The sequence below is a fragment of the Pseudomonas sp. TE3552 genome (assembly GCF_056278945.1).
This window is the reverse complement of record NZ_JBWBQJ010000001.1, coordinates 3,326,221-3,383,252: the sequence shown is the minus strand read 5'-3', so window position 1 is coordinate 3,383,252 and position 57,032 is coordinate 3,326,221. Positions and strand designations below refer to the sequence as shown.

Below are 57,032 nucleotides of genomic sequence, written 5' to 3'. Positions count from 1 at the left end.
GGCTTCTTCACTTCGCGAGTGTTCGGCACCTTCACCAACGAAGGCATCGCCATGCTCGGTGAAGGCGTGAGCGCGCCGATGATCGAGACCGAGGCGCGCAAGGCCGGCATGCCCGTCGGACCTCTGGCAATCTCCGACGAAGTTTCCCTCAGCCTCATGAGCCATATCCGCGAGCAAACCGCCAAAGACCTGCAAGCGGAAGGGAAGCGGCTGATTGAGCACCCGGCGTTCGCCGTGATTGACTTGCTGCTCAAGGAATACAAGCGTCCGGGCAAGGCCGCTGGAGGTGGCTTCTACGACTACCCGGCTGGAGGCCAAAAACATTTGTGGCCGGAGCTGAAAAACCGCTTCGAGAAGGCCGACGGACAGATTTCGCCGAAGGACGTGCGTGATCGGCTGCTGTTCGTGCAGGCCATCGAAACCGTGCGTTGTATGGAGGAGGGCGTGCTGACTTCGACGGCGGATGCCAACGTCGGCTCGATCTTCGGCATTGGCTTCGCCGCCTGGACCGGCGGCGCGCTGCAGTTCATCAACCAGTACGGCGTGAAAGACTTCGTCGCCCGCGCTCAGTACCTGGCCGAGCAATATGGCGAGCGCTTCACGCCACCTGCGCTGCTGCTGGAAAAAGCCGCCAAAGACGCATTGTTCTAAGGGACCGATGACGCCTTCCGGGGCTTGCCTTGCCACCGTGTTTCAAGGCAGGCTCTGGGGTGTGCATTATTCCCATCATGTGTCAGGTATTTTTTATGTCGTTACGCATCTGCATTCTGGAAACCGACATCCTGCGTCCGGAACTGGTCGATCAATATCAGGGTTACGGGCAGATGTTCCAGCGTCTGTTTTCGCAGCAACCCATCGCTGCCGAGTTCACCGTGTACAACGTGATGCAGGGCGATTATCCCAGCGATGATCAGATCTTTGATGCGTATCTGGTCACCGGCAGCAAGGCCGACTCCTTCGGTACCGACCCGTGGATTCAAACCCTCAAGACGTACCTGCTGAAACGCTATGAGCGCGGCGACAAACTACTGGGCGTGTGCTTCGGCCATCAACTGCTGGCGCTGCTGTTGGGCGGCAAGAGCGAGCGGGCGACCCAGGGCTGGGGAGTCGGCACCCACAAATACAAACTCGCGGCCAAGGCGCCGTGGATGAGCCCGGTGAGGGAAGAACTGACGTTGCTGATCAGCCACCAGGACCAGGTCACCGCGCTGCCGGAAAACGCGACCGTCATTGCCTCCAGCGATTTCTGCCCGTTTGCCGCATACCACATCAACGATCAAGTGCTGTGCTTCCAGGGACATCCGGAGTTCATTCACGATTACTCACGGGCGCTGCTGGATATTCGTCAGGAAGCGCTGGGTGAGCAGATTTATTCGAAAGGTATGGCGAGTCTTGAACACGAGCATCACGGCACTACCGTCGCAGAGTGGATGATGCGGTTTGTGGCGCACAAGCCTTAAAAGCTTCGCGGGCAAGCCTCGCTCCTACAGGTAATCGAAACCTGTAAGGAGCGAGGCTTGCCCGCGAATTTCGCAGACGCCTCGGTCCTGACTACAACCACCCAGACTTTTTGAAACTCGCCCACAAACCGACGCACCCAACGGTAATAAACCCCAACACTGCGAAATACCCGTAATGCCAAGTCAACTCTGGCATGTCCTCGAAGTTCATTCCGTAAATCCCCGCTATCGCCGTCGGAAACGCCAGAATCGCAGCCCACGCCGCGAACTTGCGCTGTACCACGCTCTGGCGTGACGCCTCCAGCAACACCCCGACCTCGATGGTCTGGCTGGCAATGTCCGCCAGGGTCGTCAGGTCTTCCATCTGCCGCGTGACATGAATCTGCACGTCGCGGAAATACGGACGCATATTCTTGTCGATGAACGGAAAGCTCAGTTTTTGGAGTTCTTCACCGATCTCCACCATCGGTGCCGCAAACCGGCGCAAGCGCAATACATCGCGGCGAAGGCCGTGGAGTTTCTGGATATCGCGCTCGTTCAGTGAACCGCAGAGGACATTGCTCTCCAGCTCATCGATCTCGGCATGAATCGCTTCGCCCATCGGCTGGTAGTTTTCAATCACGAAATCGAGGATGGCATAGAGTACGAAATCTTCCCCGTGCTCCAGCAACAGCGGCCGCGCCTCACAACGTTGTCGGACATACGCGTAGGACGCTGAATGACCGTTACGCGCAGTAATGATGTAACCCTTGCCGGCGAAGATATGAGTCTCGATGAACTCCAGTTTTCCTTCATTGCGGATCGGCGAATACGTGACGATAAACAACGCATCGCCGAACGTTTCCAGCTTCGGTCGGCTGTGTTTTTCCAGGGCGTCTTCGATGGCCAATTCGTGCAGGTTGAATTGGCGTTGCAGGTTGAACAGTTCCTGGGCGTTCGGTTCTTCGAGGCCGATCCAGACAAAGTGGCCAGGTTTGGCAGCCCAGGCAGCGCCTTCGTCGAGCGTGATGTTGGTGACCTTCTTACCGGCACTGTAAACCGCAGCAGCAACGACTCTACCCATGATTTTGGTTCACTTCTTATTAGCGCTTTTTATCAGCAAGAATGCAGTGGCAAGCAGGGTTCAGCTTAACCTTGTCTACTGCTTGAGAGTCAGCAAAGTCTGCAGAGTTCGCAGGCAAAAGAAAACCCGCACAGGGCGGGTTTCTTTTCAGGCGGCTTGCAGTTGCCGATCCATGGAGTCGATGCACTCGCGCATCTGCTCGCGGCACTGGGCGATCAACATGGGCATGTCATCCAGGCTCAGTCCAGCCGTAGGAATCGCCGGCAGCGAACGGATCAGAATTTTCCCACTGCGCCAGCGGTTCAATCGCATCTGCTTGACGTAACTGCTGACACATACCGGGACAATTGGTACCCCGGCGGCAATCGCCATCTGGAACGCGCCTTTCTTGAACGGCAACAGCTCTTCGCCCAGATTGCGGGTGCCCTCGGGGAAAACCCAGATCGAGGTGTCTTCATGCTGCAAGGTGTGCGTGGTGGTCAGCATCGACTGGCGTGCCTTGTGCGCGTTGCCACGGTCGATCAACACATTGCCAGCCAGCCAGAACAACTGCCCGAACAGCGGCACCCACTTCAGGCTCTTCTTGCCAATGCACACGGTGCGGCGGGGTACCACGTTGCCGAACACAAACAGGTCGTAGTTGGACTGGTGGTTGGCGATGATCACGCAGCTATCGGGTTTGTCCATCAACGGCCCGACATCGGCTTTCACCCGTAAACGCAAAATACACATCGCCGGCCATGCGTACAGGCGCGCGCATAAACGGCTGTTGTCCGGATTGAACGGCCGACACAGACCGAGAATCACCCCGAGCACACCGGCCAGGATAAAGTGCAAGCCCATCAATAACATACGAAACACAAACAGCATTTAAAGGGCCCACCGGGACAAAAGGTGGCGCAGTGTACGGATGTGCACTGTTTTCGGCAATTGCCCCTATAGAAGTGGGAGATGGCCGATGTTTGAGCACATGTTTCCGACTTATGGGTCAGATGCGGTCTAGAGCGGTTGTAAGGTTTTAAACCAAACACCCAAGAAAAAGCCCGACACGACGGTCGGGCTTTTCGCAGCAGTGCATTCGGGCTTAACCCATATGCTCCTGATCCAGGATGATCGCGTTGTCCAGCGTCTCCAGTAGCGCCTTGCGCACTTTCAGCTTGGTGTTCTTGTGGGCGGTCATGTTGAGCTTCTTCAACTGACGAGCCGCCGCCAGCGCCGTGCCTTGCAGCTCTTCGGCCGACACCACCACATCGAGGAAACCGGCATCCACAGCACTCTGCGGATTGAACATCTCGGCATTGATCACCGCGCGATGAAACGCCGACTTGCGCAGACGATCACGGGCCAACTCGATACCGGCGTGGTGCATGGTCATGCCGATCTGCACTTCATTCAGGCCAATGCTGAACGGGCCATCGACACCAATGCGGTAGTCTGCCGACAACAAAATAAACGCGCCCTTGGCCACCGCATGCCCAGGACAGGCCACGACCACCGGGAACGGGTGCGACAGCAGACGACGAGCCAGGGTCGAACCGGCAGCCACCAGCGCTCTGGCCTCGTTAGGGCCGGCCGTCATCACCTTCAAGTCATAACCACCCGAAAAAATCCCCGGCTGACTGGTAATGATCACCACCGCCCGATCCGCCACCGCCCGATCCAGCGCCGCGTTAAACGCAACAATCACGTCCGGAGAAATGGCGTTGACCTTGCCGTTGCTCAAGGTCAGGGTCGCGATACCGTCTTCGAGATGGTAGGAAATCAACTCACTCATGACGCTATTCCTTCAAATAAAGTAGGGCAGACGTTACCCACCGCGGTAGGCCAGGTAAAGCGCCGTGACTGACCACCCGGTCACCCTTTTCCCCGCCCGGCAAGCGTTGCCGGCCGCGCCAGCCGCGCATTCCCCTCTATATAGAAGAGGGCGCGAAGCCAGAGATTGGCGGGTTTGCCATAGCGCGACACCCACCGGAACGACTAAATCGCTAACCACATGAAAATTCTGCAAAAAAAATTTGCCATCAGAAAAGCTTTCGACTACATTAGCGCGCCTCGACAGACAGAACATTGTTTGACGAGATACGGTGAAGTGTCCGAGTGGCTTAAGGAGCACGCCTGGAAAGTGTGTATACAGGAAACTGTATCGAGAGTTCGAATCTCTCCTTCACCGCCAAATTTAGTAAACGCAAACCCCTGATTTTCCTAGAGAAAGTCGGGGGTTTGTGGTTTCTGGCGCCTGAAAAAGGGCCATATGGGAACAAAATGGGAACACGGCCAGCATTTTTGAGGTTTTTCGCAACCCCCTCATACAATCGAAATTGGCCTACGCTGCTCATTTCCACGGAGGAGTCATGATTCCAATTCAGACCTGCTGCCTTCCCTGTGAACGGCCGGGTTTTCGGGTATTTGTCCCCTAGCATGGAGCAGTGATGTTGATTAAGGATATCGATCTGCTGGAGCAGGTCATGGACCGCTATTCCACTTGTCTTGGCAGTGATCTCACCGGTTACAGAAACCACGTTTATCGGCTCATCAATCTGTGCTGCCTGCTATCGCCATTGGAAACTTCGCAAGTCGAGAAGGTTGTCATCGCCGGTGCTTTTCATGATCTGGGTATATGGACAGCGAATACTTTCGATTACCTGCCCGCATCTCGGCAACTGGCAGAAGCGTTTCTGACCGAGCGAGATCAAAAAGAATGGGGAAATGATGTCGCCCGGATGATTGATGATCATCACAAGATCAGCGCTTCGTCGGCCAATCCCCATCACTTGGCTGAAATCTTTCGTCGAGCCGATTGGATCGATGTGTCCTTGGGTTTGATTACATTCGGGCTGGACCGCACCAGCCTTCGGGAAATCCGCTCGACGTTTCCCAATGCCGGCTTTCACCGCCGCCTGGTAGCGTTGTCCGTCAAGCGGATGCTAACCCATCCCTTAGATCCGTTGCCGATGTTGAAACGCTAGAGCCTTGAGTATCGTGAGTCCTCTATGCGTCGAAAGTAGCTGCAGGTTCGAATCTCTCCTTCACCGCCAAATTCAGTAAACGCAAACCCCTGATTTTCCGGATCATGTTCTCTACTCCCGTGGTCAGCAACTGGCTGGCATAGATATGTCGGCAGTGGCCAGATCCTGTAGAGAAGTCAGGAGTTTTGTGGTTTCTGCGTCCTCAGAAAATCATAGGTTGTGCTAGGGAAAAAATTTCTCTAGCATCGCTCTATGGCTACCCTTCATAGCGAACGAAACTGGAAAATAAAAATCTATCCCGACGACCATGCGCCGCCGCACTTCCATGTGCAGACGCCAGATGGGGAGTCGTTGGTCCAGATAGAAGGGCTCGTTGTTTTAGGCAAAGGCGCCGAAACCAAAGCCTTGAAAGCAGCCCTGCTTTGGGCAAGAACACATACCGCTGATCTTTGGCGTGTATGGAACGAGCAAAACCGGAGGAACTGACTCATGACCAGCAAGCTTCGCATTTCTGCTGTGCAACCAGTTGCCGGCAAACATGCCCTTAACGTCGAGTGGAGCAACGGTAAGCGGCATACCGTTGATGTCACCGAACACATCAAAACCTTTCCTGCGCTCAAGCCATTACAGGATTTGGCGCTGTTCAGCCAGGTCGCGGTAGGCGAGTGGGGATTCGATGTGACATGGGGGGATGATCTCGAACTCGCCGCTACTACGTTGCATCGGCTAGCTTTGGAGCAATCCGGAGAGGTCATGCCTACCAGTGATTTCAAACGCTGGATGTTGAGCAACAATCTTTCGCTGTCGGCGGCAGCTGTTGAATTGGGGTTTACTCGGCGAACCATTACTGCCTATAGCAGTGGGAAGGCGTTGATACCCAAGCATGTGGGGCTAGCGTGTAAGGGATGGGAGTATGAGCATAAAGGACGCCGCACGAGCTGCGTCTAGATTTGGGTAGCGACTGGAGAACCTCTCCGTGCATCCAACCGCCGCCCAATCATATACAACACATCACACCCATCCCAAAGCGGAATAGCACAAAGCAATGCGAAGTCGCTAAGGATTACCGAGTCGCTGGCAATATCACCGTGCATCGCGAGATTTTCCAGGACTTGAGTGACGGCTCTGATTCGATAGCCAGTTGCGTCGAGCCGGATGTGCAGAGGTTTGGTGGTATCGACTAACAGGGTGGGTTGGTCGTCGGCGTTGCAAGCTCAACGGATATGGGGGCTTTTTGTTGGTTCATCACCTGGCTACCTAGGAATAATGCGTGCCTCTATGAAAAAGGAAATCTCATGATTACCACCACAACCCACACCATCGAAGGCCGGCAAATCACCGCCTACCTGGACATCGTCAGCGCCGAGTCGGTGCAGGGCGTTAACGTGATCCGCGACATGTTCGCCGGGATGCGGGATTTTTTTGGTGGGCGTTCTCAGACGTTGGAGCGGGCATTGAAGGATGCGCGAATTCAGGCGACCGACGAGATCAAGGAACGGGCGCGGGCGCTTCAGGCGGATGCGGTGGTGGGGCTTGATTATGAGATCAGCATGCCGGCCGGCAAGGGTGGGATGGTGGTGGTGTTTGTGACCGGGACGGCGGTCAAGCTGAGGTAGGACGCTGCGCTGGCCATTCGTCGGGCATGTAACGATCTGAATCACAAGTCTGAGAATGACCGGCTAGTCTCAAAATCCTGGGTGGTTGATATTTTCAGGCAAAAGGGCTTGCCGGTATCGACCCGTTTTGAGAGGAGCGAAGATATGGCTGAGCCGTATATCGAAGACGACGGGGCAGAGTTTCCAATCAATGATTGTGTGCAGTGTGGTCAGACGGACTATGTGCCGAGCTTCGGCGAAGACCGTATCAAAATCAACAAAATCAAATCTGCAGTGCCTAGAACTCGAGGGCCGAAATCGAAATTTATGCCCAAGCTGGGGGCGCCTTCCAGGAAGTAAATCGATAACAGCACGAACCCCGCCATTGAGCGGGGTTTCTTGTTTCTGAAGGGCAGGAACGTGGCTCGGTGGCTATGCCGAGAAATGTCCTACAACTTTGCGAGCGTTGGTGTTTTTTTCACAAACTTTTCACACCGGCCTACGTAGGCTCAACTCATCCGTTAGAAAGCAGTACCCTGGCCCGTCTCCCCAGCGGGCTTTTTTTTGTCTGTCATAAAACCTTTCGCATAAACGCTGTCCAACCGTCGCCAATGGCGAGGTTGTTCCGGTTTTGTGTCTGGACTTTACCTGCGCTAAAGCATTCAATCTCCGGCCTTTCCGTTCTCCTTTTTTTGAGGTTCTTGTGATGCGTTTAACACTGCCTGCTCTGGTTCTGGGCCTTTTGGTAGCTCAAGGTGCGATGGCTGCCGGTGACGGTACTGCTGCGCTCGGTGGTGGTCTGGGTGGTGCGTTGGGTAATGTGGTCGGCCAGAAAATGGGCGGCAGCACCGGTGCCGCGATTGGCGCTGGCGTAGCGGGCGCAGCCGGCAGCGCAGTTGCCGCACGCAAAGGCAGCCGCACCAAAGCGGCCATCGGCGGCGGTGTTGGCGCAGCGGGCGGTTCGATAATCGGCAACAGCCTGGGCGGCAAGACTGGTTCCACCATCGGCGCAGGCCTGGGTGGCGCATTGGGCGGCGGCGTGGGCAGCAACCTGTCCAAAAAGGGTCATTGATCCTGATGGTCAGCTGAAAAAGCCCGGCTTACATGCCGGGCTTTTTCGTTTGGGAACATTTCTCCTACCCGTGGCTCAAATCTCATACAGTCGGTATTGGTTTGCTGTACAACAGACCCAGATGCAGGCTGATGCCTATCCGCGGCATGTTCTTCCCCCAATGCGGAAATTAGAGGTTCATATCATGCGTATGACTTTGTCCACGGTGGTTTTAGGACTTTTAATCGCTCAGGGCGCAATGGCCGCCGGCAACGGCGACGCTGCAGTCGGTGGTGGTCTTGGCGGTGTGTTGGGTAACGTGGTTGGCGGGCAACTGGGCGGCAGCACCGGGGCTGCGGTGGGCGCAGGCGTCGGCGGTGCGGCAGGCAGTGCAGTCGGTGCGCGTAAGGGCAGTCGCACAGAAGCGGCCGTCGGCGGTGGTCTCGGCGCGGCGGGCGGTTCGGTGATCGGCAACAGCCTGGGCGGCTCCACGGGTTCGGCTATTGGTGCTGGCGTGGGCGGCGCAGCCGGTGGCGCGGTTGGCAGCAACATGGGTGATGACCGCGGCAGTTCACATTCCGGTGGCGGCTACTACAAACACAAGCATAAAAATAAGTACAAGCATCGCTAACTCGATATCGAGTTAAAGTAAAACCCGGCCGAGTGCCGGGTTTTTCGTTTCTGTCGATAGGGCTCTGGAACGATTGGCCGTAGGACCTCTCGAACTTTATAGACACCCTGAACGTTGTGAGGCATGCCATGACTCCGGAAACCGAAGACAAGGAAGAAGAAGGCCCGATCAACGATCCCGGCAACGAAGATCCGGGATCGTTGATGGACGACGCCACGGTGCCGCTCAACGATGCCGATGACGCGGGCGACGTGGGCAACCTGGAGAATGATGAGTATGACGAGGAAGACGACGAGTGATTTTGCGGTCGGGCCGACCTCGATCCCTCTGATCGAACCGCGTCTATCGTGTTGTCCTCGAAAGGTCAGGATCTGCTTTTCAGGTCCAATGAGAGGTGCGTTATGAACGCCGATCCGAAAGACTCCGATATCGACGATACCCCCGAATATCCGCTGCCTTCGCCCACCAATTCCCTGCGCCGCGACCAGCGCCCGCCCGACGATGACGACACCGCTGTGGAGCAAGTACCGGACGATGATGTGAAGCGCGGTAATGTGGAGGCCGAGCCGGAAGACCCGGACATCGCCGGTGATGACGCCTCGGGCGAACCGAGCTGAAACCTGTGTGGTGGTGCATCGCAGATTGTCGATTGAGCGACACCTTTAAAAACGATCACTGCCAGAGATCAGGTAATGCACTCTTTAAAGGAGACGCACCATGATCAGGTCAAAATGGAAGGTGCTGACGATGGTCGGCTTATTGTCGATCAGTTCATTGACGGCGTTTGCTGAATCTACCGGTCGCGATGCGCCGGTCGACAAGGGCGGGATGCCGCCTTATTCGGAAATGAATGCGGGTACCTCGGACGGGAAGGCGCTGCCAACGGACGCTATGGGTGGTGGGAATGGTGGCGATGCGAATGGGAGTAGCACTAACCCGGGGGAGGGAAGCGGGTTGATGAAAAAAGGTGGAGGTTCGATGGGGAGTGGTTCTGGAAGTGGGTCTGGAGGATCAGTTGGTTCAGGGAGTGGTGGGACGGATAGGACCGATGGTGACACTGGAGGTTAAGGTTCCTTAAGCTAATTTAGCCCGGACGTGAGCCGGGCTTTTGATGATTAGATTTTTTCTGATTCAATCCAGCATCTGTAGAAAGATCGCTGTTCATTTGGATCGTTTGTTAGGTTGTTCTCATCATAATCAAAAATATAGACTACATCGGTGAGCGACGGCGCTTTACCCAATGTCAACTCATATGCTTTCAATCCAAGAGACATTTGTGATGACATGCTGGAGGGATGTACGTTGACTTTTGATCCCTTGCAGAGAAATTGTATGTTGGGGTTGTCCTCTCTGACACGTGCGAAGCATCTATAAAAGTCACTGTCCGAATATTTTTTGTTAAAGCCATTCTTCATTGTGAAAGTCATGGTTATTTCTTTGTTGTCGCATATAAGGCTGGCGACTTCCTTTGTGCCGTCAATGCTTATGGTTATTTCGACCTTTGATGTCATTTTTTTATTATCCTGTACGGATTTGGTATGGAGTAGCCGAGTTCTCGGCCGTCATCTATGATTAGCGTGGCGCCAAGTACGTCGACATTCTCTATACGGTTAGCTATGGCTATCTCTTTTTCTGGTCCGAAAAGATAGGCTTGTCCAAGCTCTTTTTGTAAGTCATACCCATCTATTTTTTGAAGAGTGTAGAGGTAACCTACTTTTGTGTGATATCCAGTAGCGAAAAGCTTGCCAACATCTCGCGACGGTGATGTGCTGATAAAATTACTGGGTGGATTTTCACTGTCTATAGAGTGGAGCAATAAATCATTGCTTTTTCCTTTGCTTTTAAAACCATTTTGAAATACATCATCAGGCTCTCGCTCGTCCCCCCGATATAAGTAATCCTCTTCTCTTTTAGGGGAGGGAGTTTTTGGCTCCCCCTCATCAACCCCAACCTTACCCGCCGGATCCTCATCCCCAAACGACGGCTTCTTACACCCATCCCCCCCAGGGCACTCACTCAACCCCAGTGGATCAACCCAACCCGCCGGATTGCGCGTGTACTGATAGCCGTTTAACCCGCCCGCCAGCTTGCTCGGATCCGGCGTCAGATACCGCCCGACATCCGGATTGTAGTAGCGATGCCGGTTGTAATGCAGGCCGGTTTCCGCGTCGAAGTACTGCCCTTGAAAGCGTAGCGGCTGATCGAGGACCTGGTGGGTGTCGCGGTGGAGGCGGGTGAGGCGGCCATAGGCGGTGTATCGGGCGGCCCAGATGATGTCGCCGCTGTAGTCGGTGAGTTCTTGCGGCGTGCCGAGGTGGTCGAGTTGGTAGTAGAACGGGCAGGCCTGGCGCGGGCCTTTGCCGTCGAGCATGGCCAGTGGGCGGAAGCTGCCCGGTTCGTAGACGTAGCTGCGATGGTGATCCTGGCTGTGTTCGGCGACGAGGTGGTCGCCCTGCCAGAAGAATTCAGTGGTTTTGCCGTCGACGGTTTTACTGATGCGGCGGCCGAAGGCGTCGTAGCGATAACTCACGCAACGACCATCCGGCAGGGTGACACCGATCAGTCGATGCTGGCTGTCATAGCGGTAGTCAGTGATGAGTTTTTGCGCGGTGCCGCGGCGTTCGCGGATCAGGTTGCCGAAGGCGTCGTAGTCAAAGTGGCAGTCGCCCTGCATCAACAGGCGATTGCCTTTGACGGTGCTCGGGCCTGGACGATCCTGCATCAGCAGATTGCCGGCCGGGTCGTGGGCGAAGCTTTCCGGTGGCTGGTCGCGAGAGTGGCGCACACGGATCAGTCGATCGAGCGCGTCGTACTGGTAGCTGCACTGGCCATGGCGGGTGTCGGCAATATGCTCGAGATTGCCGTTGAGGCCGTAGACATAGTCGCGACGGTACAGCGCTTGTTGCTGTTGGCTGACAGCGTGAACTTTCAGCCGGCCCAGGTCGTCGTAGGCATATTCGCTGGTGAGCTGACCTTGTTGGCGTTGCTGTTCACGGCCAAATGCAAACTGGTGGCTAGTGAGTCGTGCGCCGTTGAGGTCGATACCCGTCAGGGCGCCGCCCTTGGCGTGGTGATAATCGAGTTTGCTGTTGTCCGGCAGGCGCAGGCGGTTGAGTCGGCCGCAAGCGTCGTAGCGATAACGCAAGGTGCCCCAGCCCTGGTGCTCGGTGATCAGCCGATCCTGGGCGTCGTATTCGAATTCCAGCGGATGGTCGTGGCCATCGTCGATGCTGATCAGTCGGCCGAGGCGGTCGTAGCGGTATTGGACCTTGATGCCATCGGGCAAGGTTTTGGTCAGCAATCGCCCGGCTGAGTCGCGTTGATAAGCGGTGACCCGTTGCGAGCCGTCATCGCCGAACTCGGTTTTCTCCAGCAGATGGCCATTGAGGTCGTAGGCATACGCCGTGCGGCGGCCGTCGAATCCGGTTTCCTGTCGGATCAGCCCGTTGGGTGTGTAGTCCAGCTGATATTTTTCACCGGATTCATTTTCGATCTCGGTCAGGCGCAATTGCGCATTGTCGTAGTGATAACGCAATTGCGTACCGTCGGGATTGATCCGGCGGCTGACCAGGTGCAGATCGTCGGCATACTCGTAGCGCGTGATGCGACCCAGTTCGTCGCGTTCGGCGGTGATCTTGCCGTAGGCGTTGTAGCTGAAGGCGCGGCTGGCGCCGGTAGGGAAAGTCGTCTGAGTCAGGCGGCCAGCCGGGTCCCACTGGTATCGGGTAACCGCACCGTGTTCATCCTGACGGGTCAGCTGCCGCCCCAGCACGTCGTAGGAAAAGCGCCGCTGACCACCGTTCGGCAATGTTTCTTCGAGCAGTTGCCCCAGTCCGTTCCGCACGAAGACATGCCGACTGGTGTCCGGATAGCGGATCGACAGCAGCCGTCCTTGAGCATCGTGGTGGTAATGGGTGACCTGGCCGTCAGGATCAGTGGCCTCGGTGACGTCGCCCTGAGCATTGCGCTGGTATTTCCACACCGCTTTGCCGCGATAGCGGGCATGCAGGAAACCGTTGCGGTATTCGTAGGACGTTGGCTCGTCTTCCGGCGGAATCAGCGTCACCAACCGTCCGACTTCGTCATAACGGTATTCGGTAACGGCTCCCAACGGATCCTGCTCGGCAATCAGCCGACCGTTGTCGTCGTAAGCCTTGAGCTGTTCGCCGCCATCCAGTTCGACCCGGCGCACCAATCGCGCCCGCTCGTCGTGGACGTAAACTTCTTCGCTGCCATCGATGTTCCTGACCGTGACGCTGCCCTGGTCATCCCAGGCGTAGCGCGTATCCATCTGCGAGAACGACGCCCAATGCCGGACGCAGCGCGCCGCCTTGCCAGACCTTTCCCATTCCCAGAAGTAACTTGCGCCACCGGCCAGTTGCCACTGCAGGATCACGTGCCGGTCGTCGTAGTCGTAGCGCTCACTTTCGCCGGCGGCGTTGGTCGTTTCGATCAAACGTTGGCGGGCGTCGTAGCGATAGAAAACCAGCGTCTGCTCTGTATGCCAGGCTTTATCCGGGGTATCGCCGGGGTGAAATGACTGGTATTCGACGGCGACGAGGTGCCGGCGCTCGTAGCGCAACAGCAGCGAACGACCCGCACCGTTATCGAGGCGTTGAATACGATCCTGACGGTCACGGCTGATGTGAAGCCGGTTGTTGTAGGCATCGCTGATCGCCGTCAAGCGACCCTCTCGAAAGTGATAGAACCGGCTCGCCTCGCCGGCCAACGCGAGAATCAACTCCTCTGGTTCATTCCCGAGGTAAATCGCCGCCCGCGACAGGCTGTTATGAATCGCCGGGCGCTCGACGCTCGGCAGCGGAAACGTGGTGCGACGGTTTTCGTGGTCGATCCAGACGACCTGTTCATCGTCCAGCTCCAATCGATGCGCCAGCGAATGACTCCAGCCCCAGCCCAGCCCGCAATCGATCTCCACCGCGCTGGTGCGGTACAACCGGGTGAAGGCAAATGGCAATAGGCCATCCAGCGAACCGTCGGTGAGGGTCAGCAGTTCTTCGCCGGTGACCATCGACACCGGGCAGCCGTTGGTACAGGTCAGCGCCGCGCAATCGGCGCTGTCGCCGTTGGAGTTTTTCGCCTGACTCGATGCATCGTCGTGAGGTTCGTGACGGCCCAGCCGGGTCATGGCTTCGGATTTGTCACGAGCGATGGCAACCGGATTGTTCACCTGCACAACCGGTGAATCGCCAGTGCTGATCAGTAACGGAACGGTCGGTGCAGGTCTCAGCGATGCATTCCGCGCGTTGACCGCCAGCGGTTTGAGTGTGCCAGCGTGGGCTGTCAGGTCGGATCTGGTCGTCAGTTCGGCCAGGCGCAAACTGGCTGCCGCCAACCACTGTCGAGCCCGCTGGGACTCGATCTTGTCCAGTACTTTGGCGCTGATGCCAAGCTTCAAGCCTGCAGGGCCTGTGAGGCGTACCAGCAGGAAACTGATCAATAGTTCTGTACGAATTTGCGCCACGACTTCGGCGATGTACTGCGGCGGCAACATCCTCAGCCAACTGGTGAAAGCCGCGAGATGGATGAACATCAACGGCTCATCGCTCAACATCAGCAACACATTGGCGATGGCTTCAGCCGATGCATTCAGCAGCGTCTCAAGTTCGCCCTGGGTCAGGTATTCAAGGAGTTTTTCGCTGTTGCCTTGCAGGTCTGCCAGCAGGGCGTAGACCTGCTTCACGTCATCCCACAAACCCTGCAGCGAACGCTCGAAGCCGCGCCAGTCGGCCTGTTGCAGCATGCCGTAGCGCCGGGTGAACTCTGCCTCGGAAAACCCTGCCCATAACGGCTGGAATTCGCTCGTCCATTCATGGTGCAACCAGCCTTCCAGCTCGCCGATCACACCTTGATAGGAGGCGTAGAGCGCTTTGACGTGTTCAGTGGAAACATCGGGAAAGAAGGTAATGCGATAGCGCTGGCCGCGCCAGCATTCGGGGATTTCGAGGATGCCGCTGGGACCGAATGGTTTTGTGGACGGGCTCGCCGAACGTCAGTTCGCCATTACGCTGTGAGATAACCGGTTCGAGCGTCACCGGCGTATCACCGATCGGTACGAAACGCGCGGCTTCAAACATATGAACCAGGGTCAACGGACCACTGGCAGGGCACGTGGCGAGTGTCGAACTGACAGGAGCGGTGGAGTCCTTCGGCGCGCTGAGCCGGACGTCGTTGCCGACCTTGAACACCTGCTCGACATTCAGTGCCCCAGCGGTCCAGAAATTTTCCGCCCAGGCCTCGTAGTTATTGAGGCAGAGTCGAAAATCAGCGAGCAACGCTTCGACATTCGGCTGTTCGGGGTTCATGGCGGCGACCACCAGCAAGCCGATGGCGTTGTTCAAGGCCAGGACCTTGTCGGGTTCGAACATTCGCAGTCCCTCGCGCTGATCAATTTGGAACGCGAGACTTTGCGCGGGATCAACGAGGAAAGAAGTCGGGAAAGGAGGTGTTTGGTGTAGGGAAAATCGCTAAATCATCGCGGGCACCTCGACACAGGTTTTTGTACCGGCCAGGCATTGCCCGTTGCTCTCTGCCAACTGCGCTCGCTATGCTGCTGAACCCTTTAATCCATCACGGACCGGCGGTGTCTGAGCCGCTTTCGGGATGGCATGAGAAAACGGATCAGATGCGATGAATGCACCCTTGGATGAGTTCGGCCCGATCAAGGCCGTGATTTTCGATATGGACGGCTTGCTGCTGGACACCGAGGGCATTTACACCGAGGTCACGTCCATCATTGCCGAGCGTTACGGCCGGACTTTCGACTGGAGCGTCAAACAGAACATCATCGGCCGTGGCGCGGGTGATCTGGCGCGCTATGTGGTCCAGGCACTGGACTTGCCGATCACGGCCGAAGAGTTTCTGGTGATTCGCGAACCCTTGATGCGCGAGCGTTTTCCGACAGCGCTGGCGATGCCCGGTGCAGAAGAACTGGTTCGGCACTTGAAGGCCAATAACATTCCTATCGCGGTGGGCACCAGTTCATCGCGTCAATCGTTCGGCGAGAAAACCACCTTGCACCGTGAGTGGTTCGCGCTGTTCGACTTCATCGTCACCGCTGACGACCCGGAAGTGGGGGCGGCTAAACCGGCACCGGATATTTTTCTGACGGCGGCACGGCGCCTGGGTGTCGCGCCCCAGGATTGCCTGGTGTTCGAGGATTCGCCGTTCGGCGTCACGGCGGCGAAAGCGGCGGGGATGACGGCGATTGCGATTCCGGATGCGGCGATGGCCGACGAAAAGTACGCACACGCCGATGGCATTCTTCGTACGCTTAAGGCGTTCAGGCCCAGCGCGTGTGGCTTGCCGGCGCTCGAGTGGGCTTGACCCCCGATAGTCCCGGGCACAAAAAAACGCCGGCAATTTGTTGCCGGCGTCTTTGTTTGGATCGACTGTGTATCAGGCGCCGAAACCACCGTCGATGGTCAGGCTGGCACCGGTGATGTAGCCGGCTTCGGGACCGACGAGGTAGGCGACGAAGCTGGCGATTTCTTCCACTTTGCCGTAACGGCCCACGGCCATCAGCGGGATCAGGCTTTCGGCGAAGTCACTGTCGGCCGGGTTCATATCGGTGTCGACCGGGCCCGGTTGCACGTTGTTGATGGTGATACCCCGGGGGCCGAGGTCGCGAGCCAGGCCTTTGGTCAGGCCGACCAGCGCCGATTTGCTCATGGCGTACGGGCCACCACCGGCGAAAGGCATGCGTTCGGCATTGGTGCTGCCGATGTTGATGATGCGACCGCCTTCGGTCATATGTTTGGCCGCTTCCTGGGTGGCGATGAACACGCTGCGTACGTTGATGGCCAGAGTCTGGTCGAAGTCTTCGAGTTTAAAGTCCTCCAGCGGTGCGATGGCCAGAACGCCTGCGTTGTTGACCAGGATGTCCAGGCGACCGAAGGCTTCGACGGTCGCGTTGACGGCATTGCGAATGGCGACGGCATCGGCGCTGTCGGCCTTGATGGCCAGGGCTTTGCCGCCGGCGGAGATGATGCTGTTTTGCAGGTCTTCGGCTTTGGCGGTAGAGCTGACATAGGTGAAGGCGACGGCTGCGCCTTCTGCGGCCAGGCGTTTGACGATGGCAGCACCGATGCCGCGTGAACCGCCTTGAATCAGAGCTACTTTACCGCTGAGGTGTTGAGTGGTCATGTCGATCTCCAGAAGTTCAAGGCGGGCTGCCTTGTTGTCGGAGTCGAGTATCGGCTTCGCATGACCCTGCGGGTAGACCGTCATTGCTATAGTCTGTGTAAACCAGAAGTTTATAGTGGCGCTTATGGAAACCTTCAGCAGTATCGAATGCTTCGTGCGCAGCGCCGAGGTCGGCAGCTTCGCCGAAGCCGCGCGGCGCTTGAGCCTGACACCGGCGGCGGTGGGCAAGAGTGTCGCCAAGCTGGAGGCGCGACTCGGTGTGCGGTTGTTCCAGCGCAGCACGCGTAGCCTGACGCTGACCGAGGCCGGCCAGTTGTTTCTCGGCGAAGTCAGCGCCAGCCTGCACACCATCCAGAATGCCGTGGCCAACCTGTCCAGCGCCGAAGGACGCCCGGCGGGAACGCTGAAGGTCAGCATGGGCACGGTGTTCGGGCGCTTGTACATCGTGCCGTTGCTCGGAGAGTTTTTGCGGCGCTTTCCGGCGATCAACCCGGACTGGCATTTCGACAACCGTCAGGTCGACCTGATCGGCCAGGGGTTCGATGCGGCGATTGGTGGCGGATTCGAACTGCCTCAGGGCGTGGTGGCACGCAAGCTGACGCCCGCCCATCGAGTGTTGGTGGCTTCGGCCGAATACCTGGCGGGGTACGAGGCGATCATCGAGCCCGACGACCTCCAGAACCACGATGGCATCCTGATACGGTCGCCGCAGACGGGGCGCGTGCGTTCTTGGCAGTTGACCAGTCGCAACCGGCAACACAACCCATTGACGCTCAAGGCGCGGATGACCATGAGCGATTCGGAAGCTGCTTGCGCTACGGCGGCCCAGGGGTTGGGCATTGCATTGGTGAGCATGCCATTCGCCGTGGGCTATCTGGACGCCGGGACCTTGCAGCGAGTGTTGCCCGACTGGTACGTCGACGACGGCAACATCTCGATCTATTACGCCGAGCACAAACTGCTGCCGGGCAAGACCCGGGCGTTTGTCGATTTCATCATTGAGCAGTTTGCCGAGCAGGGGTTGGGGCAGCGGTTTAGTGCTCTATAAACCTGGCCTGGGACCGAGGTGCGGCCGTCGCGGTTCTACCGCCCAAACCTTCCAGGCCAGCCAATAATGCTCTTCGGCCGAGGCGTCGCATACGTCCGCACCTTGGACGTCGACAACCCCAACCGCACCAGCGATTCGGCAATGGTCACCGCCGCCGTCACGCCATCCACCACTGGTACGCCAGTGCGCTGACGAATCTGTTCATCCAGCCCGGCCATGCCGCCACAGCCCAGGCAAATCACCTCGGCCTTGTCCTCGATGACCGCCAGTTCCGCCTGCCGCACAATCGCCTCCAGCGCACGCTCCGGATCGGACTCCAGTTCCAGCACCGCCAGCCCGCTGGCCCGCACCGACGCGCAACGGTCCCAGAGCCCGGACAGTTTGAGGCGATCCTCAATCAGCGGCACGGTGCGGTCCAGCGTGGTGACTACCGAGTAGGCATGGCCAAGGAACATCGCGGTGCTGGCGCCGGCATCGGTGATGTCCACCACCGGCACGTTGAGCAGCTCCTGCAAACCTTCGCGGCCGTGCTCGCCATAGCCGGCCTGGATCACCGCATCGAAGGGCTGATCGTAGGACATGACCCGATCCATCACCGCAATTGCGGCCAGGTAGCTTTCGAAATTGCCTTCAATGGAGTCGGCGCCGAAATGCGGGGTCAGGCCGATGATTTCCGTGCCGGGCGCGGCCACGGACTGCGCTTGACGGGCGATGGCCTGGGTAATGGATTCGGTGGTGTTGACGTTGACCACGAGAATTCGCATGGGAGGTCCTTTTAGCGAGGTGGTTTTGCGGCCCGATGTCACCGGGCCGTCAGGGGATTAATGGCTGACGTTATCGACTGCGATGGCTTCGCCGCTGACATCGGCGTAGTAAGGCTTCAGGCTTGCGGATCTAAAGTGTGTGTATGTTTTTGTATTTGTTGTATACAAAGCATGTGTTAACTTAAGCCAGATCTGTGCCATTCGGTGGTCTATAAAATTTAACGTTAATTTCGTTTTGTTATTGATTGAAGATAAGTAGTTGAAAAAAAGACGATATAAATTGACCGATTGAACAGGTATTTATTTTTTGGCGGGGTTTTGTGGGAGTGGTCGACTGAGGAAATCAGGACGGAGAGATGTAACTTTTTGGGGCGCTGAAACTAAAAGTGCACACAGATATGGCACTTATGGTGACATGTCTGTGTACACATTTATTGAAAGTCAAAGGATCGCAGGCTTCGCCAGCGCCTACAGGAGCTGCCGCAGGCTGCGATCTTTTAAGCTTTGGACTTGCTGATGATGTTCCCGGCATGCAGCCCGCACTCTTTCTGCGTGGCTTCTTCCCACCACCAACGACCTTCACGCTCATGCTGGTTCGGCAGCACCGGACGGGTGCAAGGCTCGCAACCAATACTAATGAACCCGCGTTCATGCAGGCTGTTGTACGGCAGCTCCAGCATGCGGATGTAACCCCAGATCTCTTCGCTGGTCATCTGTGCCAGCGGGTTGAATTTGTACAGGGTGCGTTCCGGGGTGGAAAACGCGGTATCGATTTCCAGCACTGCAACCGCACTGCGGGTGCCCGGGCTTTGGTCCCGACGCTGGCCGGTGGCCCAAGCGGTCACGCCAGACAGTTTGCGACGCAACGGTTCGATCTTGCGAATGCCGCAGCACTCGCCATGGCCGTCCTTGTAGAAACTGAACAGGCCTTTTTCCTTCACGAACGGTTCGAGTTTGGTGTAGTCCGGCGACACGACTTCGATGTCGATCTTGTAGTGCTCGCGCACCTGTTCGATGAAGCGATAGGTCTCGGGGTGCAAGCGGCCGGTATCGAGGCTGAACACTTTGACGTTCTTGTTCAGCTTCCAGGCCATGTCCACCAGCACCACGTCCTCGGCGCCGCTGAAAGATATCCACAGGTCATCGCCGAACTCGGCAAATGCGAGTTTCAGGATGTCCTGGGCGGATTTGTTGGCATAGGTCGTGGCGAGTTCCACGACATCGAACGATGGGCTCATCAGGGCGGCTTCCTACAGGTCGGTGGCGCTGGGCGCTCTATATGCGTCGATGGTAACAAAATCCTGCGGCGGCTGGGGCGCCCTCTGCGTTGCACAGAGGAGGGCGAGTCGCTAGAGTTCGGCAGGCCTTTTGCTCGCTCGGCTCATAAACAATACCAATGGGAGTGTCTTGTGGAAATTGCCTGTCTGGATCTTGAAGGTGTGCTGGTCCCGGAAATCTGGATCGCCTTTGCCGAAAAAACCGGGATCGACTCCCTCAGGGCCACCACTCGGGACATTCCCGACTACGACGTGCTGATGAAGCAGCGCCTGCGGATTCTCGACGAGCACGGTCTGAAGCTTTCCGACATCCAGGAAGTGATCGCCACGCTCAAGCCCCTGGAAGGCGCCATCGAGTTCGTCGACTGGCTGCGCGAGCGCTTTCAGGTGGTGATTCTGTCGGATACCTTTTACGAATTCTCCCAGCCACTGATGCGCCAACTGGGCTTCCCGACCTTGCTTTGCCATCGCTTGATTACCGACGATGCCGGTCGGGTCACTGGCTATCAGTTGCGTCAGAAAGATCCCAAGCGTCAGTCGGTGTTGGCGTTCAAGAGCCTCTATTACCGGGTGATCGCGGCGGGCGATTCCTACAACGACACCACGATGCTGGGCGAGGCCGATGCAGGCATCCTGTTCCATGCACCGGACAATGTGATTCGCGAGTTTCCGCAGTTTCCGGCAGTGCACAGCTTTGCCGAGTTGAAGCAGGAGTTCATCAAGGCGTCGAACCGCAATCTGAGCCTGTAAACCCGATCTGTGGCGAGGGAGCTTGCTCCCGCTCGGCTGCGCAGCAGTCGCATACGTTATATCTGACGATATGCGGTGTCTGGTTTGGGGGCGCTTCGCACCCCAGAGGGGGCAAGCCCCCTCGCCACAGAAGTGCGATATCAGAGGTTTTGCAGGGTATCGAGCAACACCTTCACCTTGGTAATCGATTCCTGATACTCGGCCTGCCAGTCCGAGTCGGCGACGATGCCGCCGCCACCCCAGCAGCACACCTGCCCATCCTTGACCAGCAAGCTGCGGATAGCGATGGAACTGTCCATCTCCCCGCGCACGTCCAGATACAGCAACGAACCGCAGTACAACCCACGACGAGTCGGTTCCAGCTCATCGATGATCTGCATGGCGCGAATCTTTGGCGCGCCGGTAATCGAGCCGCCGGGGAAGCTGCCGGCGATCAAATCCAGTGCATCCTTGTCATCCGCCAATTCACCGGTAACGCTGCTCACCAAGTGATGCACGTTCGGATAGCTTTCCAGGCTGAACAATTCCGGCACCCGGACCGAACCGATGCGGCAGGTACGGCCGAGGTCGTTGCGCAGCAAGTCGACGATCATCAGGTTTTCCGCGCGGTCCTTGGGGCTGGCCAGCAGTTCGGCGGCGTTCGCGGCATCTTCGGCAGCTGTCTGGCCGCGGGGGCGGGTGCCTTTGATCGGACGGGTTTCGACGTGGCGCTCGCTGACTTTGACGAAGCGCTCCGGCGACAGGCTCAGCACCGCGCCGCCGTCGGGCAGGCTCTGGAAGCCGGAAAACGGTGTTGGGCACGCCGCCCGCAGCGCGCAGTACGCGGCCCACGGATCGCCTTGGCATTGCGCGCGAAAGCGCTGGGCGAAGTTGACTTGATAGCAGTCGCCGGCCTGGATGTAATGCTGAATACGTTCGAAAGCCTGCCGATAATCGTCGGCGCTCAGGTCGGCGTTCATCGGGCCGTCCAGTTTGAACGGCGCGATCTGCCCGGCCGCAGGTTGAGTGAACAGTTGGATCAGCCGCTGTCGCTCGCTGTCGACCAGCGTCGGGTGGAACATCAATTGACTGGTGGCCCGGTGGTGATCGCTGATCAGTGCCCAGTCGTACAAACCGAAACGTGCGTCGGGCAGTTGCAGATCGTCCTGGGCCTGGCTTGGCAGGTTTTCCAGATGCCGGCCGAAGTCGTAGCTCAAGTAGCCAATCAGGCCGCCGGCGAAGGGCAGGTCAAAAGGAACAGCCGCTTCACCGAGTCGTATCAGGTTATCGCGAAGGCGTTGCAGGAAATGATTGCCGCTTTCATCCGGCAGCACGGCCAATTGCTCCAGCGGCCAGGCGCTGAGCAGGTCAAAGCGCCCGCGCTCGGCGCTCGGCCGGCCGCTGTCGAGCAGCACCGCACCGGGGGCATGACGAATCGCCGCGAAGTACTCGGCGGGGTTGGCGCGATAGGGCAACGGGTGTACGGAACAGGTCAACATGGGCGGGGCAGATCAGCCATCGAGGCGGGGGAGCGATTGTAGTCCTCTGCAGGATTTGCTCCTAGAGGGGATGTCGGCAAGAGATACATCCGTGACGAGGGAGGCTTGCCTGTGGCGAGGGAGCTTGCTCCCGTCGGACTGCGCAGCAGGCCCAAACTCAATCCCTCGATTTTCAGAAAAACCGAGGGGACCGGTTTATGACTGCTGCGCAGCCAAGCGGGAGCAAGCTCCCTCGCCACAAAGATGCCACGGGTCAGCCCTCAACCGCTGGAATATGCCCAAACAATTCCTGAACGAATTCCACACGCTCCTGCACCGTTTCGGTTATCCCCCGTGCTTTCAATTCTTCCAGTCGCGCCTCGACCGCATGGGTACGCAACGTCAACCCGCAATCGTTGGCGATCTGAATGTTCAAGCCTGGCCGGGCGTTCAGCTCAAGAATCAACGGCCCTTTCTCCTGGTCGAGCACCATGTCGACACCGATGTAACCCAGCCCGCACAGCTCATAACAGCCGGCGGCGAGTTTCATGAAGCCGTCCCAGTAGGGCAGTTGCACGCCGTCCACCGCGTTGGTGGTGTCCGGGTGTTTGTTGATGATGTTGTTCAGCCAGGTGCCGCGCAAGGTCAGGCCGGTGGCCAGGTCCACGCCGACGCCGATAGCGCCCTGGTGCAGGTTGGCCTTGCCGCCGGACTGGCGGGTCGGCAGACGCAACATGGCCATCACCGGATAGCCCATCAGCACGATGATGCGAATGTCCGGCACGCCTTCATAGCTGATGCTTTTGAAGATCTGGTCCGGGGTTACGCGGTATTCGATCAGCGCGCGGTCACGGTGCCCGCCCAGGGAATACAGGCCGGTGAGGATGCTCGAGATATGGTGCTCGAGTTCCTCATGCTCGATGATCTTGCCGGACACTGTGCGATAGCGCCCCTCGAACCGGTCGGCAACCACAATGATGCCGTCGCCGCCGGCGCCCTGGGCCGGTTTGATCACGAAGTCGGTGCGTCCGCCGATGATCTCCTCGAGGTTGTCGATTTCCTTCTCGGTGGAGATCACGCCGTACAGCTCCGGCACGTGGATACCGGCGGCAATGGCGCGCTCTTTGGTGATGATCTTGTCATCGACAATCGGGTACAGGCTGCGCTTGTTGTACTTGAGCACGTAGTCGGCGTTACGCCGATTGATCCCCATGATGCCCCGGGCCTCCAGGGCTTTCCAGGTCTTCCAGAGACCGAACATCAGGCGTCAGCCTCCTTCAGGAAAGCCTTGAAACGCACCAGTTCGGTCAGGCGGTAGCCGCGATAACGACCCATGGCCAGCATGAAGCCCACCAGGATCAGCAGGACCGCCGGGAAGGTGAACACGAAGTACACCAGCTCCGGCACGCTCATGATCAGGTGCGCCAGGGAGGCGGCGAACAGCGTGCCGATCGCCACTTTCATCGCATGGCCGCCACCGCGCTCTTCCCAGGTGATCGACAGGCGTTCGATGGTCATGGTCAGAATCACCATCGGGAACAGCGCCACCGACAACCCGCGCTCCAGGCCGAGTTTGTGGCTGAACAGGCTGATGGCCGCGATCAGCACCACGACGAAGGTCAGCACCACCGACAGCCTCGGCAGCATTTGCAGTTTCAGATGTTCAAGGTAGGAACGTAGCGACAGCCCCAACGCTGTAATGATGGTAAACAGCACGATGCCGAAGCCGAGCTGGGTTTCCCGGAAGGCGAGGGCAATCAACACCGGGGTAAAGGTGCCGAGTGTCTGAATGCCGATCAGGTTGCGCAGGATCAGGATCACCAGCACACCGATCGGGATCATTACCATGATCATGAAGGTCTGCTGGGTTTCCAGCGGCAGGCCATACAGCGAGTAGTCGAGGAAATTGGCGTCGGAGTTCTCGTCGGTCAGCTTGGCCAGGCGAATGGCGTTCATTTCGCTGTTGTTCAGGCTGAAGGTGACGTTGGCTTTCTTGCCGCCATCGACGGAGATCAGGTTTTCATCGCCCGTCCACCACAGCAAGCGGTCGGTGGGCAGGCCCTGTTCGCCGGTTTCCGGGTTGAAGTACAGCCAGTCGGTGCCGTTGAAGCTACGCAACCAGAGTTCAGGCATTTGTGGCTGATCGGCCACCAGGCGAATGGTGTGGACCTTTTCCACCGGCACGTGGGCAATGGACAGTACAAGTTCGACGATTTTGGCTTTGTTCACAGTGGACGGATCGCCGGCCAGCAGCAGTTTTACGTTGTCGTCGTTGAGGTTGTTGACGCGCTTGATGGCTTCGCCGATGAAGGTTTCGACGTCGGCCGAGTGTTGGCGGATCGGTGCGAGCAGGGCTTCGGCGGCGACTTTTTCCGGGCCTTCGACGGCGATGCTGTCGCGGAAGGTCGGGCCTTTGACCTTGGATTTTTCGCCACTGTAGCGCTTGGTCAGCACCAGCCGGTAATAAAGGGTCTGATTGCCCTTGGCCCGACGCGCCGACCAGGTGACCTTGCGGTTGCCGTCGACACGGTTCACCGCCACGCCGTAATTATTGGAAATGAAGCTCTCGTTGAGGCTCACGTAGTCACGGCTCAGCGGCGGCACGAACATCTGGATCTTGATCGGGTCCTTGGCGTTGGCGACGAACTCGACCTTGGCGTCGATGTTCCACAAGTCGTCGGTGGCGTCTTCGGTCACCGGAATACCGAGCACGAAAATCTGATAGGCCGTAACTGAAATGCCCAGCACCACCAGGATGGCGATCAGCAATTTCAGATGGAGGGTAAGAGAGCGCATTGGAATTACTCTGCGGTATGTGCGTCGGTGGCGCAGGCAGGTTTGCCAGCAGCGTATTTAAGACTGGGGTCAACCAGCGCATCGAAGCGCTTGAGCGCCTCGGAGCCGATCAAGAGCGGGTATTGGAAGGCACTGCGGTCGGTCAAGTTCACTTCGATACTGCGTAAAGCCGAACCCATGCAGATATCCAGCTCGATGACCGGACGGGCGGTGTACTTCTTGCCTTCTTCCGGGTCGTAGTCACCGGCCCGGCGCTTGATCTTGCTGACACGGGCCAGTGGTCGTTCGATCGGGTGCGAATGCGCGGCGTCGATGGCCAGATAGAAACGCACCCAGGATTCGCCATTGCGTTTGAAACGTTTGATGTCGCGGGCGCTCAGCGAGGCGGTTTTCGCCCCGGTGTCGAGTTTGGCGGCGACTTCCAGATTGATGCCGTCCAGCGAAGCGTACTCATTGAGGCCGTACACAGTCTTTTCCCCTGCCGCGGCAAAACCTGACAGGCCAAGAAGACAAAGAAATGTGGTGAAGAGCTTGAGTCTCATAAATCCTGATGCGCAGCGGTCCGTTCTTCAATTCAAGGCCCTGGCATTGCTGCACAAGCTCCCTCGTATGCCTGTCAGCTTTTTGTGACAGGCAATGCAGATGACAAGCAAATGCGGGCGGCATTCTAGCACGGTGGCTTTATGGCGCCAGCGTTGGCCGACGGCTATAACCCTGAGGTGCTGCTTCGTTATGGTGCATGCGGTTATTAGACGATTGTCGACAATCTCTAATTAACCTTTGACGTAACTGGTCATATTCGTTAGTTTTTGCGGCATTGCTTTTCAAGGTGTCGACAATATGCTGGATCAACTCGATCCCCCGGTTACGGTTCAGGACGACTCGGAAACACTTTCCGAGAACGTCTTCCGACGCATTCAGGCGGCCATCGTCAAAGGCGAGATTGCCCCGGGCAGCAAGATCTCCGAGCCGGAGCTGGCGCGCACCTACGGCATCAGCCGCGGGCCGCTACGCGAGGCGATCCACCGCCTGGAAGGCCAGCGCCTGCTGGTTCGCGTGCCGCACGTCGGGGCGCGGGTGGTGTCACTGAGCCACGCCGAGCTGCTGGAACTCTACGAAATTCGTGAATCCCTGGAAGGCATGGCGTGCCGTCTGGCGGCTGAACGCATGACGGTCGAAGAAATCGACGAACTGCGTCGGGTGCTCGAAACCCATGAGCGCGATGCGGCGTTTCAGGCAGGCGTCGGCTACTACCAGCAGGAAGGCGATTTCGACTTTCATTACCGGATCATCCAGGGCAGCGGCAACCGCACCCTGACCCAGATGCTTTGCGGCGAGCTCTATCAACTGGTGCGCATGTACCGCATCCAGTTTTCCACCACGCCCAATCGGCCACGCCAGGCGTTTGCCGAGCACCACCGCATTCTCGACGCCATCGCCGACCGTGACGGTGAATTGGCCGAGTTGTTGATGCGCCGTCACATCGGCGCCTCCAAACGCAATATCGCCCGTCACTACCAGGACGGCGCTAACCCGACAGCCACTGAACGAGGTGAGTCATGAGTTCCAACAAGAGCACTCCAGGCCAGCGTTTCCGCGATGCGGTCGCCAGCGAGCATCCGCTGCAAGTGGTCGGCACGATCAACGCCAACCACGCGCTTCTGGCCAAGCGCGCCGGTTTCAAGGCTATTTACCTGTCGGGTGGCGGGGTGGCTGCCGGCTCCCTCGGCGTGCCGGACCTGGGCATCACCGGCCTGGACGACGTGCTGACCGATGTGCGCCGCATCACTGACGTCTGCGACCTGCCGTTGTTGGTGGACGTGGACACCGGTTTCGGTTCCTCGGCGTTCAACGTCGCTCGTACCGTCAAGTCGATGATCAAGTTCGGCGCGGCGGCGATTCACATCGAAGACCAGGTGGGCGCCAAGCGTTGCGGTCACCGTCCTAATAAAGAGATCGTCTCGCAGCAGGAAATGGTCGATCGCATCAAGGCCGCGGTCGATGCCCGCACCGACGACAGCTTCGTGATCATGGCCCGCACCGACGCCTTGGCGGTGGAAGGTCTGGAGTCTGCCCTGGATCGTGCCGCCGCGTGCATCGAGGCCGGCGCCGACATGGTGTTCCCGGAAGCCATCACCGAACTTGAGATGTACAAATTGTTCGCCAGCCGCGTGAAAGCGCCGATCCTGGCCAACATCACCGAATTCGGCGCGACGCCGCTGTACACCACCGAGCAACTCGCTGCCGCCGACGTGTCGTTGGTGCTGTACCCACTGTCGGCGTTCCGCGCCATGAACAAGGCCGCGGAAAACGTCTACACCGCGATCCGCCGCGACGGCACGCAACAGAACGTGATCGACACCATGCAGACGCGCATGGAGCTTTACGATCGCATCGACTACCACACCTTCGAGCAGAAGCTCGATGCGTTGTTTGCGGCGAAGAAGTAATCGCGACTCCCACAACTTGCCGATTCCCTAACAAATTCAAAAACTGGAGACAGCAATGGCCGAAGCAAAAGTACTCAGTGGCGCCGGGCTCCGTGGCCAGGTGGCCGGGCAAACCGCATTGTCCACCGTGGGCCAGTCGGGCGCCGGCCTGACCTATCGCGGCTACGACGTTCGCGAACTGGCAGCTGACGCACAATTCGAAGAAGTGGCTTACCTGCTGCTGTACGGCGAGCTGCCGACCAAGGCGCAACTCGCTGCCTACACCCAGAAACTCAGCAAGCTGCGCGACCTGCCGCAAGCGCTCAAGGAAGTGCTGGAACGCATCCCCGCCGACACCCATCCGATGGACGTGATGCGCACCGGTTGCTCGTTTCTGGGCAACATCGAACCGGAGCAGGATTTCTCCGAGCAGCACGACAAAACCGACCGCCTGCTGGCCGCGTTCCCGGCGATCATGTGCTACTGGTATCGCTTCAGCCACGACGGCAAACGCATCAACTGCGTGACCGACGAAGCCTGCATCGGCGGCCATTTCCTGCACCTGTTGCACGACAAGAAGCCGAGCGAATTGCACGTCAAGGTGATGAACGTTTCGCTGATCCTCTACGCGGAACACGAGTTCAACGCCTCGACCTTCACCGCCCGGGTATGCGCCTCGACCCTGTCGGACCTGTATTCCTGCATCACCGCCGCCATCGGTTCCCTGCGCGGCCCGCTGCACGGCGGCGCCAACGAAGCGGCGATGGAAATGATCGAGCGCTTTTCGTCGCCGGAAGAGGCGATCAAAGGCACCCTCGGCATGCTCGAGCGCAAGGACAAAATCATGGGCTTCGGCCACGCGATCTATAAGGACAACGATCCGCGTAATGAGGTGATCAAGGGCTGGTCGAAGAAACTCGCTGACGAAGTGGGCGACACGGTGTTGTTCCCGGTGTCCGAAGCCATCGACAAGACCATGTGGGAACAGAAGAAACTGTTCCCGAACGCCGACTTCTATCACGCGTCGACGTACCACTTCATGGGCATCCCGACCAAGTTGTTCACACCGATTTTCGTCTGCTCGCGCCTGACCGGCTGGGCGGCGCATGTGTTCGAACAACGCGCCAACAACCGCATCATCCGCCCGAGCGCCGAATACGTCGGCGTCGAACAGCGCAAGTTCGTGCCAATCGAACAACGCTGACCGGGGAGGGCGCCGGTACTGGTTACTGAATCCCGACCTCTGTAGGAGCGAAGCTTGCTCGCGAAAGCGGTGTAACAGGCGACATCAATGTTGAATGTCGGTCCGTCTTCGCGAGCAAGCTTCGCTCCTACAGGGGGCGGGGTTCAGCCCGGTGCCAGGCGCCCACCCTTCGTAATCACCGTGACCGAGTCCTGACGATGAACACTGAATTCCGCAAACCGCTGCCCGGCAGCCCTCTGGATTATTTCGACGTCCGTGCGGCGGTCGATGCCATTGCGCCCGGCGCCTACGACACCCTGCCGTACACCTCCCGCGTGCTGGCGGAAAACCTTGTGCGTCGCTGCGACCCGGCCACGCTCACCGATTCCCTGAAACAACTGATCGAGCGCAAACGCGACCTCGACTTCCCGTGGTTCCCGGCCCGCGTGGTGTGCCACGACATCCTCGGTCAGACCGCGCTGGTGGACCTCGCTGGCCTGCGCGACGCTATCGCCCTGCAAGGCGGCGATCCGGCGCAAGTGAACCCGGTGGTACCGACGCAACTGATCGTCGATCACTCGCTGGCCGTTGAACGTGGTGGTTTCGATCCCGAGGCATTCGAGAAGAACCGCGCCATTGAAGATCGTCGCAATGAAGACCGTTTCCACTTCATCAACTGGACCAAAAAGGCCTTCAAGAACGTCGACGTGATCCCGCCGGGCAACGGGATCATGCACCAGATCAACCTGGAGAAAATGTCTCCGGTGATCCAGGTGCGCGACGGCGTGGCTTTCCCTGATACCTGCGTCGGCACCGACAGTCACACCCCGCACGTCGATGCGCTGGGCGTGATTGCCATCGGTGTTGGCGGTCTGGAAGCGGAAAGCGTGATGCTCGGCCGCGCATCGTGGATGCGCCTGCCGGAAAGCGTCGGCGTCGAACTCACCGGCAAGCTGCAACCGGGCATCACCGCCACCGATATGGTGCTGGCGCTGACCGAATACCTGCGCAAGCAAAAAGTCGTGGGTGCCTGGCTGGAGTTCTTCGGTGAAGGCGCTTCGGCGCTGACATTGGGCGACCGTGCGACCATTTCCAACATGGCCCCGGAATACGGCGCCACTGCGGCGATGTTCTACATCGACCAGCAGACCATCGACTACCTGAAACTCACCGGTCGTGAAGACGAGCAAGTGCAGCTTGTAGAGCAATATGCCAAGACTACGGGCCTCTGGGCCGACAGCCTGAAAGGCGCGCAATACGAGCGTGGGCTGAGTTTTGACCTGTCCTCGGTGGTGCGCAACATGGCTGGCCCGAGCAACCCGCACGCCCGTGTCGCCACCTCCGATCTCGCCGCCCAAGGCATATCCGGCCAGTGGGACGACGTGCCCGGTCAGATGCCGGACGGCGCGGTGATCATCGCTGCCATCACCAGTTGCACCAACACCAGTAACCCGCGCAACGTCATCGCCGCCGGCCTGCTGGCGCGCAACGCCAACAAGCTCGGGCTGACCCGCAAGCCGTGGGTCAAGTCGTCCTTGGCACCCGGTTCGAAAACCGTGGCGCTGTATCTGGATGAAGCCGGCCTGACCAACGAGCTGGAGCAACTGGGCTTCGGCGTCGTGGCCTTCGCCTGCACCACGTGCAACGGCATGTCCGGTGCGCTGGACCCGGTGATCCAACAGGAAATCATCGACCGCGATCTGTACGCCACGGCCGTACTCTCCGGTAACCGTAACTTTGACGGGCGGATTCACCCGTACGCCAAACAGGCGTTCCTCGCCTCGCCGCCATTGGTGGTGGCTTATGCCATCGCCGGCACCATCCGTTTCGACATCGAGAAAGATGTACTGGGCGTCGTCGACGGTAAGGAAATCCGCCTGAAAGACATCTGGCCGAGCGACGAAGAAATCGACGCGGTGGTCAAGGCCTCGGTGAAACCGGAGCAGTTCCGCCAGGTGTACATTCCGATGTTCGCCATCCACGAAGACACCGGTCCCAAGGTCACGCCACTGTATGACTGGCGCGAGATGAGCACCTACATCCGCCGTCCGCCGTACTGGGAAGGCGCGCTGGCCGGTGCGCGTCCGCTCAAGGGCATGCGCCCGCTGGCGGTGCTGCCGGACAACATCACCACCGATCACCTGTCGCCTTCCAACGCGATCATGCTCGACAGCGCCGCCGGTGAATACCTGGCGAAAATGGGCCTGCCGGAGGAAGACTTCAACTCCTACGCGACTCACAGGGGCGACCATCTGACCGCGCAGCGCGCAACCTTCGCCAACCCGAAACTGTTCAACGAAATGGTCCAGGAAAACGGCAAGGTCAAGCAGGGCTCCCTGGCTCGCGTCGAGCCGGAAGGCAAAGTGATGCGGATGTGGGAAGCCATCGAAACCTACATGGAGCGCAAGCAGCCGCTGATCATCATCGCCGGCGCCGACTATGGCCAGGGTTCATCCCGGGACTGGGCGGCCAAAGGCGTGCGTCTGGCGGGTGTGGAAGCGATTGCCGCCGAAGGTTTCGAGCGCATCCACCGCACCAACCTGGTGGGCATGGGCGTGCTGCCGCTGGAGTTCCAGCCGGGCACCAACCGCCACACGCTGGCCATCGACGGCAGCGAAACCTACGACGTGATCGGCGACCGCACCCCGCGTGCGACGCTGACGCTGGTGATCAATCGCAAGAACGGCGAGCGCGTCGAAGTGCCGGTGACCTGCCGCCTCGACACCGCTGAAGAAGTGTCGATCTACGAGGCCGGCGGCGTGTTGCAGCGTTTCGCTCAGGACTTCCTCGAAGAATCGGCGGTTGCCGTTTAACACGACGAGCCGCGCGGGGTTTTAAGCCCCGCGCTGGCCATACAGGATCAATATGGCTCACACATCTCAAATTGCACCGCAGATCAAGATTCCTGCTACCTACATGCGCGGCGGCACCAGCAAAGGCGTGTTCTTCAGCCTCAAGGATTTGCCCGAAGCGGCACAAATTCCAGGGCCGGCTCGTGACGCGTTGTTGCTGCGAGTGATCGGCAGCCCCGATCCGTACGAGAAGCAAATCGACGGCATGGGCGGCGCGACGTCCAGTACCAGCAAAACCGTGATCCTGTCGAAAAGCATCAAGGCCGATCACGACGTCGATTACCTGTTCGGTCAGGTCTCCATCGACAAGCCTTTCGTCGACTGGAGCGGCAACTGCGGCAACCTGTCGGCGGCGGTCGGTTCGTTCGCCATCGCCAATGGCCTGGTGGACGCTAGCCGTATTCCGCACAACGGTGTAGCGGTGGTGCGCGTGTGGCAGGCCAACATCGGCAAGACCATCATCGCCCATGTGCCGATCACCAATGGCGAGGTCCAGGAAACCGGCGATTTCGAACTCGATGGCGTGACCTTTCCGGCAGCCGAAGTGCAGCTCGAATTCATGGACCCGGCGGCGGAAGAAGAGGGGGGCGGTGGTTCGATGTTCCCCACCGGCAATCTGGTGGATGACCTTGAAGTGCCCGGCGTCGGAACGCTCAAGGCAACCCTGATCAACGCCGGTATCCCAACGATTTTCATCAACGCCGAAGACATCGGCTACACCGGCACCGAGCTGCAGGGCGCGATCAACGGCGACCTGAAGGCTTTGGCGATGTTCGAGACCATCCGCGCTCACGGCGCGCTGCGCATGGGGCTGATTCAGCACCTGGACGAAGCCGCCAAGCGCCAGCACACGCCGAAGGTGGCGTTCGTCGCCAAGCCGGCGGATTACATTGCCTCCAGCGGCAAGGCGATTGCGGCAACCGACGTCGACCTGCTGGTGCGCGCGCTGTCCATGGGCAAACTGCACCACGCGATGATGGGCACGGCAGCGGTGGCCATTGGCACGGCGGCGGCGATCTCCGGCACTTTGGTCAACCAAGCGGCGGGCGGCATCGAGCGCAACGCGGTGCGCTTCGGCCATCCCTCCGGCACGTTGCGCGTGGGTGCCGAGGCGAGCCAGGTCAACGGTGAATGGACCGTGAGCAAGGCCATCATGAGCCGCAGTGCGCGGGTGCTGATGGAAGGGTTTGTGCGAGTGCCGGGTGACTCGTTTTGACGCTAATCTGAAATCCGACACAAAACCCTGTGGGAGCGAGCCTGCTCGCGATGAGGCCATAACATTCAACATCTATGTTGCCGGTCACACCGCCATCGCGAGCAGGCTCGCTTCCACAGTTGATTGCATTTACAAAATGAGAGTGTTGTACCGACTGCGACTACCCTGAACCGAGGTCCCATCAACGAACCACTGACCGAGTGAATCGAACATGAGCGCCAACGTCGACCTGAACATCCGCCCCGACTACGACACGGTCCTGCAGGACATCGCCGATTACGTCCTGAATTACAAAGTCGAGTCTGAAGAAGCCCTTGATACTGCCCGCAACTGCCTGATGGACACCCTCGGCTGCGGTCTGTTGGCCCTGCGTTTTCCCGAATGCACCAAACACCTGGGACCCATCGTCGAAGGCACTGTCGTTCCTTTCGGCGCCCGTGTGCCCGGCACCAGCTATCGTCTCGATCCGGTCAAGGCCGCCTGGGACATCGGTTGCATCGTCCGCTGGCTCGATTACAACGACACCTGGCTCGCCGCCGAATGGGGTCATCCGTCCGATAACCTCGGCGGTATTCTCGCGGTGGCCGACCACCTGTCGCAAAAACGCCTGGCCAATGGCGAAGCACCGCTGACCATTCGCGCGGTGCTTGAAGCGATGATCATGGCCCATGAGATTCAGGGCGTGATCGCGCTCGAAAACTCGTTCAACCGCGTCGGCCTCGATCATGTGATTCTGGTGAAAGTCGCCTCTACCGCCGTCAGCGCCAGGCTCATGGGCGCCAACCGCGAGCAACTGTTGTCGGCGTTGTCCCACGCCTTTGCCGACGGCCAGGCGCTGCGCACTTACCGGCATGCACCGAACGCCGGGTCACGCAAATCCTGGGCGGCAGGGGATGCGTCCAGCCGTGGCGTGCGTCTGGCGGACATCGCAATGCGTGGCGAGATGGGCATCCCTGGTGTGCTGAGCGCCAAACAGTGGGGCTTCTATGACGTGCTGTTCAGCCACACCAACAACGACCTGGCGCTCAAGCCTGAAGATAAACGGGCCTTCAGCTTCGCCCGGCCGTTCGGCAGCTACGTGATGGAAAATGTGCTGTTCAAGATCAGCTTTCCCGCCGAGTTCCACGCGCAAACCGCCTGCGAGGCCGCCGTCATCCTGCACCCGCTGGTCAGGAATCGCCTGCATGAGATCGATAAAATCGTTATCACCACTCATCAATCAGCGATCCGCATCATCTCCAAGGTCGGCCCGCTGGCCAACGCCGCCGACCGCGATCACTGTCTCCAGTACATGACCGCCGTTCCCCTGGTGTTCGGCGATCTGGTGGCCGAGCAGTACGAGGACCACTTTCACGTCGCGCATCCGATCATCGACGTGCTGCGCGACAAAATGGTCATCGTTGAAGAGCCGCGCTATACCCGCGAATACCTGGAAGCCGACAAACGCTCCATCGCCAATGCCGTGCAGGTGTTTTTCAAGGACGGTTCGAGTACCGAAAACGTAGTGGTGGAGTACCCGATCGGCCATCGTCGTCGCCGCGTCGATGGCATTCCATTGCTGGAAGACAAGTTCAAGGCCAACCTGGCGACGCGCTTCCCCGCCCAGCGCAGCGCCGAGATTTTTGCACTGTGCAAGGACCAGGCAGCGCTTGAGGCGACGCCGGTGAACCGGTTTGTGGATTTGTTTGTGATCTAGGGGGCCGAGTTATCGTTCAATCGCGGGCAAGCCCGCGATGGCGGTGTACTTGTCGCCGAAAATCTACTTGAACCGCCGCTCCACACCTTTCTCCACCAAAATCTTCGCCGAAATCTCTTCGACGGAAAAATGCGTGGAATTGATGTGCGGGATGTTCTCGCGGCGAAACAGATTTTCCACCTCGCGCACTTCGAACTCGCATTGCGCGTAGCTCGAGTAGCGGCTGTTGGGCTTGCGTTCGTTGCGGATCGCGGTGAGGCGGTCCGGGTCGATGGTCAGGCCGAACAGCTTGTGCTGATGGGCGCGCAGGGCGGTCGGCAGTTGCAGGCGCTCCATGTCGTCTTCGGTCAGCGGGTAATTGGCCGCGCGGATACCGAATTGCATGGCCATGTACAAACACGTCGGGGTTTTACCACAGCGCGACACACCCACTAGTATCAGGTCAGCTTTGTCGTAATAGTGGGTGCGGGCGCCGTCGTCGTTGTCGAGGGCGAAGTTCACCGCCTCGATACGCTCCATGTAATTGGAGTTGTGGCCGATGGAGTGGGATTTGCCGACGGTATAGGAAGAATGCTCGGTCAGCTCCTGTTCAAGGGGCGCCAGGAAGGTCGAGAAAATGTCGATCATGAAACCATTCGACGTTGCGAGAATCTCACGAATGTCCTGATTGACAATGGTGTCGAAAATAATCGGACGAAAACCATCGTTTTCGGCGGCTTTGTTGATTTGTTGTACCATGGCCCGCGCTTTATCTACGTCGTCGATATACGGCCGTATGATTTTGCTGAAGGTAATGTTTTCGAATTGCGCCAGCAGGCTTTGGCCGAGGGTTTCGGCTGTAATGCCCGTGCCATCGGAGATAAAGAAAGCAGATCGTTTCATTTGCACCTTGGGCCTTAAGCTAGTGACGATTCTTGGATATAGTAGGCGCGATTTGTCGGCCGCCAATGGCCCGCATTCTCACTTATTTTCCAGGTCCAGGCCATACAGCCGGCAAATGCTCCCCCGAGTCGCCGGCTTCTGAGCTTTTCCAACACAGTTAGTGGAGAGATCACCTTGGTAGAGTACGTAGTTTCCCTCGATAAGCTCGGCGTCCATGATGTAGAGCATGTGGGGGGCAAGAACGCATCCCTGGGCGAGATGATCAGTAACCTTGCAGGTGCCGGTGTATCGGTGCCAGGTGGATTTGCCACGACAGCTCAGGCTTATCGTGATTTCCTGGAACTGAGCGGTCTGAACGACCAGATCCACGCCGCCCTCGACGCGCTGGATGTCGATGATGTAAACGCCTTGGCCAAGACCGGCGCCCAGATCCGTCAATGGATCATGGAAGCCGAGTTCCCCGAGAAACTCAACACCGAGATCCGCACTGCGTTCGCCACGCTGTCGGCCGGTAACCCTGACATGGCCGTGGCCGTGCGTTCTTCCGCTACCGCCGAAGACTTGCCGGACGCTTCCTTCGCCGGCCAGCAGGAAACCTTCCTGAACATCCGTGGTGTCGAAAACGTCATTCGCGCCGCTAAAGAGGTGTTCGCCTCGCTGTTCAACGACCGTGCGATTTCCTACCGCGTCCACCAGGGCTTCGACCACAAGCTGGTAGCTCTGTCGGCTGGTGTACAGCGCATGGTCCGCTCCGAAACCGGCACCGCCGGCGTGATGTTCACCCTCGATACCGAATCGGGCTTCCGTGACGTGGTGTTCATCACCGGCGCCTACGGCCTGGGTGAAACCGTCGTCCAAGGCGCGGTGAACCCGGATGAATTCTATGTCCACAAGGGCACGCTGGAAGCCGGTCGTCCGGCCATCCTGCGTCGCAACCTGGGCAGCAAAGCCATCAAGATGATCTACGGCGACGAAGCCAAGGCCGGTAAATCGGTCAAGACCATCGACGTGGACAAGGCCGACCGTGCCCGTTTCTGCCTCAGCGATGCCGAAGTCAGCGAGCTGGCCAAGCAGGCGATGATCATCGAGAAGCACTACAAGTGCCCGATGGACATCGAATGGGCCAAAGACGGCGACGACGGCAAGCTCTACATCGTGCAGGCCCGTCCGGAAACCGTGAAGAGCCGCACCCAGGCCAACGTCATGGAACGTTACCTGTTGAAAGAAACCGGCACTGTGCTGGTGGAAGGTCGCGCCATCGGCCAGCGCATCGGCGCCGGCAAGGTGCGGATCATCAAGGACGTGTCCGAGATGGACAAAGTCCAGCCGGGCGACGTTCTGGTGTCCGACATGACCGACCCGGACTGGGAACCGGTGATGAAGCGCGCCAGCGCCATCGTCACCAACCGTGGCGGCCGTACCTGCCACGCGGCGATCATCGCCCGGGAGCTGGGCATCCCGGCCGTGGTCGGTTGCGGCAACGCCACCCAGCTGTTGAAAGACGGCCAGGGCGTGACCGTTTCCTGTGCTGAAGGCGACACCGGTTACATCTTCGAAGGCGAGCTGGGCTTCGACATCAAGAAGAACTCCGTGGACGCCATGCCTGATCTGCCGTTCAAGATCATGATGAACGTCGGCAACCCGGACCGCGCCTTCGACTTCGCGCAACTGCCGAACGCCGGTGTGGGCCTGGCCCGTCTGGAATTCATCATCAACCGCATGATCGGCGTGCACCCCAAGGCACTGTTGAACTACGACGGCTTGCCATCGGAGATCAAGGACAGCGTCGACAAGCGCATCGCCGGTTACGACGATCCAGTCGGCTTCTATGTCGAGAAACTGGTCGAAGGCATCAGCACCCTGGCGGCTGCGTTCTGGCCGAAAAAGGTCATCGTGCGTCTGTCGGACTTCAAGTCCAACGAATATGCGAACCTGATCGGCGGCAAGCTCTACGAGCCGGAAGAAGAAAACCCGATGCTGGGCTTCCGTGGCGCATCGCGTTACATCAGCGAATCGTTCCGTGACTGCTTCGAACTCGAATGCCGCGCCCTCAAGCGCGTGCGCAACGAGATGGGCCTGACCAACGTTGAAATCATGGTGCCGTTCGTCCGTACCTTGGGCGAAGCGAGCCAGGTGGTCGATCTGCTGGCCGAAAACGGTCTGGCCCGTGGCGACAACGGTCTGCGCGTGATCATGATGTGCGAGTTGCCATCCAACGCGATCCTGGCTGAAGAATTCCTCGAGTTCTTCGACGGCTTCTCCATCGGCTCCAACGACCTGACCCAGCTCACCCTGGGCCTGGACCGTGACTCCGGGATCATCGCGCACTTGTTCGACGAGCGTAATCCGGCGGTCAAGAAGCTGCTGGCCAACGCCATTGCCGCGTGCAACAAGGCCGGCAAGTACATCGGCATTTGCGGTCAGGGCCCTTCGGACCACCCGGACCTGGCCAAGTGGCTGATGGAGCAGGGCATTGAAAGCGTTTCGCTGAACCCCGATTCCGTACTGGAAACCTGGTTCTTCCTGGCTGAAGGTCAGGCTTCGGCCTGATCCGTGAATGAAGCTTCGGCCCGCTGCGGTGAGTCGAGGCTTTAAGAGTCAAGTAGGGCGGGCATCCTCTGGATGCCGCCCTTTTTTGTGCAAGAGCATTATGCAAAGCAGCAGCAACCTGTTTCCTGTCGCCCTGATCAGCGCCGAGCGGCGTGGTGATCTGAGCGAAGACGTCTATCGATTGAAACCCGGCAACAGCCCCGACGGCACCGTCGAACTGGCTGTGACGCGCTTGGGTCTGGCCGATGAGCCGGCGGTGCGTGGCGTGCCGGTTATTTTGTTGCACGGCAGCTTTTCCAATCGACGGTTCTGGTTCTCGCCCAAAGGTTTGGGGCTGGGGGCCTATCTGACGCGTTTGGGATTCGATGTGTGGATTCCGGAAATGCGCGGTCATGGCCTGTCACAGCGCAACCAGAATTATCGCCAGAACAGCGTCGCCGACTATGCGCGTTATGACTTACCGGCCATTGGCGCGTTCGTGCGCGAACAAAGCGGCCAGGCCCCACACTGGCTCGGCCATTCGCTGGGCGGCATTACCCTGGCCGCGGCATTGGGTGGGCAGTACCTGGGCGAGCCCGCTGTGGCTTCTGCGGCATTTTTCGGCACCCAGGTCAGTCGCACTTACTGGCCGTTGAAGTTTCCGCCGGTGGAGTGGAGCGGGCGCTTCATTCTCAAGCGTTTTGCCCAACTGTCGGGTTCACGGCTCAAGCGCGGCCCGGAGGACGAGCCGATTGGCCTGGCCCTGGAAAGCATGCGCTGGTACGGGCTGTTCGGCCGTTTTGGCGATGCCGACAAAGACTGGTGGGCGGGATTGGCCGATGTTCAGCTGCCAGTACTGGCCGTGAGCGCCGCGGGAGATCATCAGGATCCGACTTGGGCCTGTCGCAAGCTGTTCGATCAAGTCGGCTCCGAACACAAACAATTCATCACCCTGGGTCGCGAGCAGGGCTTTGGCGACAATTTCGGTCACGTGGAAATGCTTGTCAGCAAGGCTGCACAGACTGAAGTCTGGCCGTTGGTAGCGCGCTGGCTGGCGGATCAACAGACGCCTTTGCTGGGTGAAAAGCCGGATTTGGCCGCAGCGATTTGAGCCCGATGCTCTAACAGGGGGCATTTCGCTCTGATCGGCTTGCGGCTAAGATATGACGCATTAAGCGGTTCTGGTCACTTTGGGTGACTGATTTGCTCGTTATGTTCGTGCGGCCGGAACGTTTGCAGCCCTCCAGCCCTGGCCCGAGTATGCTGCATACTCGATTGTCTTCCTTTCTACAGGAGTTTTTCGATGAACCATTACATCACGCCTGACCTGTGCGACGCCTACCCGGAGCTGGTGCAGGTGCTGGAACCGATGTTCAGCAATTTCGGCGGCCGTGATTCTTTCGGCGGCGAAATCGTGACCGTCAAATGTTTCGAAGATAACTCGCTGGTCAAGGCGCAGGTCGAGCTCAAAGGCAACGGCAAGGTGCTGGTGGTCGACGGTGGCGGTTCCCTGCGCCGCGCGCTGTTGGGCGACCTGCTGGCCGAGAAAGCCGCCAGTAACGGTTGGGAAGGGCTGGTGATCTACGGTTGCATTCGCGACGTCGACGTCATCGCGCAAACCGATCTGGGGGTTCAGGCCCTGGCCAGTCACCCAATGAAAACCGACCGGCGCGGTGTTGGTGAACTCAATATTGCCGTGACCTTCGCGGGTGTGACCTTCCACCCGGGTCACTATGTTTATGCGGATAACAACGGCGTGATCATTTCGCCAAGCCCGCTGAAGATGCCTGAATAAAGCGTCGGTGCGAACTTTCGTGACAAAAATGGGGTGAGGATGTTCGAGGAAGAAAACGCGCAGTGGGGGCTGGTGCATGCCCTGGTGCTGGACGGTAAAGGCGGTGCGCGTTCGATAGCCCGGACTGAACTCGATGACTTGCAGCTGCTGGCTCATGAAAGCCTGTGGCTGCACTGGGATCGCAGTCACCCGCAAACCCAGACCTGGCTGCGCAAATCCAGCGGTCTGAGTGAATTTAGTTGCGACTTGTTGCTGGAAGAGAACACCCGGCCTCGTCTTCTGCCGCTGCCGGACTCCGAACTGTTGCTGTTTTTGCGCGGGATCAACCTGAACCCCGGCGCAGAGCCGGAAGACATGGTCTCGGTGCGGATCTTCGGTTCGGCCCAACGAGTGATTTCCCTGCGTCTGCGGCCATTGCGCGCCACCGATGAGTTGCTGGCGCAACTGGCCGAAGGCAAAGGGCCGAGAACCGCTTCCGAACTGATCCTCTATATGGCGCAATACCTTACCCACAAGGTGCAGGATCTGGTCAGCTGCCTCTCGGAAATCGTCGATGAGGAAGAAGAAAAACTGGATGCCGACGAACGGTATACACCCGAGCATGGGGCCGTTTTGCAGATTCGTCGCAGGGCGGCCGCGCTGAAGCGTTTTCTGGCGCCGCAGCGGGATATTTTCGGTCAGCTGACGCGGATAAGACTGCCGTGGTTCTGCGAAGACGATGGCGATTACTGGAACGAATTGAACAACAGCCTGACCCGTTATCTCGAGGAGCTGGAATTGACCCGGGAGCGCGTGGGGCTGGTCCTGGAGGCCGAAGACCGGCGTTTGAGCGTGCGCATGAACCGCACGATGTACCGCTTCGGGATCATCACCGGGATCTTTTTGCCGATGAGTTTTCTGACCGGTCTTTTGGGCATCAATGTCGGCGGTATTCCGTTCTCTGTCAGCCCCTACGGCTTCCTGATCGCCTGCCTGTTGATGGTCTTGGTGGCACTGGGGCAGTGGTGGTTATTCCGACGTTTGCGCTGGGTCTGATGATGAGCCATGTGACCCGACCAAAGCTGACCGCGTCTTTCACAGATATCACGAGAGGTGCGTATGCACGATCCGTTTGAACAGTCTTTGCGTGACATGCTCAAAGCTTCGCCGTCCAACCGTGACGACGATGCCTGCCTGGGGCGCGTGCTGAAAACCGCCAACCGCCAGGTCGGTGCCGGCGATCTGTTCAGCCTGCTGGGCCGTTGGCTGCCCGCGCTGATGATCGCCCTGAATAACGGATCGGCTCATGTCTCGCCGGTTTCCCGTCTGCGTAAACCTACCGCTCGCACTGCTGATAAGGCTGATTGAATATGGAACTTGATCTCTGGACCCAGAGCCTCGTCACTGCAATGACCGCGTTATGGACCAAGGTTGCGAACTTCATTCCGAACCTGTTCGGCGCACTGGTTGTGCTGCTGCTGGGTTTTGTCGTGGCGAAACTTTTGGACACGTTGCTGTCCAAATTGCTCGCCAAACTGGGCCTCGATCGCCTGATGGGCGGTACCGGTCTGACCAAATTGCTGTCCCGCGCCGGTTTGCAGGTGCCTATTTCGACGCTGATCGGCAAGATCGTCTATTGGTTCGTTCTGCTGATTTTTCTGGTGTCGGCAGCAGAATCTCTAGGCCTTGAGCGAGTATCGGCTACGCTGGACATGCTGGCGTTGTATCTGCCGAAAGTATTTGGTGCTGCGCTGGTGCTGCTGGTGGGTGTGTTGCTGGCGCAACTGGCCAATGGGCTGGTGCGTGGTGCGGCAGAAGGCGTAGGGCTTGATTACGCCGCAGGCCTGGGGCGGATCGCTCAGGGCCTGGTGATCATCATCAGTATTTCGGTAGCGATCAGCCAGTTGGAGGTCAAGACTGACCTGCTCAACCATGTGATCGTGATCGTTTTGATTACCGTTGGTCTGGCGGTTGCGCTGGCCATGGGGTTGGGAAGCCGGGAAATTGCCGGTCAGATTCTTGCGGGAATCTATGTGCGAGAGTTGTATCAGGTTGGGCAACAAGTGCGTGTTGGTGAGGTCGAAGGTCAGATCGAAGAGATCGGCACGGTTAAAACCACCGTGCTGACCGACGAGGGTGAGCTAGTCTCTCTTTCGAATCGGATTCTCCTGGAGCAGCATGTGAGTAGCCGCTAACCCGGCAAATCCTGCTAATGTATGCCGCCGCAAAATGCCCTGAAAGGGCTGCGGCGGACATTGACCTGACTGTCGGCCCGACTTGTTTTGAATAAAGCTCAATCGCTCTCCACGCGCTACGACCCCCGCGAGCTCTCTGATGAGGAGTTGGTCGCGCGCTCGCATACCGAGCTGTTTCACGTAACGCGCGCCTATGAAGAACTGATGCGGCGTTACCAGCGAACATTATTTAACGTTTGTGCACGGTATCTTGGGAACGATCGTGATGCAGATGATGTCTGTCAGGAAGTGATGTTGAAGGTGCTGTATGGCTTGAAGAACTTTGAGGGCAAATCGAAGTTCAAGACCTGGCTCTACAGCATCACGTACAACGAGTGCATCACGCAGTATCGGAAGGAACGGCGAAAGCGTCGCTTGATGGACGCTTTGAGTCTGGACCCCCTCGAGGAGGCGTCTGAAGAAAAGGCGCCGAAACCCGAGGAAAAGGGTGGACTTGATCGCTGGCTGGTGTATGTGAACCCGATTGACCGTGAAATTCTGGTGCTACGATTTGTCGCAGAGCTGGAATTCCAGGAGATCGCAGACATAATGCACATGGGCTTGAGTGCGACAAAAATGCGTTACAAACGCGCTCTAGACAAATTGCGTGAGAAATTTGCAGGCATTGCTGAAACTTAGTTCGGCGCAAATTTCTCTTACGTGTAGGCAAGTTCTGATAGACTTGCCGCCGAGTTGTCCCCCGGTTTGCGGGACTGCTTCACAATCACCAGATGGGGATTTAACGGATGAAACTGAAAAACACCTTGGGCTTGGCCATTGGTTCTCTTATTGCCGCTACTTCGTTCGGCGCGCTGGCACAAGGCCAAGGCGCAGTTGAAATCGAAGGCTTCGCCAAGAAAGAACAGTACGATAGCGATCGTAACTTCAAGAACAACGGCAACCTGTTCGGCGGTTCGGTTGGTTACTTCCTGACCGACGACGTAGAACTGCGTCTGGCCTACGACGAAGTGCACAACGTACGTGCAGATGATGGTCGCAACGTAAAGGGCGCTGATACCGCTCTGGACGCTCTGTACCACTTCAACAACCCAGGCGACATGATCCGTCCATACGTTTCTGCCGGTTTCTCGGACCAGAGCATTGGCCAGAACGGTTCGGGTCGTAACCGCTCCACCTTCGCCAACGTTGGCGGCGGTGCCAAGCTGTACTTCACTGAAAACTTCTACGCCCGTGCTGGCGTTGAAGCTCAGTACAATATCGACCAGGGCGACACCGAGTGGGCTCCAAGCGTCGGTATCGGTGTGAACTTCGGTGGCGGCTCCAAGCCTGCTGCTGCTCCAGTTCCAGCACCAGCTGAAGTTTGCTCCGACAGCGACAACGATGGCGTTTGCGACAACGTTGACAAGTGCCCTGACACCCCAGCCAACGTAACTGTTGACGCTGATGGCTGCCCGGCAGTTGCTGAAGTTGTTCGTGTTGAGCTGGACGTGAAATTCGACTTCAACAAGTCGGTAGTCAAGCCTAACAGCTACGGCGACATCAAAAACCTGGCTGACTTCATGAAGCAGTACCCATCCACCACTACTGTTGTTGAAGGTCACACTGACTCCGTCGGTCCTGACGCTTACAACCAGAAACTGTCCGAGCGTCGTGCAAACGCCGTTAAGCAAGTTCTGACCAACCAGTACGGTGTTCAGTCGTCCCGCGTTCAGTCTGTTGGCTACGGCGAATCCCGCCCAGTTGCTGACAACGCCACTGAAGCTGGCCGTGCTGTAAACCGTCGCGTAGAAGCGAAGGTTGAAGCTCAAGCTAAGTAATTAGCTCGCAGCTCTGGAAAAGCCCGGCTTAGGCCGGGCTTTTCTTTGTCTGCGATTTGGTGATGAGGGGTTGGCAGATAGGTTCAGGCTGATTGATCGGCCGTCATCGCGGGCAAGCCACGCTCCCACAGAGATGACGTTGCACAGGCTGCCACGGTTCCAATCACCAAAATGGCTGGGCTTTTCAATTCAAAGGCGCAGGCATCTTTCTCCATCGCTGTCAGATCGCTGCGACATTCCCGTTGGTGCGGCAGCGAAGCATTTTCAATCATCGCCACAGGCGTATCGGCTGCCATTCCGCCGGCCAGCAGTTGCTCGCGAATTTCACTGAGCTTCGCCACGCCCATGTAGATCACCAGCGTAGTGCCTCCTTGAGCCAAGGCTTGCCAGTTCAGGCTGCTGTCATCCTGAGTGTGCGCCGTGACCAGTGTCACGCCACGGGCGACGCCCCGCAGCGTCAGCGGAATATCGCATTGGGTCGCGCCGGCAAGGCCAGCGGTGATGCCATTGACCAGTTCAACCTCGACCCCGCGCTCACGTAGCCACTGCGCTTCTTCACCGCCGCGCCCGAAGATGCACGGATCACCGCCCTTGAGTCGCACCACGCATTTGCCGTGGCGGGTATAACGAAGCATCAGGCGATGAATGAAGGCTTGGGGCGTAGAGCGGCAACCGCCGCGCTTACCTACAGGAATAATTCGTGCGCTCGGGCAATGCTCCAGCACTGCGGCATTGACCAGATCGTCGATCAACACCACGTCCGCTTCGCGCAATGCGCGAACCGCCTTGAGGGTCAGCAATTCCGGATCGCCAGGACCTGCACCCACCAGCCAGACTTTTGAGCTCATAGTGTTTTCCTCACGAGATGACGGCGACTGGCTGCGCAGTGGCGGCCAGCAAACGCTTGATTTCCGGGACGCAGGAGCCGCATTGCGTGCCGCAGCCCAATTCTTGTTTCAAACCTTGTAAGTCCAGGCCACGGCTGATGCCGGCACAGACTGCGTTCTGGCTGACGTTCATGCAGTTGCACAGTGTTTTGGTGCCGGATGCCGGGGCACCAGCGTTGCCTGGTGGCGCACTCAAGGGGGCCAGCAGCCAACGACGTAGCTGTTCGTCGGCGCGACCTTCGAGCCACAGGCTTTGCAGCCAGTGCTGGGCCAGGGTTTCACCGGCCAGGCGAATCGCGGTAATCCGGCCGTTTTCGATGCGCACCCGTTTGCCGATCGAACGCCGGGGATCGTCGTAGGCCAATACCGGGCCGTCGTTGAGCCCCAGGCATTGATCGATATCACGCAACAGCTGCGGCTCTGGCGCGGTGGCGCTGGCGGCGCGTATCAGCAGCGCAGGGCGCTCACGGCCGGCCAGGCTGAGGCTGGCGTAGGAAAACGCCTCGCAGAGTGGTCGCAGCGTTTCCAGGTGCTGTTGAACATCGCCCTCTATCAGGGCGAAAAGCTGCCAGGGCAATTGCACAGGTTCGAGTCGCACACCGCTGTGTTTGAGTTCCGGTTGTTTCGACAACGGATCGAAGGCAGGCAGGGTGAGGGTATTCACACCACCCTTGAGAAAGCGATCGCCCCAGTGCATCGGCAGGAAGGCCTGGCCCGGACGTACGCTGTCGTCGCTGCTGACCGGCAGGATCACCGAGCCCCGACGACTTTTCAGATTGATCAGATCGCCAGATTGCAGGCGATGCCGCCGCAGTTCATCCGGGTGCAGGCTCAATACGGCTTCGCTGACATGGCCGAATAGCTGCGCGGCGGTGCCGGTGCGGCTCATGCCGTGCCATTGATCGCGCAAGCGGCCGGTGATCAGGGTCAGCGGGAAGCGCGCATCACGTTGCTCCTTGGCGGCGCGATACGGGTCGGTCACGAACTGTGCGCGCCCGCTGGCAGTCGGGAAAATGCCGTCGAGGTACAGCCGCGCCGTACCTTCGCGGGCACCGGCGGGGAAGGGCCATTGTTGCGGGCCGAGCTGATCGATCAGCGCATGACTGATGCCGGACAGGTCGAGGTCGCGGCCACGGGTCAGTTGTTTGTATTCGTCGAAGACCTGTGCCGGGGTTTCAAAGGCAAACAGGCTGGTGGCTCCAGGGCGCAGATGTTTTTCCAGGCGCTGTGCGAAATCCACGGTGATCGCCCAGTCGGAGCGTGCTTCACCGGGAGCGCCGATGGCTCGGCGGACGTGGGAAATACGCCGTTCGGAGTTGGTGACCGTGCCTTCCTTTTCGCCCCAACTGGCGGCGGGCAGCAGCAGGTCGGCGAACGCGGCGGTTTCGGTGGTTTGAAAAGCTTCCTGCAACACCACGAACGGGCAGGCTTGCAGTGCCGCGCGTACAGCGGTTTGATCCGGCATTGATTGCGCAGGATTAGTGCAGGCGATCCACAGGGCTTTGATCTTGCCGCTGCGCACCTGTTCGAACAGTTCAATGGCTGTTAGCCCGGTGTTTTCGGGCAGTTGATCAACGCCCCAATAGGCGGCCACTTGCGCGCGGTGTTCGGCATTGGCCGCTTCGCGATGGCCTGGCAGCAGGTTCGACAAGCTGCCGGTTTCCCGGCCGCCCATGGCATTCGGCTGACCGGTCAGCGAGAAAGGTCCTGCACCGGGCCGACCAATTTGTCCGGTGGCCAGGTGCAGGTTGATCAGCGCGCTGTTCTTCGCGCTGCCGGCAGTGGACTGGTTCAGCCCCATGCACCACAGCGACAGGAAACTCGGTGAGGTGCCGACCCATTCCGCACATTGCCGCAGTTGCTCGGTGCTGATGCCACAGAGCTGCGAAACCATCGACGGGGTGTAGTCATGCACCAGGTTTTTCAGTTCGGCCAGGCCTTCGGTGTGGGCCTTGATGAAATCGCGGTCGATCCAGTCTTCCCACAGCAGCAGGTGCAAAATCCCATGGAACAAGGCGACATCGGTACCGGGCAGAATCGCCAGGTGCAGGTCAGCCAAATCGCAAGTGTCGGTGCGCCGTGGGTCGATGACGATGACTTTCATCTGCGGACGGCGGGATTTGGCTTCTTCCAGGCGACGAAACAGGATCGGGTGGGCGTAGGCCATGTTGCTGCCGACGATCATCACGCAGTCGCTCAGTTCCAGGTCTTCGTAGTTGCAGGGCGGGGCGTCGGCGCCGAGGCTGCGCTTGTAGCCGACCACCGCCGAAGACATGCACAGCCGCGAATTGCTGTCGATGTTGTTGGTGCCCACCAGCGCTCGCGCCAGTTTGTTGAAGGCGTAGTAATCCTCGGTCAGCAATTGCCCGGAAATGTAGAACGCAACGCTATCCGGGCCGTGTTCGGCGATGGTCTCGGCGAAGATGCTGGCGGCATGATCGAGGGCGGTGTCCCAGTCGGTGCGGCTGCGGGCCAGGCCTTTGCCCAGGCGCAGTTCCGGGTACAACGCCCGTGCGGTCAAGTCGCCGGTCAGGTGCAGGGTCGAACCTTTGCTGCACAATTTGCCGAAGTTGGCCGGGTGCGCCGGATCGCCGCTGACGCCGAGGATGCGCTCGCCGTCGTGCTCGATCAGCACGCCGCAACCGACCCCGCAATAGCAGCAGGTGGAGGCGGTGATTTGACGGTTCATCAGCTTACTTCCCGCAGGGCCAGCAGCACGCGGCCATTTTCGACCCGTGCCGAGTGATGGTGGGCACAGCCGATATCCGGGGCCTGGGCTTCGCCGGTTTCAAGGTCGATCTGCCAGTTGTGCAACGGGCAGGCCACCCGTTTGCCGTAGATCAAACCCTGGGACAGTGGCCCTCCCTTGTGCGGGCAGCGGTCGTCGAGGGCGAAAACCTCATCGTCGCTCGTACGAAAAATCGCGATGTCGCCTTTCGGACCCGCGACGATTCGAGACCCCAGCGTGTTGATTTCTTCCAGTGCGCAGATATCCAGCCAGTTCATGCCTGCACCTCCAGGTTCTTCACGGGAATGACCTCGAACTCTTTTTTCAGCAGCGGCTGTTCGAGGCGTTCCTTCCAGGGGTCTTGCTCGAACGACAGGGAGAATTGCAGGCGATCGTTCAATGCCTTGCGCCGCTCGGGGTCTTCCAGCACGGCTTTCTTGATGTGTTCCATACCGACCCGTTGCAGGTAATGCACGGTGCGCTCGAGGTAGAAGGCTTCTTCGCGGTACAGCTGCAGGAAAGCGCCGTTGTATTCGCGCACTTCTTCGGCGGTTTTCAGTTTGACGAAGAACTCCGCGACTTCGGTTTTGATCCCGCCGTTGCCACCGATGTACATCTCCCAGCCGGAATCCACACCGATAATGCCGACGTCCTTGATACCCGCTTCCGAACAGTTGCGTGGGCAACCGGAGACGGCCAGTTTGACTTTGTGCGGCGACCACATGTTGAACAGATCGTGCTCCAGCTCGATGCCCAATTGCGTGGAGTTCTGGGTGCCAAAGCGGCAGAACTCACTGCCGACGCAGGTTTTCACGGTGCGGATGGATTTGCCGTAGGCGTGGCCGGACGGCATGTCCAGGTCTTTCCAGACGCCCGGCAAGTCCTGCTTTTTGATCCCCAGCAAGTCGATGCGCTGGCCGCCGGTGACCTTGACCATCGGCACGTTGTACTTGTCGGCCACGTCGGCAATGCGCCGCAGCTCTGAAGGATTGGTCACACCGCCCCACATCCGTGGGACTACAGAGTAAGTGCCGTCTTTCTGAATGTTGGCGTGGGCGCGTTCGTTGATCAGGCGCGATTGCGGATCGTCCTTGGCTTCGCCCGGCCAGGTTGAAATCAGGTAATAGTTGAGCGCCGGGCGGCAGGTGGCACAGCCGTTCGGGGTGCGCCAGTTCAGGTAGCTCATGGTGCCGGCGATGGTCAGCAGGTGCTGGTCGCGGATGGCTTGGCGGATTTGCCCGTGGTTGAGGTCGCTGCAACCGCAGATGGCTTTTTCGCTTTTCGGTTTGACGTCTGCCGCGCCGCCCACGGTGTTGATCAGTATCTGTTCGACGAGGCCCGCGCAGGAACCGCAGGAGCTGGCGGCCTTGGTGTGTTTCTTCACATCATCGACGCTGAACAGCCCGTGTTCCTGAATGGCTTTGACGATGGTGCCTTTGCACACGCCATTGCAGCCGCAGACTTCGGCGGTGTCGGCCATGCTCATGGCTTTGTCCTGGCCCTGGTGTCCTACGTCACCAAGAGCGTTTTCGCCGAACATCAGGTGATCACGGATCTCGCCGATGCCATGATTCTCACGAATCTGCCGGAAATACCAACCGCCATCTGCCGTATCGCCGTACAGACAGGCCCCGACCAGCACGTCATCCTTGATCACCAGTTTTTTGTAGACGCCGCCGATCGGGTCGGAGAGGGTGATGGTCTCGGTGCCTTCGCCGCCCATGAAGTCGCCGGCGGAAAACAGGTCGATGCCGGTGACTTTCAATTTGGTCGACGTCACCGAACCCTTGTAGGTGGCGAAGCCCAGTTGGGCGAGGTGGTTGGCACAGACCTTAGCCTGTTCGAACAGTGGCGCGACCAGGCCGTAGGCGATGCCACGATGGCTGGCGCATTCGCCGATGGCGTAGACCCGAGGGTCGTAGGTTTGCATGGTGTCGTTGACCAGAATCCCGCGGCTGCAAGGGATGCCGGATTTTTCCGCGAGCTCGGTGTTGGGGCGAATGCCGGCGGCCATTACCACCAGGTCGGCGGGGATGATGTCGCCGTTCTTGAACTCAACCGAGCCGACCCGGCCATTGCCGGCGTCATGCAGGGCCTGGGTCTGTTCGCACAGGCGAAAATGCAGGCCGCGGGCTTCCAGGGCGGTTTGCAGGAGTTGGCCGCTGGTTTTGTCCAGTTGCCGCTCCAGCAGCCATTCGCCGATATGCACCACGGTGACGTGCATGCCCCGCAGCATCAGGCCGTTGGCGGCTTCCAGACCCAGCAGGCCGCCGCCGATGACTACGGCGTGCTTGTGGGTCTTGGCGGTGTCAATCATCGCCTGGGTATCGGCAATGTCGCGGTAGCCGATCACGCCCTGCAAGGTATTGCCTGGGATCGGCAGGATGAACGGGGTCGAGCCGGTGGCAATCAGCAGGCGGTCGTATTCGGCCTCGGTGCCGTCTTCGGCGATGACCCGGCGTTTGACCCGGTCGATCTCCACCACTTTACGGTTGAGCAGCAGCTTGATGTTGTTTTCCAGGTACCAGTCCAGATCGTTGAGTACGATCTCTTCGAACGTCTGTTCGCCGGCCAGTACGGGCGACAGCAGGATGCGGTTGTAGTTGGTATGGGGTTCGGCGCCGAAGACCGTGATGTCGTACAGCTCGTTACTCAGCTTGAGCAGTTCTTCCAGGGTGCGAACCCCGGCCATGCCGTTGCCGATCATCACCAGTTTTAGTTTTTTCATCAGGTTCTCCGGGGAGCTCGGACCTGCCTCATCAGGGCATTCAGGCCTTGCTCGACAAAATTTTGCGCAAACAAAAAAAGGCGTCCCGCTAGTTAACTAGCGAGGACGCCTTTGTCCTTGTCCCGTTCTCTCGGGCAGCGCAGCCTTCTACGTTGAAGGTTGGGCTTTATGTATGTTGGGAAAGGTAATGCAGTGGTTGTGCCAAGTCGCACAAATGCCGAATTTATAGGCTCTCAGCGTGGGAGGAGGGTGTTTGCGTGCACCGGTTCAATGCGCTATGCCCGGTTTTGAAGCAGAAAAGTCAAAAGATCTTTTGGGTGCAGTGAAAAACTCAGCCATGAAACAACAAAAACAGCAGCACCAGATTCACCAGCAACGACACCAGCGCCAACGTCCGCCAAACCTTCAACGGTTCGCGCTCCAGCAACGGTCTGGGGCGCACGCTCAACGTGCGTCGTTCTCCCTGCTCCAGCAGTAACAACCATTCTTCCGCCGTTTCAAAACGCTGATCCGGAGCCGCCGCAACCGCGCGTTCCAGACTTTGTGCGATCCATTCCGGCAGGTCGGGCCGGTAGCGACTGGCGCTGACAGGCACACCAAACCGTGGGCGCTGGAACGCTTCGATTTCGCCGTAGGGATAATTCCCGGTGAGCAGGTAGTACAAGGTCACGCCGACTGCATACAAGTCCTGTTGTGGGGTCGGCGGGTCACCACGAAAGGCTTCCGGCGCGATGTAGCTGGGTGTTCCGGGCAGGGCGCAGGCTTGATCTTCGGACAGCCCGGGACAGTAGGCGAGGCCGAAGTCCAGCAGACGCAACTCGCCGTCGTCGCCCAGCAGCAGGTTCTCCGGTTTGATATCGCGATGCAGAATCTGCCGTCGATGCAGGATGCCGATGGCTCGCAGCAGGCGCTCGGCCAGGTCGAGCCATTGAGGCAGTGGCAACGATCCGACGCGCTCATGCAGCTCGGTCAAGGTAGACCCGGAATATTCACGCATCACGTAGTACAAATGCTGACGCTGACTGACGGCATGGACTTCAGGAAAATGCCGCCCGGCCACCCGTTTGAGAAACCACTCCTCTGACAACAATGCCTGCCCGGCCTGGTGATCGTCACGTAGCGCAGCGGGCAAGGTTTTCAGCAGCCAGGGCTGTTGTTGTGCGTCGCGCACCCGGTAGAGCAGCGATTGCTGGCTCTGGCCGAGGATCCCTTCGACCTGCCAGCCTTCGAAACTCTGGCCCGGTTTCAGCGCAGGCGGGAGGGGCCATTGCTGCAGATGAATCAGGGCATCGCCGATGCTGGTTTCACCCAAGGCATCGACCCGCACCAGCAGGGCGCTGGCATTGTCCTGACTGCCGGCCAGGTGCGCGGCGCTGACCAGCGTCTGCGCGGCGCTGTCCAGATCAGGCTGATCCCGCAGAATCGCCGCAATGGCCGTGTCGCCCAGCACTGCCCAGATGCCATCGCTGAGCAGCACGAAACTCTCGTTCAGGCGCAGTTCGCCATCGAGAAAGTCCAGCACCAGATGTTGATCCAGCCCCAGCGCCCGCTTGAGCACATGCTGCATGCCCGGCTGGTCCCAGACGTGATCCTCGCTTACCCGTTGCAGCGTGTCAGCGTGCCAGCGATAAACCCGGCAATCGCCGACATGCGCCAGGGTAAAGCGCCTGCCGCGCATCACCAGGGCACTGACGGTAGTCAGCAGCGGTTGCCCGCCGCCGTTAGCCTGCAACCAGCGGTTTTGCGCCAGTAGCAGGCGATCGAGTGCCTGGGCGACGCCCCAGGTTTCCGGGGTGGCGTAGTAATCCAGCGCCAGGGCCTGCAAGGTCGAACGGGCCGCGAGACCGCCATCGGCGCATTGGCTGACGCCGTCGGCGATGGCGAACAGGTAACCCTTGCTCGCCGCCAGCGCCGGGGCCGGAGTGACCAGGCGCAGAGCGTCCTGGTTCTCTTCGCGAGGCCCGATGGCGCTGGCTTCGGCAAAACTCAGTTGCAGGCTCATTCAACCCTCACACCCGGGCAGCGGTGACGGCTGCCGAACCCCATGTGGTTCTCCAACGACGTTTCACCCCATGCAGACCGAACCAGGCGAGTACGCCGAGGCTGGCGAACAACCACAGAGCGAGTTGATAACTGCCAGTGCTTTGCTTGATCGCACCCATGCCGGCCGCCAGTGCAAAGCCACCGATGCCGCCGGCCATGCCGATCAACCCGGTCATTACACCGATCTCCCGACGAAAACGCTGCGGCACCAACTGGAACACCGCACCGTTGCCCGCACCCAAACCAAGCATAGTGCACACGAAAAGCGCCAGCGCTACGTAGGAACTCGGCAGATTGAAACCCACGGTCGCAATGCAGATCGCCGCCACGGTGTACATCGCCAACAGGGTGCGAATCCCGCCGAAGCGATCCGCCAGCGCGCCGCCCAGCGGACGCATCAGGCTGCCACCGAACACACACGCCGCGGTGTAGTAACCGGCAGTTACCGGGCTCAGGCCGTACTGGTCGTTGAAGTAGCCGGGCAGGGCGCTGGCCAGACCGATGAAGCCACCGAAGGTCACGCTGTAGAAAAACATGAACCACCAGCTGTCGCGGTCACCCAAAGCCTTGAAGTAGTCGGACATGGACTTGGCTTTTGGCCGCTCAGGGGCATTCTTGGCCAGCCAGGCGAAGACGATCAGGGTCAGGATCAGCGGGATCAGGGCGAAGCCGAACACGTTGCTCCAGCCAAACATGGCGGCCAGCACCGGGGCAATCAGCGCGGCGAGCACGGTGCCCGAGTTACCGGCACCGGCGATGCCCATGGCTTTGCCTTGGTGCTGCGGCGGATACCATTGCGAGGCCAACGGCAGGGCGACGGCGAACGACGCACCAGCCATGCCGAGGAACAGGCCCAGCAGCAGTGCCTGCTCGTAACTGTGGATGCCGGCTTTCCAGGCGCCGAACAAGGCGCAGATGACGATCACCTGGCCGATGATCCCGGCGGTTTTTGGCGACAGGCGATCAGCCAGCATGCCCATCGCAAAACGCAATACGGCCCCGGCCAGAATCGGCGTTGCCACTACCAGCCCGCGTTGTTGGGTGGTCAGGTGCAGGTCGGCGGCGATCTGCACCGCCAAAGGGCCGAGCAGGTACCAGACCATGAAGCTCAGATCGAAATAGAGGAAGGCTGCGAACAGTGTCGGGGTATGGCCGGATTTCCAGAAGCTTGAATTCATCGCGCACCTCAGCTGTCAGGCGTATCAAGAAGGAGTCATGAGCTTGCAGGTGGGGCGCCGCTAAGGCCGCACCACCGGCCCCGTTCTCTGGGGCCAAAACGGAAAAACGCCGCTACCCGATCCGCCAGGGGGGCGAATGAGGTGAGCGACGTCTTTGTCGTAGGTGGGGCAACCGCCGTTGGTTACCTTGCAGTGATTTACTTAGCGAGATTTGTGCCAACAATCTGCTTTTGTGGCGAGGGGGCAAGCCCCCTCGCCACAATGATCAGATCAGCCAAGCAACTCACTCATAGCAATGATCTGCTCCGCCACCTGAATCAGCTTCTGCTGGCGGCTCATGGCCTGGCGGCGCATCAGGGTGTAGGCCTCTTCCTCGTTACAGTCCTTCATCTTCATCAGCAGCCCCTTGGCCAGCTCGATGCGCTTGCGCTCGGCCAGTTGCTGGTCGCGGGCGTGGAGTTGCGCGCGCAGGGCCTGGTCGCTTTCAAAGCGTGCCATGGCCACATCGAGAATCGGCTGCAAGCGCTGGGCATGGATGCCTTCGACGATGTAGGCACTGACGCCGGACTTGATCGCCCTGCGCATCACGCCTGGGTCGTGCTCGTCGGTGAACATCACGATGGGCCGTGGTTGGTCACGGGTCACCAGCACCACTTGCTCCATCACATCGCGGCTCGGTGACTCGGTATCGATCAGGATTACGTCCGGACGCACCGTTTCGACGCGTGCGGGCAGGTCAATGGTCAGGCCGGATTCGTCGATGACTTCGAACCCGGCTTCGGTCAGGGCCGCTTTCAGGCGACCGACTTTTTTCGCGGTGTCGTTGATCAGCAGGATACGCAACATATTCGCAGGCTCCTGTCAGCGGCTGGCGAGAAGGGGAGCACTGTCGCTCATGGCGTGCAGCGTGAAGCTGCGCGCATAGCCGGCCGGGTCCGAGCCGTCCCAGACTTTGCCGTCGATCAGTTGACTGCTGCGCATTTCCTGACTCCGGGCGGGCACACCGACAGCGCTGGCGGCCTCACGGTATAAGTCTAGTTGCTGGACCTGACGGGCCACGCCGAGGTAATCCGGGTCATCACGCAACAAACCCCAGCGCCGGAATTGGGTCATGAACCACATGCCGTCGGACAGATACGGCAGATTGACCTCGCCCTCGCCATGGAAGCGCATTGCATGCGGGTCTTGCCAGCGATTGCCCAGGCCATCGGTGTAATCACCGAGCAAGCGCGGTGCGATGCAATCGAGCGGAGCATCCAGGTATTCAGCGGCGCTTAACAGTTGCGCGGTGCTGCGGCGATTTTCGCGGCTGGCTTCGATGAACCGACTGGCTTCGAGGATTGCCATCACCAATGCCCGGGCGGTATTGGGGTATTGCTCGACGAAGGCGCGGGTGCAGCCGAGGACTTTTTCCGGGTGATCGGGCCAGAGGGTCTGGCTGGTGGCCATCGTAAACCCGAGATTCTGCTGCACCGCACTGGCCGCCCACGGTTCGCCGACGCAAAAACCGTCAATGCGCCCGGCTTGCAGGTGCGCGACCATTTGCGGCGGCGGCACCACCACGCTGTCGACATCCTGCAGCGGATGAATGCCCTGACTCGCCAGCCAGTAATACAGCCACATGGCGTGGGTGCCCGTGGGAAAAGTCTGAGCGAAGGTCAGTTTTGGGCGACTTTGGTGCACATGCCGATCCAGTGCTTCAGGACTGGTCACGCCCAGGGCCTGCAGGCCGTGGGAGAGGTTGATGCTCTGGCCGTTCTGGTTCAGACCCATGAGTACGGCCATGTCGGTGGAAGCGATGCCGCCGATGCCCAGGTGCACGGCGTAAATCAGCCCGTACAGGCTGTGGGCGGCGTCGAGTTCGCCGCTGACCAGTTTGTCCCGCAGGTTGGCCCAGGACGACTGGCGCTTGAGGTTCAGGGTCAGGCCGTAGGGCTGGGCGAAACCCTGGGTGGCGGCGACCACCACTGAGGCGCAGTCGCTCAGGGCCATGAAGCCGAGGTTGATCTCGGTTTTTTCCGGGGCATCGCTGCCATTGACCCAGGCCAGTGGGCCGGCTGATGGTTCATTCATCGATTTCGCACCTTCCAAAAAAAAGCGTCGTCCCAAGGCATCTGCGTGGGCAAAGCCGGGTGACGACGCCATTGTCCTTCCACTCATCCCGTCGTTGGCACGAGTGCTGATGCCTGTCAGTGGTGCAAGGCATATGCCATCGCTGGCTGTTTTTGTCGCGCGCCTCGCCTGTGGACTCGATGCGCGGCTATAATCGCCGCCTCTTTTCATCGCCACCGAGTCAAGCCCGCCCATGTACACCCTGGCCCGTCAGCTGTTGTTCAAACTTTCCCCGGAAACCTCCCACGATCTGTCCCTGGACCTGATCGGCGCGGGCGGGCGTTTGGGCCTTAACGGCTTGCTGTGCAAGGCACCGGCGAAAATGCCGGTGACCGTCATGGGCCTGGAATTCCCCAACCCGGTGGGGCTGGCGGCCGGTCTGGACAAGAATGGCGCGGCGATCGACGGTTTTGCCCAACTGGGGTTCGGTTTCGTCGAAATCGGCACCATCACTCCGCGTCCGCAACCGGGCAACCCGAAACCACGGATTTTCCGCTTGCCGGAAGCCGAAGCGATCATCAACCGCATGGGCTTCAATAACCTCGGTGTCGATCATCTGCTGGCTCGCGTCGCGGCGGCCAAGTACAAGGGCGTACTGGGTATCAACATCGGCAAGAACTTCGATACGCCGGTTGAACGGGCGGTCGACGACTACCTGATCTGCCTCGACAAGGTCTATGCCCACGCCAGCTATGTGACGGTCAACGTCAGTTCGCCGAACACCCCGGGCCTGCGCAGCCTGCAATTCGGTGATTCGCTCAAGCAATTGCTCGCCGACCTGGCCACGCGCCGGGCGGAACTGGCCCAGCGCCACGGCAAACATGTGCCGTTGGCGATCAAGATCGCACCGGACATGAGCGACGAAGAAACCGCTCAGGTGGCCCAGGCGCTGATCGAAACCGGGATGGACGCGGTGATCGCCACTAATACCACCCTGAGTCGCGTCGGTGTCGAAGGCATGGAACATGGCGACGAGGCGGGCGGTTTGTCTGGCGCGCCGGTTCGCGACAAGAGCACTCACACCGTGAAGGTGCTGGCGGCGGAATTGGCCGGTCGCTTGCCGATCATCGCCGTGGGCGGCATCACCGAGGGCAGGCACGCAGCTGAGAAGATCGCCGCGGGTGCAAGCCTGGTGCAGATTTACTCTGGCTTCATCTATAAAGGGCCGGCGCTGATTCGTGAATCGGTGGATGCCATCGCCGCCATGCGCTGAAGATTCATCTGCGGCGATGAGGATTAACTGTGGCGAGGGAGCTTGCTCCCGCTGGGCTGCGAAGCGGCCCAAAAACCACTCAATCAGGTGTGTCAGGTAAAACACAGTTGCAGGGTTTACGACTGCTTCGCAGCCGAGCGGGAGCAAGCTCCCTCGCCACAAAAGCGCTCTTGTAACGGATATATGGGCATAAAAAAGGGCTCCTCGAAGGAGCCCCTGGGCCGAAGCCCGCCGTCCGGATAGGACGTGCGTGGTTAAGTCGTTGCGTAATCAGATTGTCGTGTCGGAGTGTGTGCCCTGTATTAGCCGACGGCGTGAAGTTCGTTGAGTCTGTGGATTCCCGCAGTGCCGGTCATACCGTCCCAGTTGTCGCCGCGTCCTTCTCGCCAGCCATTGATCCAGGCTTGGCGTACCGACGGTAGAGTAAAAGGGCAAAGCTCACGGGATTTACCACCAACGCCATATTGATATCCGCGCAAAAATGCTCTTTCCAACGGATCACGCTTAAGTCTTCTCATAGGGTGTTTCCCTCACTTGTTGACTGTATTT

General features: G+C 59.1%; 51 protein-coding genes, 1 tRNA gene and 1 pseudogene (1 of these 53 running past the window's edge). 30 read left to right on the top strand and 23 right to left on the bottom strand.

The features are described from left to right. Positions 1-651: the end of a 3-hydroxyacyl-CoA dehydrogenase NAD-binding domain-containing protein gene (locus tag ACZ9BB_RS15065; RefSeq protein ID WP_476214444.1), read on the top strand. It extends 1,494 nt beyond the left edge of the window; only the last 651 of its 2,145 coding nucleotides appear in the window; its start codon lies beyond the left edge, outside the window; it ends in the stop codon at positions 649-651. 95 nt (positions 652-746) lie between these two features. Further along, a complete protein-coding gene (locus ACZ9BB_RS15060; protein ID WP_476214443.1) occupies positions 747-1,460 on the top strand; it encodes an amidotransferase in 714 nt (237 codons plus the stop codon). A 91-nt stretch (positions 1,461-1,551) separates the two neighbouring features. On the opposite strand, the gene ACZ9BB_RS15055 is transcribed toward ACZ9BB_RS15060, so the two are convergent. The 3 genes from ACZ9BB_RS15055 to ACZ9BB_RS15045 all read right to left on the bottom strand — a co-directional run bounded on the left by ACZ9BB_RS15055 (position 1,552) and on the right by ACZ9BB_RS15045 (position 4,297). Beyond that, positions 1,552-2,523, bottom strand: coding sequence for a magnesium and cobalt transport protein CorA (locus ACZ9BB_RS15055; protein WP_476214442.1), 972 nt, complete (start codon positions 2,521-2,523; stop codon positions 1,552-1,554). A 147-nt stretch (positions 2,524-2,670) separates the two neighbouring features. Next, positions 2,671-3,393 carry a 1-acylglycerol-3-phosphate O-acyltransferase gene (locus tag ACZ9BB_RS15050; RefSeq protein ID WP_476214441.1) on the bottom strand — a complete coding sequence of 241 codons (723 nt, stop codon included), beginning with the start codon at positions 3,391-3,393 and terminating at the stop codon, positions 2,671-2,673. Positions 3,394-3,607: 214 nt separating this feature from the next. Further along, positions 3,608-4,297 carry a crotonase/enoyl-CoA hydratase family protein gene (locus ACZ9BB_RS15045; protein ID WP_476214440.1) on the bottom strand — a complete coding sequence of 230 codons (690 nt, stop codon included), beginning with the start codon at positions 4,295-4,297 and terminating at the stop codon, positions 3,608-3,610. A 309-nt stretch (positions 4,298-4,606) separates the two neighbouring features. Between ACZ9BB_RS15045 and ACZ9BB_RS15040 the strand changes: the two genes are divergently transcribed. The 4 genes from ACZ9BB_RS15040 (at position 4,607) to ACZ9BB_RS15025 (ending at position 6,437) form a co-directional block, all read left to right on the top strand. Then, positions 4,607-4,696, top strand: a tRNA-Ser gene (locus ACZ9BB_RS15040). Between the two features lie 256 nt (positions 4,697-4,952). Next, entirely contained in the window at positions 4,953-5,489 is a 537-nt protein-coding gene (locus tag ACZ9BB_RS15035) for an HD domain-containing protein (protein WP_476214439.1), read from the top strand. Positions 5,490-5,741: 252 nt separating this feature from the next. Next, complete coding sequence (locus tag ACZ9BB_RS15030) at positions 5,742-5,975, top strand: DUF4160 domain-containing protein (RefSeq protein ID WP_476214438.1); 234 nt, start codon at positions 5,742-5,744, stop codon at positions 5,973-5,975. A gap of 3 nt (positions 5,976-5,978) precedes the next feature. Next, complete coding sequence (locus ACZ9BB_RS15025) at positions 5,979-6,437, top strand: DUF2442 domain-containing protein (RefSeq protein WP_476214437.1); 459 nt, start codon at positions 5,979-5,981, stop codon at positions 6,435-6,437. Here ACZ9BB_RS15025 and ACZ9BB_RS15020 read toward each other — a convergent pair. Next, a complete protein-coding gene (locus ACZ9BB_RS15020) occupies positions 6,434-6,676 on the bottom strand; it encodes a short-chain dehydrogenase (RefSeq protein WP_476218317.1) in 243 nt (80 codons plus the stop codon). The genes ACZ9BB_RS15025 and ACZ9BB_RS15020 overlap by 4 nt on opposite strands. Before the next feature lie 108 nt (positions 6,677-6,784). Between ACZ9BB_RS15020 and ACZ9BB_RS15015 the strand changes: the two genes are divergently transcribed. The 6 genes from ACZ9BB_RS15015 to ACZ9BB_RS14990 all read left to right on the top strand — a co-directional run bounded on the left by ACZ9BB_RS15015 (position 6,785) and on the right by ACZ9BB_RS14990 (position 9,383). Further along, complete coding sequence (locus ACZ9BB_RS15015) at positions 6,785-7,105, top strand: YbjQ family protein (RefSeq protein WP_105339643.1); 321 nt, start codon at positions 6,785-6,787, stop codon at positions 7,103-7,105. 144 nt (positions 7,106-7,249) lie between these two features. Then, positions 7,250-7,444: a hypothetical protein gene (locus ACZ9BB_RS15010; protein WP_007940781.1), complete on the top strand. Its 195-nt coding sequence runs from the start codon at positions 7,250-7,252 to the stop codon at positions 7,442-7,444. Between the two features lie 346 nt (positions 7,445-7,790). Then, positions 7,791-8,156 (top strand): glycine zipper domain-containing protein, encoded by a 366-nt coding sequence (locus ACZ9BB_RS15005; RefSeq protein WP_007940778.1) that lies wholly within the window; start codon positions 7,791-7,793, stop codon positions 8,154-8,156. A 184-nt stretch (positions 8,157-8,340) separates the two neighbouring features. Then, complete coding sequence (locus tag ACZ9BB_RS15000; protein ID WP_476214436.1) at positions 8,341-8,766, top strand: glycine zipper domain-containing protein; 426 nt, start codon at positions 8,341-8,343, stop codon at positions 8,764-8,766. A gap of 128 nt (positions 8,767-8,894) precedes the next feature. Then, a complete protein-coding gene (locus tag ACZ9BB_RS14995) occupies positions 8,895-9,065 on the top strand; it encodes a hypothetical protein (protein WP_007940775.1) in 171 nt (56 codons plus the stop codon). A 102-nt stretch (positions 9,066-9,167) separates the two neighbouring features. Beyond that, positions 9,168-9,383 carry a hypothetical protein gene (locus ACZ9BB_RS14990; protein ID WP_476214435.1) on the top strand — a complete coding sequence of 72 codons (216 nt, stop codon included), beginning with the start codon at positions 9,168-9,170 and terminating at the stop codon, positions 9,381-9,383. 498 nt (positions 9,384-9,881) lie between these two features. Here the strand turns inward: ACZ9BB_RS14990 and ACZ9BB_RS14985 are convergent, their stop codons facing one another. Both ACZ9BB_RS14985 and ACZ9BB_RS14980 read right to left on the bottom strand, forming a co-directional pair. Beyond that, positions 9,882-10,277 (bottom strand): PH domain-containing protein, encoded by a 396-nt coding sequence (locus ACZ9BB_RS14985; RefSeq protein ID WP_476214434.1) that lies wholly within the window; start codon positions 10,275-10,277, stop codon positions 9,882-9,884. Then, positions 10,274-15,152, bottom strand: a pseudogene (locus ACZ9BB_RS14980) (RHS repeat-associated core domain-containing protein). Before ACZ9BB_RS14980 ends, ACZ9BB_RS14985 begins: the two are co-directional and overlap by 4 nt. A gap of 262 nt (positions 15,153-15,414) precedes the next feature. Between ACZ9BB_RS14980 and ACZ9BB_RS14975 the strand changes: the two are divergent. After that, positions 15,415-16,110, top strand: coding sequence for an HAD-IA family hydrolase (locus ACZ9BB_RS14975; RefSeq protein ID WP_476214433.1), 696 nt, complete (start codon positions 15,415-15,417; stop codon positions 16,108-16,110). 72 nt (positions 16,111-16,182) lie between these two features. Here ACZ9BB_RS14975 and ACZ9BB_RS14970 read toward each other — a convergent pair whose 3' ends face one another. Continuing rightward, the gene (locus ACZ9BB_RS14970) at positions 16,183-16,929 is read right to left on the bottom strand and encodes a 3-oxoacyl-ACP reductase family protein (protein WP_476214432.1); all 747 of its coding nucleotides are present in this window, start codon (positions 16,927-16,929) and stop codon (positions 16,183-16,185) included. 124 nt (positions 16,930-17,053) lie between these two features. Here ACZ9BB_RS14970 and ACZ9BB_RS14965 point away from each other — a divergent pair, with 124 nt between their 5' ends. Then, a complete protein-coding gene (locus ACZ9BB_RS14965) occupies positions 17,054-17,977 on the top strand; it encodes a LysR family transcriptional regulator (RefSeq protein ID WP_476214431.1) in 924 nt (307 codons plus the stop codon). A gap of 35 nt (positions 17,978-18,012) precedes the next feature. On the opposite strand, the gene ACZ9BB_RS14960 is transcribed toward ACZ9BB_RS14965, so the two are convergent. Together ACZ9BB_RS14960 and ACZ9BB_RS14955 are read right to left on the bottom strand one after the other, a co-directional pair. Next, positions 18,013-18,741, bottom strand: a complete 729-nt coding sequence (locus tag ACZ9BB_RS14960) for an aspartate/glutamate racemase family protein (RefSeq protein ID WP_476214430.1) — start codon at positions 18,739-18,741, stop codon at positions 18,013-18,015. A 497-nt stretch (positions 18,742-19,238) separates the two neighbouring features. Next, positions 19,239-19,979, bottom strand: a complete 741-nt coding sequence (locus tag ACZ9BB_RS14955) for a phosphoadenylyl-sulfate reductase (RefSeq protein WP_008074131.1) — start codon at positions 19,977-19,979, stop codon at positions 19,239-19,241. 171 nt (positions 19,980-20,150) lie between these two features. Between ACZ9BB_RS14955 and thrH the strand changes: the two genes are divergently transcribed. Next, positions 20,151-20,768 carry a bifunctional phosphoserine phosphatase/homoserine phosphotransferase ThrH gene (thrH, locus tag ACZ9BB_RS14950; RefSeq protein ID WP_320391264.1) on the top strand — a complete coding sequence of 206 codons (618 nt, stop codon included), beginning with the start codon at positions 20,151-20,153 and terminating at the stop codon, positions 20,766-20,768. 140 nt (positions 20,769-20,908) lie between these two features. On the opposite strand, the gene pabB is transcribed toward thrH, so the two are convergent. The 4 genes from pabB to rloA form a co-directional block, all read right to left on the bottom strand. Continuing rightward, entirely contained in the window at positions 20,909-22,246 is a 1,338-nt protein-coding gene (gene pabB / locus ACZ9BB_RS14945; protein ID WP_476214429.1) for an aminodeoxychorismate synthase component I, read from the bottom strand. A gap of 253 nt (positions 22,247-22,499) precedes the next feature. Further along, a complete protein-coding gene (locus tag ACZ9BB_RS14940; protein ID WP_476214428.1) occupies positions 22,500-23,486 on the bottom strand; it encodes an alpha-L-glutamate ligase-like protein in 987 nt (328 codons plus the stop codon). Continuing rightward, entirely contained in the window at positions 23,486-25,021 is a 1,536-nt protein-coding gene (gene rloB, locus ACZ9BB_RS14935) for an osmotic stress tolerance membrane protein RloB (protein WP_476214427.1), read from the bottom strand. The genes ACZ9BB_RS14940 and rloB overlap by 1 nt, the downstream gene beginning before the upstream one ends. A 5-nt stretch (positions 25,022-25,026) precedes the next feature. Further along, the gene (gene rloA / locus ACZ9BB_RS14930; RefSeq protein WP_019579744.1) at positions 25,027-25,563 is read right to left on the bottom strand and encodes a retropepsin-like aspartic peptidase RloA; all 537 of its coding nucleotides are present in this window, start codon (positions 25,561-25,563) and stop codon (positions 25,027-25,029) included. A gap of 298 nt (positions 25,564-25,861) precedes the next feature. Here rloA and ACZ9BB_RS14925 point away from each other — a divergent pair, with 298 nt between their 5' ends. From ACZ9BB_RS14925 to prpD, 6 genes are all read left to right on the top strand, one after another. After that, positions 25,862-26,584 carry a GntR family transcriptional regulator gene (locus tag ACZ9BB_RS14925; protein WP_007902102.1) on the top strand — a complete coding sequence of 241 codons (723 nt, stop codon included), beginning with the start codon at positions 25,862-25,864 and terminating at the stop codon, positions 26,582-26,584. Then, entirely contained in the window at positions 26,581-27,471 is an 891-nt protein-coding gene (prpB, locus tag ACZ9BB_RS14920; RefSeq protein ID WP_007902093.1) for a methylisocitrate lyase, read from the top strand. The genes ACZ9BB_RS14925 and prpB overlap by 4 nt, the downstream gene beginning before the upstream one ends. 55 nt (positions 27,472-27,526) lie before the next feature. Further along, positions 27,527-28,654: a bifunctional 2-methylcitrate synthase/citrate synthase gene (gene prpC, locus ACZ9BB_RS14915; protein ID WP_476214426.1), complete on the top strand. Its 1,128-nt coding sequence runs from the start codon at positions 27,527-27,529 to the stop codon at positions 28,652-28,654. A gap of 197 nt (positions 28,655-28,851) precedes the next feature. After that, on the top strand, positions 28,852-31,446 hold the full coding sequence (gene acnD, locus ACZ9BB_RS14910; RefSeq protein ID WP_476214425.1) for a Fe/S-dependent 2-methylisocitrate dehydratase AcnD: 2,595 nt from the start codon (positions 28,852-28,854) through the stop codon (positions 31,444-31,446). Positions 31,447-31,498: 52 nt separating this feature from the next. Further along, entirely contained in the window at positions 31,499-32,701 is a 1,203-nt protein-coding gene (gene prpF / locus ACZ9BB_RS14905; protein WP_476214424.1) for a 2-methylaconitate cis-trans isomerase PrpF, read from the top strand. Positions 32,702-32,912: 211 nt separating this feature from the next. Continuing rightward, a complete protein-coding gene (gene prpD, locus ACZ9BB_RS14900) occupies positions 32,913-34,397 on the top strand; it encodes a 2-methylcitrate dehydratase (RefSeq protein WP_476214423.1) in 1,485 nt (494 codons plus the stop codon). 63 nt (positions 34,398-34,460) lie between these two features. Here the strand turns inward: prpD and ppsR are convergent, their stop codons facing one another. Beyond that, positions 34,461-35,279, bottom strand: a complete 819-nt coding sequence (gene ppsR, locus ACZ9BB_RS14895) for a posphoenolpyruvate synthetase regulatory kinase/phosphorylase PpsR (RefSeq protein ID WP_007940629.1) — start codon at positions 35,277-35,279, stop codon at positions 34,461-34,463. 174 nt (positions 35,280-35,453) lie between these two features. Between ppsR and ppsA the strand changes: the two genes are divergently transcribed. The 8 genes from ppsA to ACZ9BB_RS14855 all read left to right on the top strand — a co-directional run bounded on the left by ppsA (position 35,454) and on the right by ACZ9BB_RS14855 (position 43,594). Then, positions 35,454-37,829, top strand: coding sequence for a phosphoenolpyruvate synthase (gene ppsA / locus ACZ9BB_RS14890; RefSeq protein ID WP_476214422.1), 2,376 nt, complete (start codon positions 35,454-35,456; stop codon positions 37,827-37,829). 100 nt (positions 37,830-37,929) lie between these two features. Further along, positions 37,930-38,919: an alpha/beta fold hydrolase gene (locus ACZ9BB_RS14885; protein WP_476214421.1), complete on the top strand. Its 990-nt coding sequence runs from the start codon at positions 37,930-37,932 to the stop codon at positions 38,917-38,919. A 192-nt stretch (positions 38,920-39,111) separates the two neighbouring features. Next, on the top strand, positions 39,112-39,603 hold the full coding sequence (gene rraA, locus ACZ9BB_RS14880; protein ID WP_476214420.1) for a ribonuclease E activity regulator RraA: 492 nt from the start codon (positions 39,112-39,114) through the stop codon (positions 39,601-39,603). A gap of 39 nt (positions 39,604-39,642) precedes the next feature. Next, entirely contained in the window at positions 39,643-40,638 is a 996-nt protein-coding gene (locus ACZ9BB_RS14875; RefSeq protein WP_476214419.1) for a zinc transporter ZntB, read from the top strand. 63 nt (positions 40,639-40,701) lie between these two features. After that, the gene (locus ACZ9BB_RS14870; RefSeq protein ID WP_476214418.1) at positions 40,702-40,950 is read left to right on the top strand and encodes a CrfX protein; all 249 of its coding nucleotides are present in this window, start codon (positions 40,702-40,704) and stop codon (positions 40,948-40,950) included. A 2-nt stretch (positions 40,951-40,952) separates the two neighbouring features. Beyond that, the gene (locus ACZ9BB_RS14865; protein WP_007902078.1) at positions 40,953-41,777 is read left to right on the top strand and encodes a mechanosensitive ion channel family protein; all 825 of its coding nucleotides are present in this window, start codon (positions 40,953-40,955) and stop codon (positions 41,775-41,777) included. A gap of 87 nt (positions 41,778-41,864) precedes the next feature. After that, positions 41,865-42,455, top strand: coding sequence for an RNA polymerase sigma factor SigX (gene sigX / locus ACZ9BB_RS14860; protein ID WP_017337463.1), 591 nt, complete (start codon positions 41,865-41,867; stop codon positions 42,453-42,455). Positions 42,456-42,562: 107 nt separating this feature from the next. Next, positions 42,563-43,594 (top strand): OmpA family protein, encoded by a 1,032-nt coding sequence (locus ACZ9BB_RS14855; protein WP_305411728.1) that lies wholly within the window; start codon positions 42,563-42,565, stop codon positions 43,592-43,594. 83 nt (positions 43,595-43,677) lie between these two features. On the opposite strand, the gene cobA is transcribed toward ACZ9BB_RS14855, so the two are convergent. The 8 genes from cobA to ACZ9BB_RS14815 all read right to left on the bottom strand — a co-directional run bounded on the left by cobA (position 43,678) and on the right by ACZ9BB_RS14815 (position 55,231). Continuing rightward, positions 43,678-44,442, bottom strand: a complete 765-nt coding sequence (cobA, locus tag ACZ9BB_RS14850; protein ID WP_476214417.1) for a uroporphyrinogen-III C-methyltransferase — start codon at positions 44,440-44,442, stop codon at positions 43,678-43,680. Positions 44,443-44,452: 10 nt separating this feature from the next. Further along, positions 44,453-47,170: a nitrate reductase gene (locus ACZ9BB_RS14845; protein ID WP_476214416.1), complete on the bottom strand. Its 2,718-nt coding sequence runs from the start codon at positions 47,168-47,170 to the stop codon at positions 44,453-44,455. Beyond that, the gene (gene nirD, locus ACZ9BB_RS14840; protein WP_476214415.1) at positions 47,170-47,487 is read right to left on the bottom strand and encodes a nitrite reductase small subunit NirD; all 318 of its coding nucleotides are present in this window, start codon (positions 47,485-47,487) and stop codon (positions 47,170-47,172) included. Before nirD ends, ACZ9BB_RS14845 begins: the two co-directional genes overlap by 1 nt. Then, on the bottom strand, positions 47,484-49,937 hold the full coding sequence (nirB, locus tag ACZ9BB_RS14835; RefSeq protein ID WP_476214414.1) for a nitrite reductase large subunit NirB: 2,454 nt from the start codon (positions 49,935-49,937) through the stop codon (positions 47,484-47,486). The genes nirD and nirB overlap by 4 nt, the downstream gene beginning before the upstream one ends. 331 nt (positions 49,938-50,268) lie before the next feature. Beyond that, entirely contained in the window at positions 50,269-51,939 is a 1,671-nt protein-coding gene (locus tag ACZ9BB_RS14830; RefSeq protein WP_476214413.1) for a bifunctional protein-serine/threonine kinase/phosphatase, read from the bottom strand. A gap of 7 nt (positions 51,940-51,946) precedes the next feature. Then, the gene (locus ACZ9BB_RS14825) at positions 51,947-53,158 is read right to left on the bottom strand and encodes a nitrate/nitrite transporter (protein ID WP_476214412.1); all 1,212 of its coding nucleotides are present in this window, start codon (positions 53,156-53,158) and stop codon (positions 51,947-51,949) included. Between the two features lie 270 nt (positions 53,159-53,428). Beyond that, complete coding sequence (locus tag ACZ9BB_RS14820; RefSeq protein ID WP_030127923.1) at positions 53,429-54,004, bottom strand: ANTAR domain-containing response regulator; 576 nt, start codon at positions 54,002-54,004, stop codon at positions 53,429-53,431. Between the two features lie 15 nt (positions 54,005-54,019). Continuing rightward, on the bottom strand, positions 54,020-55,231 hold the full coding sequence (locus tag ACZ9BB_RS14815) for a CmpA/NrtA family ABC transporter substrate-binding protein (protein WP_476214411.1): 1,212 nt from the start codon (positions 55,229-55,231) through the stop codon (positions 54,020-54,022). A gap of 232 nt (positions 55,232-55,463) precedes the next feature. Between ACZ9BB_RS14815 and ACZ9BB_RS14810 the strand changes: the two genes are divergently transcribed. After that, the gene (locus ACZ9BB_RS14810) at positions 55,464-56,483 is read left to right on the top strand and encodes a quinone-dependent dihydroorotate dehydrogenase (protein WP_476214410.1); all 1,020 of its coding nucleotides are present in this window, start codon (positions 55,464-55,466) and stop codon (positions 56,481-56,483) included. Between the two features lie 302 nt (positions 56,484-56,785). Here ACZ9BB_RS14810 and rmf read toward each other — a convergent pair whose 3' ends face one another. Further along, on the bottom strand, positions 56,786-57,001 hold the full coding sequence (rmf, locus tag ACZ9BB_RS14805) for a ribosome modulation factor (RefSeq protein WP_003223300.1): 216 nt from the start codon (positions 56,999-57,001) through the stop codon (positions 56,786-56,788). Positions 57,002-57,032 lie beyond the last annotated feature (31 nt).

Bases quoted from the DNA above. Each gene is read 5' to 3' on its own strand.
- ACZ9BB_RS15060 (WP_476214443.1), top strand. From the start codon at position 747: ATGTCGTTACGCATCTGCATTCTGGAAACCGACATCCTGCGTCCGGAA.
- ACZ9BB_RS15055 (WP_476214442.1), bottom strand. From the start codon at position 2,523: ATGGGTAGAGTCGTTGCTGCTGCGGTTTACAGTGCCGGTAAGAAGGTC.
- ACZ9BB_RS15050 (WP_476214441.1), bottom strand. From the start codon at position 3,393: ATGCTGTTTGTGTTTCGTATGTTATTGATGGGCTTGCACTTTATCCTG.
- ACZ9BB_RS15045 (WP_476214440.1), bottom strand. From the start codon at position 4,297: ATGAGTGAGTTGATTTCCTACCATCTCGAAGACGGTATCGCGACCCTG.
- ACZ9BB_RS15035 (WP_476214439.1), top strand. From the start codon at position 4,953: ATGTTGATTAAGGATATCGATCTGCTGGAGCAGGTCATGGACCGCTAT.
- ACZ9BB_RS15030 (WP_476214438.1), top strand. From the start codon at position 5,742: ATGGCTACCCTTCATAGCGAACGAAACTGGAAAATAAAAATCTATCCC.
- ACZ9BB_RS15025 (WP_476214437.1), top strand. From the start codon at position 5,979: ATGACCAGCAAGCTTCGCATTTCTGCTGTGCAACCAGTTGCCGGCAAA.
- ACZ9BB_RS15015 (WP_105339643.1), top strand. From the start codon at position 6,785: ATGATTACCACCACAACCCACACCATCGAAGGCCGGCAAATCACCGCC.
- ACZ9BB_RS15010 (WP_007940781.1), top strand. From the start codon at position 7,250: ATGGCTGAGCCGTATATCGAAGACGACGGGGCAGAGTTTCCAATCAAT.
- ACZ9BB_RS15005 (WP_007940778.1), top strand. From the start codon at position 7,791: ATGCGTTTAACACTGCCTGCTCTGGTTCTGGGCCTTTTGGTAGCTCAA.
- ACZ9BB_RS15000 (WP_476214436.1), top strand. From the start codon at position 8,341: ATGCGTATGACTTTGTCCACGGTGGTTTTAGGACTTTTAATCGCTCAG.
- ACZ9BB_RS14995 (WP_007940775.1), top strand. From the start codon at position 8,895: ATGACTCCGGAAACCGAAGACAAGGAAGAAGAAGGCCCGATCAACGAT.
- ACZ9BB_RS14990 (WP_476214435.1), top strand. From the start codon at position 9,168: ATGAACGCCGATCCGAAAGACTCCGATATCGACGATACCCCCGAATAT.
- ACZ9BB_RS14985 (WP_476214434.1), bottom strand. From the start codon at position 10,277: ATGACATCAAAGGTCGAAATAACCATAAGCATTGACGGCACAAAGGAA.
- ACZ9BB_RS14975 (WP_476214433.1), top strand. From the start codon at position 15,415: ATGAATGCACCCTTGGATGAGTTCGGCCCGATCAAGGCCGTGATTTTC.
- ACZ9BB_RS14970 (WP_476214432.1), bottom strand. From the start codon at position 16,929: ATGACCACTCAACACCTCAGCGGTAAAGTAGCTCTGATTCAAGGCGGT.
- ACZ9BB_RS14965 (WP_476214431.1), top strand. From the start codon at position 17,054: ATGGAAACCTTCAGCAGTATCGAATGCTTCGTGCGCAGCGCCGAGGTC.
- ACZ9BB_RS14960 (WP_476214430.1), bottom strand. From the start codon at position 18,741: ATGCGAATTCTCGTGGTCAACGTCAACACCACCGAATCCATTACCCAG.
- ACZ9BB_RS14955 (WP_008074131.1), bottom strand. From the start codon at position 19,979: ATGAGCCCATCGTTCGATGTCGTGGAACTCGCCACGACCTATGCCAAC.
- pabB (WP_476214429.1), bottom strand. From the start codon at position 22,246: ATGTTGACCTGTTCCGTACACCCGTTGCCCTATCGCGCCAACCCCGCC.
- ACZ9BB_RS14940 (WP_476214428.1), bottom strand. From the start codon at position 23,486: ATGTTCGGTCTCTGGAAGACCTGGAAAGCCCTGGAGGCCCGGGGCATC.
- rloB (WP_476214427.1), bottom strand. From the start codon at position 25,021: ATGCGCTCTCTTACCCTCCATCTGAAATTGCTGATCGCCATCCTGGTG.
- rloA (WP_019579744.1), bottom strand. From the start codon at position 25,563: ATGAGACTCAAGCTCTTCACCACATTTCTTTGTCTTCTTGGCCTGTCA.
- ACZ9BB_RS14925 (WP_007902102.1), top strand. From the start codon at position 25,862: ATGCTGGATCAACTCGATCCCCCGGTTACGGTTCAGGACGACTCGGAA.
- prpB (WP_007902093.1), top strand. From the start codon at position 26,581: ATGAGTTCCAACAAGAGCACTCCAGGCCAGCGTTTCCGCGATGCGGTC.
- prpC (WP_476214426.1), top strand. From the start codon at position 27,527: ATGGCCGAAGCAAAAGTACTCAGTGGCGCCGGGCTCCGTGGCCAGGTG.
- acnD (WP_476214425.1), top strand. From the start codon at position 28,852: ATGAACACTGAATTCCGCAAACCGCTGCCCGGCAGCCCTCTGGATTAT.
- prpF (WP_476214424.1), top strand. From the start codon at position 31,499: ATGGCTCACACATCTCAAATTGCACCGCAGATCAAGATTCCTGCTACC.
- prpD (WP_476214423.1), top strand. From the start codon at position 32,913: ATGAGCGCCAACGTCGACCTGAACATCCGCCCCGACTACGACACGGTC.
- ppsR (WP_007940629.1), bottom strand. From the start codon at position 35,279: ATGAAACGATCTGCTTTCTTTATCTCCGATGGCACGGGCATTACAGCC.
- ACZ9BB_RS14885 (WP_476214421.1), top strand. From the start codon at position 37,930: ATGCAAAGCAGCAGCAACCTGTTTCCTGTCGCCCTGATCAGCGCCGAG.
- rraA (WP_476214420.1), top strand. From the start codon at position 39,112: ATGAACCATTACATCACGCCTGACCTGTGCGACGCCTACCCGGAGCTG.
- ACZ9BB_RS14875 (WP_476214419.1), top strand. From the start codon at position 39,643: ATGTTCGAGGAAGAAAACGCGCAGTGGGGGCTGGTGCATGCCCTGGTG.
- ACZ9BB_RS14870 (WP_476214418.1), top strand. From the start codon at position 40,702: ATGCACGATCCGTTTGAACAGTCTTTGCGTGACATGCTCAAAGCTTCG.
- ACZ9BB_RS14865 (WP_007902078.1), top strand. From the start codon at position 40,953: ATGGAACTTGATCTCTGGACCCAGAGCCTCGTCACTGCAATGACCGCG.
- ACZ9BB_RS14855 (WP_305411728.1), top strand. From the start codon at position 42,563: ATGAAACTGAAAAACACCTTGGGCTTGGCCATTGGTTCTCTTATTGCC.
- cobA (WP_476214417.1), bottom strand. From the start codon at position 44,442: ATGAGCTCAAAAGTCTGGCTGGTGGGTGCAGGTCCTGGCGATCCGGAA.
- ACZ9BB_RS14845 (WP_476214416.1), bottom strand. From the start codon at position 47,170: ATGAACCGTCAAATCACCGCCTCCACCTGCTGCTATTGCGGGGTCGGT.
- nirD (WP_476214415.1), bottom strand. From the start codon at position 47,487: ATGAACTGGCTGGATATCTGCGCACTGGAAGAAATCAACACGCTGGGG.
- nirB (WP_476214414.1), bottom strand. From the start codon at position 49,937: ATGAAAAAACTAAAACTGGTGATGATCGGCAACGGCATGGCCGGGGTT.
- ACZ9BB_RS14830 (WP_476214413.1), bottom strand. From the start codon at position 51,939: ATGAGCCTGCAACTGAGTTTTGCCGAAGCCAGCGCCATCGGGCCTCGC.
- ACZ9BB_RS14825 (WP_476214412.1), bottom strand. From the start codon at position 53,158: ATGAATTCAAGCTTCTGGAAATCCGGCCATACCCCGACACTGTTCGCA.
- ACZ9BB_RS14820 (WP_030127923.1), bottom strand. From the start codon at position 54,004: ATGTTGCGTATCCTGCTGATCAACGACACCGCGAAAAAAGTCGGTCGC.
- ACZ9BB_RS14815 (WP_476214411.1), bottom strand. From the start codon at position 55,231: ATGAATGAACCATCAGCCGGCCCACTGGCCTGGGTCAATGGCAGCGAT.
- ACZ9BB_RS14810 (WP_476214410.1), top strand. From the start codon at position 55,464: ATGTACACCCTGGCCCGTCAGCTGTTGTTCAAACTTTCCCCGGAAACC.
- rmf (WP_003223300.1), bottom strand. From the start codon at position 57,001: ATGAGAAGACTTAAGCGTGATCCGTTGGAAAGAGCATTTTTGCGCGGA.